Source organism: Microbulbifer sp. SH-1, from assembly GCF_011326135.1.
Taxonomy (GTDB): Bacteria; Pseudomonadota; Gammaproteobacteria; order Pseudomonadales; family Cellvibrionaceae; genus Microbulbifer; species Microbulbifer harenosus.
The window spans coordinates 2,742,501-2,800,171 of record NZ_CP046948.1; the positions used below are offsets into that span (position 1 = coordinate 2,742,501).

The 57,671-nt window shown below is 60.3% G+C and carries 52 protein-coding genes (2 of these 52 cut by a window edge); 27 read left to right on the forward strand and 25 right to left on the reverse strand.

The window, feature by feature from the left end:
* Positions 1–1,273: the 5' portion of a tyrosine--tRNA ligase gene (tyrS, locus tag GNX18_RS11280; RefSeq protein WP_166220586.1), read on the reverse strand. The gene continues 38 nt to the left of window position 1, outside the view; 1,273 of the gene's 1,311 nt are visible here — the first part of the coding sequence; its start codon is at positions 1,271–1,273; its stop codon lies beyond the left edge, outside the window.
* 317 nt (positions 1,274–1,590) lie between these two features.
* Between tyrS and GNX18_RS11285 the strand changes: the two genes are divergently transcribed.
* Both GNX18_RS11285 and GNX18_RS11290 read left to right on the forward strand, forming a co-directional pair.
* The gene (locus GNX18_RS11285; RefSeq protein WP_138234970.1) at positions 1,591–2,973 is read left to right on the forward strand and encodes a peptidoglycan DD-metalloendopeptidase family protein; all 1,383 of its coding nucleotides are present in this window, start codon (positions 1,591–1,593) and stop codon (positions 2,971–2,973) included.
* Positions 2,974–4,086 carry an anhydro-N-acetylmuramic acid kinase gene (locus tag GNX18_RS11290; protein ID WP_166218128.1) on the forward strand — a complete coding sequence of 371 codons (1,113 nt, stop codon included), beginning with the start codon at positions 2,974–2,976 and terminating at the stop codon, positions 4,084–4,086.
* 86 nt (positions 4,087–4,172) lie between these two features.
* Here GNX18_RS11290 and erpA read toward each other — a convergent pair whose 3' ends face one another.
* The 4 genes from erpA to argC all read right to left on the reverse strand — a co-directional run bounded on the left by erpA (position 4,173) and on the right by argC (position 7,038).
* Positions 4,173–4,526 (reverse strand): iron-sulfur cluster insertion protein ErpA, encoded by a 354-nt coding sequence (gene erpA / locus GNX18_RS11295; protein WP_138234972.1) that lies wholly within the window; start codon positions 4,524–4,526, stop codon positions 4,173–4,175.
* A gap of 140 nt (positions 4,527–4,666) precedes the next feature.
* Complete coding sequence (locus GNX18_RS11300) at positions 4,667–5,077, reverse strand: polymer-forming cytoskeletal protein (protein ID WP_240913981.1); 411 nt, start codon at positions 5,075–5,077, stop codon at positions 4,667–4,669.
* 102 nt (positions 5,078–5,179) lie between these two features.
* Positions 5,180–5,911, reverse strand: a complete 732-nt coding sequence (locus GNX18_RS11305) for a DUF6776 family protein (RefSeq protein ID WP_240913982.1) — start codon at positions 5,909–5,911, stop codon at positions 5,180–5,182.
* Positions 5,912–5,982: 71 nt separating this feature from the next.
* The gene (gene argC, locus GNX18_RS11310) at positions 5,983–7,038 is read right to left on the reverse strand and encodes an N-acetyl-gamma-glutamyl-phosphate reductase (protein WP_138234975.1); all 1,056 of its coding nucleotides are present in this window, start codon (positions 7,036–7,038) and stop codon (positions 5,983–5,985) included.
* 214 nt (positions 7,039–7,252) lie between these two features.
* Between argC and GNX18_RS11315 the strand changes: the two genes are divergently transcribed.
* From GNX18_RS11315 to hemB, 7 genes are all read left to right on the forward strand, one after another.
* On the forward strand, positions 7,253–8,983 hold the full coding sequence (locus GNX18_RS11315) for a chloride channel protein (RefSeq protein ID WP_240913983.1): 1,731 nt from the start codon (positions 7,253–7,255) through the stop codon (positions 8,981–8,983).
* Positions 8,984–9,057: 74 nt separating this feature from the next.
* Entirely contained in the window at positions 9,058–9,480 is a 423-nt protein-coding gene (gene hemJ, locus GNX18_RS11320) for a protoporphyrinogen oxidase HemJ (RefSeq protein WP_138234976.1), read from the forward strand.
* A 129-nt stretch (positions 9,481–9,609) separates the two neighbouring features.
* Positions 9,610–10,401, forward strand: coding sequence for a hydroxymethylpyrimidine/phosphomethylpyrimidine kinase (locus tag GNX18_RS11325; RefSeq protein WP_138234977.1), 792 nt, complete (start codon positions 9,610–9,612; stop codon positions 10,399–10,401).
* A gap of 140 nt (positions 10,402–10,541) precedes the next feature.
* Positions 10,542–11,825: a glutamate-1-semialdehyde 2,1-aminomutase gene (gene hemL / locus GNX18_RS11330; RefSeq protein ID WP_166218131.1), complete on the forward strand. Its 1,284-nt coding sequence runs from the start codon at positions 10,542–10,544 to the stop codon at positions 11,823–11,825.
* A 259-nt stretch (positions 11,826–12,084) separates the two neighbouring features.
* Positions 12,085–13,269, forward strand: a complete 1,185-nt coding sequence (locus tag GNX18_RS11335; protein ID WP_166218134.1) for a benzoate/H(+) symporter BenE family transporter — start codon at positions 12,085–12,087, stop codon at positions 13,267–13,269.
* Positions 13,269–13,913 carry a GntR family transcriptional regulator gene (locus GNX18_RS11340; RefSeq protein ID WP_166218137.1) on the forward strand — a complete coding sequence of 215 codons (645 nt, stop codon included), beginning with the start codon at positions 13,269–13,271 and terminating at the stop codon, positions 13,911–13,913. The genes GNX18_RS11335 and GNX18_RS11340 overlap by 1 nt, the downstream gene beginning before the upstream one ends.
* A gap of 155 nt (positions 13,914–14,068) precedes the next feature.
* A complete protein-coding gene (hemB, locus tag GNX18_RS11345) occupies positions 14,069–15,079 on the forward strand; it encodes a porphobilinogen synthase (RefSeq protein ID WP_166218140.1) in 1,011 nt (336 codons plus the stop codon).
* 21 nt (positions 15,080–15,100) lie between these two features.
* Here hemB and GNX18_RS11350 read toward each other — a convergent pair whose 3' ends face one another.
* The 3 genes from GNX18_RS11350 to mrcB form a co-directional block, all read right to left on the reverse strand.
* Positions 15,101–15,391, reverse strand: a complete 291-nt coding sequence (locus GNX18_RS11350; RefSeq protein ID WP_205827892.1) for a response regulator transcription factor — start codon at positions 15,389–15,391, stop codon at positions 15,101–15,103.
* A 314-nt stretch (positions 15,392–15,705) separates the two neighbouring features.
* On the reverse strand, positions 15,706–16,635 hold the full coding sequence (locus tag GNX18_RS11355) for a winged helix-turn-helix domain-containing protein (protein ID WP_166218145.1): 930 nt from the start codon (positions 16,633–16,635) through the stop codon (positions 15,706–15,708).
* A 266-nt stretch (positions 16,636–16,901) separates the two neighbouring features.
* A complete protein-coding gene (gene mrcB, locus GNX18_RS11360) occupies positions 16,902–19,535 on the reverse strand; it encodes a penicillin-binding protein 1B (RefSeq protein ID WP_240913984.1) in 2,634 nt (877 codons plus the stop codon).
* Between the two features lie 324 nt (positions 19,536–19,859).
* Between mrcB and GNX18_RS11365 the strand changes: the two genes are divergently transcribed.
* Entirely contained in the window at positions 19,860–20,864 is a 1,005-nt protein-coding gene (locus GNX18_RS11365; protein ID WP_166218150.1) for an adenosine kinase, read from the forward strand.
* Positions 20,865–21,053: 189 nt separating this feature from the next.
* Here GNX18_RS11365 and GNX18_RS11370 read toward each other — a convergent pair whose 3' ends face one another.
* The 4 genes from GNX18_RS11370 to GNX18_RS11385 all read right to left on the reverse strand — a co-directional run bounded on the left by GNX18_RS11370 (position 21,054) and on the right by GNX18_RS11385 (position 24,975).
* The gene (locus GNX18_RS11370) at positions 21,054–22,826 is read right to left on the reverse strand and encodes a bifunctional diguanylate cyclase/phosphodiesterase (RefSeq protein WP_166218153.1); all 1,773 of its coding nucleotides are present in this window, start codon (positions 22,824–22,826) and stop codon (positions 21,054–21,056) included.
* A gap of 217 nt (positions 22,827–23,043) precedes the next feature.
* Positions 23,044–23,622, reverse strand: coding sequence for a YajG family lipoprotein (locus GNX18_RS11375; RefSeq protein ID WP_138234987.1), 579 nt, complete (start codon positions 23,620–23,622; stop codon positions 23,044–23,046).
* A gap of 60 nt (positions 23,623–23,682) precedes the next feature.
* A complete protein-coding gene (locus tag GNX18_RS11380) occupies positions 23,683–24,225 on the reverse strand; it encodes a copper chaperone PCu(A)C (RefSeq protein WP_166218156.1) in 543 nt (180 codons plus the stop codon).
* Positions 24,226–24,261: 36 nt separating this feature from the next.
* Positions 24,262–24,975 (reverse strand): N-acetylglucosaminyltransferase, encoded by a 714-nt coding sequence (locus tag GNX18_RS11385; RefSeq protein WP_240913985.1) that lies wholly within the window; start codon positions 24,973–24,975, stop codon positions 24,262–24,264.
* Between the two features lie 246 nt (positions 24,976–25,221).
* On the opposite strand from GNX18_RS11385, the gene GNX18_RS11390 reads away from it, so the two are divergent.
* The 11 genes from GNX18_RS11390 to coq7 all read left to right on the forward strand — a co-directional run bounded on the left by GNX18_RS11390 (position 25,222) and on the right by coq7 (position 38,055).
* Positions 25,222–27,111, forward strand: coding sequence for a protein-disulfide reductase DsbD (locus tag GNX18_RS11390; protein ID WP_166218159.1), 1,890 nt, complete (start codon positions 25,222–25,224; stop codon positions 27,109–27,111).
* 373 nt (positions 27,112–27,484) lie between these two features.
* Positions 27,485–27,919: a type II 3-dehydroquinate dehydratase gene (gene aroQ / locus GNX18_RS11395; RefSeq protein WP_138234990.1), complete on the forward strand. Its 435-nt coding sequence runs from the start codon at positions 27,485–27,487 to the stop codon at positions 27,917–27,919.
* A 69-nt stretch (positions 27,920–27,988) separates the two neighbouring features.
* A complete protein-coding gene (gene accB, locus GNX18_RS11400) occupies positions 27,989–28,462 on the forward strand; it encodes an acetyl-CoA carboxylase biotin carboxyl carrier protein (RefSeq protein WP_166218162.1) in 474 nt (157 codons plus the stop codon).
* A gap of 15 nt (positions 28,463–28,477) precedes the next feature.
* Complete coding sequence (gene accC, locus GNX18_RS11405) at positions 28,478–29,821, forward strand: acetyl-CoA carboxylase biotin carboxylase subunit (protein WP_138234992.1); 1,344 nt, start codon at positions 28,478–28,480, stop codon at positions 29,819–29,821.
* A gap of 390 nt (positions 29,822–30,211) precedes the next feature.
* A complete protein-coding gene (prmA, locus tag GNX18_RS11410) occupies positions 30,212–31,102 on the forward strand; it encodes a 50S ribosomal protein L11 methyltransferase (RefSeq protein ID WP_166218165.1) in 891 nt (296 codons plus the stop codon).
* Between the two features lie 65 nt (positions 31,103–31,167).
* Positions 31,168–32,466 carry a DUF3426 domain-containing protein gene (locus tag GNX18_RS19445; protein ID WP_205827893.1) on the forward strand — a complete coding sequence of 433 codons (1,299 nt, stop codon included), beginning with the start codon at positions 31,168–31,170 and terminating at the stop codon, positions 32,464–32,466.
* 144 nt (positions 32,467–32,610) lie between these two features.
* Positions 32,611–33,648 carry a tRNA dihydrouridine synthase DusB gene (gene dusB / locus GNX18_RS11420; protein ID WP_166218168.1) on the forward strand — a complete coding sequence of 346 codons (1,038 nt, stop codon included), beginning with the start codon at positions 32,611–32,613 and terminating at the stop codon, positions 33,646–33,648.
* Positions 33,645–33,944 carry a DNA-binding transcriptional regulator Fis gene (gene fis / locus GNX18_RS11425; RefSeq protein ID WP_105102945.1) on the forward strand — a complete coding sequence of 100 codons (300 nt, stop codon included), beginning with the start codon at positions 33,645–33,647 and terminating at the stop codon, positions 33,942–33,944. Before dusB ends, fis begins: the two co-directional genes overlap by 4 nt.
* A gap of 294 nt (positions 33,945–34,238) precedes the next feature.
* Complete coding sequence (gene purH, locus GNX18_RS11430; RefSeq protein WP_138234996.1) at positions 34,239–35,813, forward strand: bifunctional phosphoribosylaminoimidazolecarboxamide formyltransferase/IMP cyclohydrolase; 1,575 nt, start codon at positions 34,239–34,241, stop codon at positions 35,811–35,813.
* Between the two features lie 276 nt (positions 35,814–36,089).
* A complete protein-coding gene (gene purD, locus GNX18_RS11435) occupies positions 36,090–37,385 on the forward strand; it encodes a phosphoribosylamine--glycine ligase (protein WP_138234997.1) in 1,296 nt (431 codons plus the stop codon).
* A gap of 22 nt (positions 37,386–37,407) precedes the next feature.
* Positions 37,408–38,055: a 2-polyprenyl-3-methyl-6-methoxy-1,4-benzoquinone monooxygenase gene (coq7, locus tag GNX18_RS11440; protein ID WP_166218171.1), complete on the forward strand. Its 648-nt coding sequence runs from the start codon at positions 37,408–37,410 to the stop codon at positions 38,053–38,055.
* 94 nt (positions 38,056–38,149) lie between these two features.
* Here the strand turns inward: coq7 and GNX18_RS11445 are convergent, their stop codons facing one another.
* On the reverse strand, positions 38,150–38,557 hold the full coding sequence (locus GNX18_RS11445) for an OsmC family protein (RefSeq protein ID WP_138235142.1): 408 nt from the start codon (positions 38,555–38,557) through the stop codon (positions 38,150–38,152).
* 322 nt (positions 38,558–38,879) lie between these two features.
* Here GNX18_RS11445 and crp point away from each other — a divergent pair, with 322 nt between their 5' ends.
* The 4 genes from crp to GNX18_RS11465 all read left to right on the forward strand — a co-directional run bounded on the left by crp (position 38,880) and on the right by GNX18_RS11465 (position 45,394).
* A complete protein-coding gene (gene crp / locus GNX18_RS11450; RefSeq protein ID WP_105102941.1) occupies positions 38,880–39,515 on the forward strand; it encodes a cAMP-activated global transcriptional regulator CRP in 636 nt (211 codons plus the stop codon).
* Positions 39,516–39,711: 196 nt separating this feature from the next.
* On the forward strand, positions 39,712–41,862 hold the full coding sequence (locus GNX18_RS11455; protein ID WP_166218174.1) for a transporter substrate-binding domain-containing protein: 2,151 nt from the start codon (positions 39,712–39,714) through the stop codon (positions 41,860–41,862).
* A 178-nt stretch (positions 41,863–42,040) separates the two neighbouring features.
* On the forward strand, positions 42,041–44,176 hold the full coding sequence (locus GNX18_RS11460; RefSeq protein WP_166218177.1) for a TonB-dependent siderophore receptor: 2,136 nt from the start codon (positions 42,041–42,043) through the stop codon (positions 44,174–44,176).
* 36 nt (positions 44,177–44,212) lie between these two features.
* Positions 44,213–45,394 (forward strand): DUF1624 domain-containing protein, encoded by a 1,182-nt coding sequence (locus tag GNX18_RS11465; RefSeq protein ID WP_166218180.1) that lies wholly within the window; start codon positions 44,213–44,215, stop codon positions 45,392–45,394.
* A gap of 430 nt (positions 45,395–45,824) precedes the next feature.
* Here the strand turns inward: GNX18_RS11465 and GNX18_RS11470 are convergent, their stop codons facing one another.
* From GNX18_RS11470 to GNX18_RS11490, 5 genes are all read right to left on the reverse strand, one after another.
* Entirely contained in the window at positions 45,825–48,005 is a 2,181-nt protein-coding gene (locus GNX18_RS11470; protein WP_166218183.1) for a M3 family metallopeptidase, read from the reverse strand.
* Between the two features lie 282 nt (positions 48,006–48,287).
* Complete coding sequence (locus GNX18_RS11475) at positions 48,288–49,289, reverse strand: GTP-binding protein (RefSeq protein ID WP_166218186.1); 1,002 nt, start codon at positions 49,287–49,289, stop codon at positions 48,288–48,290.
* The gene (locus tag GNX18_RS11480; protein ID WP_138235012.1) at positions 49,289–49,759 is read right to left on the reverse strand and encodes a Fur family transcriptional regulator; all 471 of its coding nucleotides are present in this window, start codon (positions 49,757–49,759) and stop codon (positions 49,289–49,291) included. Before GNX18_RS11480 ends, GNX18_RS11475 begins: the two co-directional genes overlap by 1 nt.
* 3 nt (positions 49,760–49,762) lie before the next feature.
* On the reverse strand, positions 49,763–49,996 hold the full coding sequence (locus tag GNX18_RS19665; protein WP_166220590.1) for a DUF2796 domain-containing protein: 234 nt from the start codon (positions 49,994–49,996) through the stop codon (positions 49,763–49,765).
* Positions 49,997–50,039: 43 nt separating this feature from the next.
* A complete protein-coding gene (locus GNX18_RS11490) occupies positions 50,040–50,396 on the reverse strand; it encodes a MerC domain-containing protein (RefSeq protein ID WP_166218189.1) in 357 nt (118 codons plus the stop codon).
* Positions 50,397–50,596: 200 nt separating this feature from the next.
* Here GNX18_RS11490 and zigA point away from each other — a divergent pair, with 200 nt between their 5' ends.
* Positions 50,597–51,790, forward strand: a complete 1,194-nt coding sequence (zigA, locus tag GNX18_RS11495; RefSeq protein WP_166218192.1) for a zinc metallochaperone GTPase ZigA — start codon at positions 50,597–50,599, stop codon at positions 51,788–51,790.
* 62 nt (positions 51,791–51,852) lie between these two features.
* Here zigA and GNX18_RS11500 read toward each other — a convergent pair whose 3' ends face one another.
* From GNX18_RS11500 to GNX18_RS11520, 5 genes are all read right to left on the reverse strand, one after another.
* Complete coding sequence (locus GNX18_RS11500) at positions 51,853–52,725, reverse strand: SDR family oxidoreductase (protein WP_166218194.1); 873 nt, start codon at positions 52,723–52,725, stop codon at positions 51,853–51,855.
* 56 nt (positions 52,726–52,781) lie between these two features.
* Positions 52,782–53,231 carry a VOC family protein gene (locus GNX18_RS11505; protein ID WP_166218197.1) on the reverse strand — a complete coding sequence of 150 codons (450 nt, stop codon included), beginning with the start codon at positions 53,229–53,231 and terminating at the stop codon, positions 52,782–52,784.
* Positions 53,232–53,246: 15 nt separating this feature from the next.
* Positions 53,247–53,687 (reverse strand): hypothetical protein, encoded by a 441-nt coding sequence (locus tag GNX18_RS11510; protein WP_166218200.1) that lies wholly within the window; start codon positions 53,685–53,687, stop codon positions 53,247–53,249.
* Positions 53,687–53,998 (reverse strand): hypothetical protein, encoded by a 312-nt coding sequence (locus tag GNX18_RS11515; RefSeq protein WP_166218203.1) that lies wholly within the window; start codon positions 53,996–53,998, stop codon positions 53,687–53,689. The genes GNX18_RS11510 and GNX18_RS11515 overlap by 1 nt, the downstream gene beginning before the upstream one ends.
* Positions 53,999–54,113: 115 nt before the next feature.
* A complete protein-coding gene (locus GNX18_RS11520; protein ID WP_166218206.1) occupies positions 54,114–54,986 on the reverse strand; it encodes a LysR substrate-binding domain-containing protein in 873 nt (290 codons plus the stop codon).
* A gap of 175 nt (positions 54,987–55,161) precedes the next feature.
* Between GNX18_RS11520 and GNX18_RS11525 the strand changes: the two genes are divergently transcribed.
* A complete protein-coding gene (locus GNX18_RS11525) occupies positions 55,162–56,289 on the forward strand; it encodes an S-(hydroxymethyl)glutathione dehydrogenase/class III alcohol dehydrogenase (RefSeq protein ID WP_138235021.1) in 1,128 nt (375 codons plus the stop codon).
* 170 nt (positions 56,290–56,459) lie between these two features.
* On the opposite strand, the gene trpC is transcribed toward GNX18_RS11525, so the two are convergent.
* On the reverse strand, positions 56,460–57,254 hold the full coding sequence (trpC, locus tag GNX18_RS11535) for an indole-3-glycerol phosphate synthase TrpC (protein ID WP_166218209.1): 795 nt from the start codon (positions 57,252–57,254) through the stop codon (positions 56,460–56,462).
* A gap of 4 nt (positions 57,255–57,258) precedes the next feature.
* Positions 57,259–57,671 carry the final stretch of an anthranilate phosphoribosyltransferase gene (gene trpD, locus GNX18_RS11540; RefSeq protein ID WP_166218212.1) on the reverse strand. It continues 622 nt past the right edge of the window, so only the last 413 of its 1,035 coding nucleotides appear in the window; its start codon lies beyond the right edge, outside the window; the stop codon is at positions 57,259–57,261.

Genomic DNA, 57,671 nt, shown 5'->3' on the forward strand with positions numbered 1-57,671 from the left:
CCAGGCGAACAACATAGAAACGTTCGTGCATGGCCCTGCCACCTGCAAATACCTCTGCGGGAACACCATTGCTGTCCATACCCACGTCAGCCCCATTCACCAAAACCGCATTGCGACCGAGGGCATCTTTCACCTGCTTTCCTGACGGTGCCATGCCGGCATCCACCAGCAACTGAATCAGACTTTGTTCAGCGGTGAACTCGCGTGGCAACTCTGAACTGGGCAGGCCGTCAAGGCGCAGCTGCTCCAGATCACTCTCGGAAAGCTCTTCAATACCGCCGGAGAAAAGCGCCTGAGATATACGCTCGGCAGCCTGAAGCCCCTCCTCACCGTGAACCAGACGAGTCACTTCTTTGGCGAGTACGCTCTGCGCTTCCGGGCGCCCCTGACGCTCCGCATCCGCCTTTTCAAGCGCGTCGATGGCGTCGACACTCAGGAAAGTAAAGTAGCGCAGGAACTTGTACACATCCGCGTCCGCCGTATTCAACCAGAACTGGTAGAAGGCGTAGGGTGATGTGCGCTTTGGGTCGAGCCAGATGGTACCGCTTTCGGTTTTACCGAATTTGGTGCCATCCGCCTTAGTGACCAGCGGCAGGGTAAGGCCGAAGACTTTTCCGCGGTGCTGGCGACGGGTGAGATCCACGCCACCGGTAATATTGCCCCACTGATCAGACCCACCGATTTGCAGGGTGCACTGATGACGCTTGTACAGCTCAGAGAAATCCATGGACTGCAGCAGGATGTAGGCAAATTCGGTGAAGGAAATACCCTCCCCTTCCCGCTGAAGCCGCTGCTTGACGGACTCCTTGTTTACCATATTGTTGACGGAGAAGTGCTTACCCACGTCTCGCAGGAAGTCGAGCACGCTCAGGTCTTTGGTCCAGTCCAGGTTGTTGACAACAATGCCGGGGTTTTCAACAGCGTCAAAATCGACAAACGCGCTGACCTGCTGCTTGATTTTCTCCACCCAGCCAGACACCACTTCCGGCGTATTGAGCGACCGCTCCTGCGCTTTGAAGGAAGGATCGCCAATCAGGCCGGTTGCGCCGCCAACCAGAGCGATCGGCTTGTGACCTGCCGCCTGAAACCTCTTGAGTGTCAGCAGGGGAACTAGACTCCCTATGTGAAGGGAATCCGCAGTGGGATCAAAGCCGCAATAGAGTGTGCGACTCGCTTCTGCCAGGTGCTGTTCCAGTTCGCCGTCACCGGTGGCCTGATTGACCAGCCCGCGGCGCGTAAGATCTTCCAGCAGTGTCGCATCCACTCCGGCCATTGTACCCCCTTGCAGTAAGTTCATTTGCACTCAAAAGCCCCGGCAACTGGTCCCGGCGGCGAAAAATTGGGCTGCAAATGTACCGAATCCTGCGGCAAATACAAGCGCGGCCGGGCGCTGGCGAACAATGGCCAGCCCCCGGATGCGGTGGCAAAAAACGCCGGCAAGACAGAGGAACCGAATCATGGACAGACAGGTCAATTACCCCGTGAACCACGGCGGGAATTTTGTTATAAAGCCCTCTTTGTGTTCGTTTTTTAGGCATGATCGCCGGGATCACATAACAATGACTATCAGCGCCACCACCGTATAAAGCCATGCAAAATCACCGCAAAAATCCACGCCTGCTGGGCGCCCTGGGCAAACATTTCCCGAGAACCCACGCACTGGCTGCCGGTGCCGCAAGCTTCGCGCTGGCACTCACCCTGTTCGTATCCCCTCCAGATGTAGAGGCCAAGCGCACGGCGCTGGAAGTTTCCCTCAGCCTGCCCGAAGAAGCGGCTGCAGCACCGGCACCCCTAGCACCTCAGGACACTGCCCCTCAAAGCGTGATGGAAGGGCTGCGCATAGTGCAGGAAACCGTGCGCAACGGAGACACCCTCTCCGACCTGTTCCAGCGCGCCGGCCTCAGCAATGCGGAGATGTACCAATTGCTGTCTAGCGGCAAGGAAGCCAAGCAACTGGCCAAGCTGGTACCGGGTGAAAACCTCACGTTCCAGATCGACGGGAGTGGCAGCCTGCAGAGTCTCGAGTTGCACCGCGACCGCCTCAGCAAGGTGGAGTTCAGCCGCGACAGCTCCGACGAATACAAGTACGCCCTGCATCAGCGCGAAGCGGAACGCTACACCGCGTTCCGACAGGGTGAAATCGAGAGCTCCCTGTTCGTAGACGGCAGTAAAGCTGGCCTCAGCAACAACCTGATCATGGAAATGGCCGACATCTTCGGCTCCGACATCGACTTTGCACTCGACATCCGCAAAGGCGACAGCTTCAGCGTGGTGTTTGACGAGGAGTTTCTCGACGGCGAGAAGATCGGCAACGGCGCCATTCAGGCGGTGACCTTCACCAACCAGGGCAAGACGTTCAGTGCGGTGCGCTACACCGACAGCAATGGTGACACCAACTACTACACGCCGGAAGGCAAGAGCATGCGCAAGGCGTTCATCCGCACTCCAGTGGATATCGGCCGCATCAGCTCACATTTCAACCCGCGCCGCCTGCACCCCATTTTCAAGACGCACCGCCCGCACAACGGCACCGATTACGCGGCTCCGACGGGAACACCGGTGTACTCCGCTGGTGACGGCAAAGTCATCAAGTCAGGATACAGCAAGGCCAACGGCAACTATGTGTTCGTACAGCATGGCGAGCGCTATGTAACCCGCTACCTGCACCTGCACAAGCGCAGTGTAAAGCAGGGGCAGCGCGTGAAGCAGCGCCAGGTCATTGGCACCGTGGGCTCCACCGGTTACGCCACCGGCCCGCACCTGCACTATGAATTCCTGGTGGACGGCCACCACCGCAATCCGGCCACCATCGTGCGCCAGCTGCCGAAGGCAAAGGCGATCGCCTCTTCAGAAATGGCGCGCTTCCAGGCACAGACCCAGCCGCTGATGGCGCAGCTCGAGCGCTATGAGCAGCCGGCACTGGCCAAGAATGAAGACGACAAAAACAAAGACAAGAAGGACTCCGTAAACTGAATGACGGATCTCTATATCGGTCTGATGTCCGGCACCAGTATCGACTCCATCGATGCGGTGCTGGTGGAGTTCTCTGAAACTGGCGACGCCCTGCAGTGCCAGACCCGGGCAGCACTCGGGTACCCTATTTCTTCGGAAATGCGCGAGGCGATCCTCGCCCTCTGCGCGCCGGGGCCCTCGGAATTGGACCGGGCCGGTCAGCTCGACCGTCAGCTCGGCCAGGAGTTTGCCGCCGCCGCGCTCGCCGTTTTAAAGCAAGCCGGAGTCGCGCCCTCTGCCATCACTGCCATAGGCAGCCACGGCCAGACCGTGCGCCACCGGCCACCGGGCAGTGTCTCCATCCCCTTCTCCCTGCAACTTGGCGACCCCAATACCATTGCCGCCCTGACCGGCATTACCACCGTAGCGGACTTCCGCCGCCGGGATATGGCATTGGGCGGTCAAGGAGCACCGCTAATGCCCGCCTTCCACAATGCGGTGTTCCGCGCCGACCGCGACCGCGCGGTAGTAAATATTGGCGGCATGGCGAACATTACCGAGCTGACAGCCAGCGGTGGCGTGCGCGGCTACGATACCGGCCCGGGCAACGCCCTGTTGGACTACTGGATCAAACTGCACCGGGGAACAGCTTATGATGCCGACGGCGCCTGGGCCGCCAGCGGCAGTGTGCATCCTGAGCTTCTCAACCGGTTGATGGCTGATCCTTTTTTCGCCGCGCCAGCACCCAAGAGCACTGGCCGCGAAGCGTTCAACCCTAACTGGCTGGAGCTGGCCTGCGCCGGCATGGAATTGGCCCCCGCCGATGTCCAGGCGACACTGGCGGAAGTAACCGCGGCATCCATTGCCAACGGGGTGCACGAATTTGCCCGCGGCGGTGAATTACTAGTGTGCGGCGGCGGTGCCCGCAACCAGGATCTGATGGAGCGCCTGCGCCGGCGTCTCCCCACCTGGTTGGTGGCAGCCACGGATCAGTACGGCATTGACGCAGACTGGGTGGAAGGCGCCGGCTTTGCATGGCTGGCGCGCCAGACCATACATGGGCTCAGCGGCAACTGCCCGGCAGTCACCGGCGCGGAAAAAGAAACTATCTTGGGAGGAATCTTTCCCGCCTGACGCGGCTGTGAATCGCGTAACCGATGGGAAAGGATGGCGCCCAATACAGGATTTTCCGGGCGCTCTCGATCTATCAGATTCAGGTCTCAGATAGAGAAGGATGAACCGCAACCACAGGTGGAGGAGGCATTCGGGTTCTGCACCACAAAGCGGGAACCGGACAACCCCTCTTCATAGTCCACACTGGCACCCACCAGGTATGGGTAGCTCATGGCATCGACCAGTACCTGGATGCCATCTTTCTCGATCACGGCGTCATCTTCCGCAACCAGCTCATCAAAGGTAAAGCCGTACTGGAAGCCGGAGCAGCCGCCGCCGGTCACAAATACCCGCAGCTTCAGATCGGGATTGCCTTCCTCTTCCAGCAATCCCCTGACCTTGGCAACGGCCTTTTCGGTCACCTGGACCGGATCGGGAGAAAAGGAAACAGCTTCAGACATAGATAACTCTCGAAACAGATTCTCAGCCCCTGCCTGGGGCTGCCCACCACGAAAGGTGGTGGCGCGGGCGCATTATGGGTAAAACCCAGCAAATGGGTCAAGTATTGCCAAATTTCCCGGGTTTCACCAATGGCCGCGAATTATTCCGCTTCGGCGCTGGCTTCGGTGGAATAGCCCAACATCCGCGGCTCGCCGGCGTTGTCGACATCCACATTGGAAACCAAAGAGCCGTTGACCTGGGCACCCTTGACCATCTCGATCAGTTTGTAGTGCACATTTCCCTCGACAATAGCTTTGGAGGCAAGCTCCAGGTGGCCGCTGGCGTGCACGTCGCCTTTCACATTGCCGTTCACCACCACGTTGGGCACCCGGATCTCACCCTCGATGATACCGCCATCGACGATCTGCAGGCGCGCTTCGCTGTCGCTGTGGGCAGAGACATTGCCATTCACCCGGCCCTCGATCACCAGGTTACCGCGAAAATGCAGATCACCGGTCACCTCGGTGTGGCGGGCGATCAGCGTCGTATTGTTACCGCCGGTGTTTGCCATAATTTTCTCTTTCTTTTTCAACATGATTCAACCAAAACCTCTTGAATGGAGCGGAGCCTGGTAACTCCAGTGACGCGCAGCTGCGCCCTCAGCTTCAGCAGCTCAACTCTGCTGCACCAGCCAGCCGTAGCGCTGGTCGATATTGAAACCATTGCGCTTGCTGGACTTGAGCGACAGTTCCACACCTTCCGGCACAAAGCCCTCAGGCAACTGCAGCTCTCCCTCGATATTCTGGAAATACTTGAACCGCAGGGGGATGGATTCGCTCTCTACCTGCGGCGACAAATCCGCCAAAGCGTAGCGGCGTGACTGACCGTCCAGCTGCCCGACAATGGTGAACTGCACCGCGCCGGTCACCACCTGATGACTTGCCGCGGACTGCTGCACCAGTAACTTGTATTGATAGCGGCGCTCACCGGCATCGGAAATGCTGAAACGACCGATGGAGACACCATCGCCGCCCTCAGACGGTGCCATAATCCCGCGGTAAAAGGAGATTTCCTGGCGCAGCTCGGCGATCTGGTTTTCCTTCGCCACCAGCTCCCCGCGCAAGGACTCCCCGGCCTGCTCGCCGATAGCCACGGACTGCTCGGCCGTGGCGGCACGCACCCTCAGGGCCTCGATCTCCGCGCGCAGGTGCTCCACCTCATCCAGCGTTTTGGCATGAGCACGGGATTTTTCGTCCAGATTCCTGCTCAGCTGGTACTGGCCCGCAAAAAAGGCTCCGGCACTCGTAGAGAGCACCAGCAGGGTCACCCCCAGTACAGAGAAAACACCGTGAATGATGGGCCTGTGGGGCACCACCTTCATACGGTACTGTTTGCTGCCTTTCACTTTGCGTGTCATTGGTCTGGAATGTACTGCCTGGGTGTCGTGTATTTTGTTGTTGCCTGACTGCGCCGATTCTAAGGCAGCAGTGCCGGGCTCTCTAGCCCCTGGTTCTCATTTAAACCAAACATGATGTTCATGTTCTGGATCGCTTGTGCGGATGCGCCCTTGGCCAGGTTATCGATGACCGACAGCACCACCACAGTATCTCTCCCCTGCGGCCGCAGCACCGCCAGCCGGCACATGTTGGTGCCGCGCACGCTGCGGGTCTGTGGATGGCTGCCCGCGGGCATCACATCGACAAAGGGTTCGGACTGATAGCGCTGTTCGAACAGCTGTTGCAGCGATTCCTGGGCGGATTCCGCCGCTGCGGGATTCTCCAGTGTCGCGTACAGGGTGGCGTGAATACCGCGCACCATCGGTAGCAGGTGCGGCACAAACGTCAGCGCCACCGGGCCTCCGGCGGCGCGACTCAAACCCTGCTCGATTTCCGGCAGGTGGCGGTGGCCGGAGGCACCGTAGGCGCGGAAACTATCGTTATTCTCGGCAAACAGCAGATCTGTCTTGCCCTGGCGCCCGGCGCCGCTGGCGCCGCTGGCCGCATTCGCGATCAAACCGGTGGGTTCAATCAGCCCGGCCTCCAGCAGCGGCAGAAAGCCCAACTGAATGGACGTCGGATAGCAACCGGGGCACGCAATGAGTTGCGCGCTGGCGATCTGCGCACGGTTCACTTCCGGCAGTCCGTATACCGCCTGCGCAGCGAGTTCCGGACAGGCGTGCTGCTGGCCGTACCATTTCTCCCACGCGGGGATATCCTGCAGGCGGAAATCCGCCGACAGATCGATGATCCGCACACCGCGCGCCACCAATTCCGGCACCTGCGCCTGGGCGACACCGTGGGGAGTGGCAAAAAACACCACATCGCACTGGGCCAGCTCGTCCACTTCCGGTGCGGTGAATTTCAGATCGTAATGACCGCGGAGGCTGGGAAAGAGTTCCGCCACCGGCGTACCGGCTTCCGCGCGGGAAGTGATCGCGGTGACCTTCACCCCCGAATGCCCGGACAACAGGCGCAACAGCTCCACACCTGTATAACCTGTTCCCCCTACGATTGCCGCTTTGATGACGCTCACGCTCGCTCCTCGCTGATCATTTTCCCCAGGCTCGACGCCAGCCCCTGCTGGCGGGCGGTTGCCCCTGTATACTGAGCCGTGCACTCTACCATAAGCCAACCCGTTGACAGCCAAACACAAGTAAGGACACGCCGTGCGGCGCAGCAAGCAGCCTGATTCTTCCCCGTTTTCTCACACACGGCGCCGGCACGCCAGGCTGCTGGAGCAGCTGCAATTGCAACTGTCCTCGCAGCAGGCGCTCTCAGTGCTCATTCTGCTGGCGCTGATCATCGGCATCTGTGCAGGGCTGGTCGTCATTGGGTTCCGCCAACTGAGCGAGGCTCCCGCGATCCTGTACCTGCCGAGGGTCGACGATTTTGAATCCCTACCGGACACTTGGCGCTTCGGACTACCCGTGCTCGGCGCCCTAGTACTTGGCATCATATTTCACTGGATGGCCCCCTCCGGTCGCCCCACCGGTGTGGTCCACGTGCTCGACCGCCTGCACAATCACCAGGGCAAGATGCCGATGAAAAACGCTTTGCTGCAGTTTTTCGCCGGCGCGCTGGCGTTGCTGAGCGGTCAGTCCGTCGGCCGCGAAGGCCCCTCGGTACACCTCGGGGCCGCCACCGGCAGCTGGGTGGCGCACCGCCTGCGCCTGCCAAACAACTCGGTGCGCACTCTGCTGGCCTGCGGCGTGGCCGCAGCCATCGCGGCCTCCTTCAATACCCCGCTCGCGGGTGTGATTTTCGCAATGGAAGTGGTGATGCTGGAGTACACCGTGGCCGGCTTCCTGCCGGTGATGATCGCCGCCGTCAGCGGCACCGCGGCCAGCCGCCTGGCGTTCGGCCACCAGGCCGCATTCAGCGTACCCGCGTCGCAACTGGAATCCCTGGCGGAGCTGCCAATTCTATTCGTCTGTGCACTGGTGATCGGCGCGCTGGCCGCGTTATTCATCATCAGCCAGCGCTATCTGGTGCCACTACAGCAGCAACACTCTCCGCTGCTGCGCTTCACCCTGGTGGGCATCGCCACCGGCATTCTCGCGCTGTGGATTCCGGAAATCCTCGGCACCGGCTACGACACTTTGGAGCTGACAATGCTCGGCCAGTTGGGCGTCGCCGCGCTCGCCGTCATCGTGCTGGCGAAGCTGGCCGCCACTGCGCTCGCCACCGGCCTCGGAATTCCCGGCGGTGTCATCGGTCCCAGCCTCATTCTCGGCGCATGTATTGGCGGCGGTGCCGGGCATCTGGCCAATCACTGGCTGGGCGCAGCCACCGCAAGCCCGGGGCTCTACGCCATGGTCGGCATGGCGGCGATGATGGCGGCCCTGCTGAACGCCCCATTGGCGGCCCTGCTTGCAATCCTGGAACTCACGTATAACCCCAACGTACTGTTCCCGGCAATGATGACCATCGTGGTGGCATGCCTGGTGAGCCGACAGATCTTCGCCACCGAGGGCATTTACCAGGAATCCCTGCGGGCGCTGGGTAAGAGCGGTACCCCAAGCTGGCGTGCGCAGCTGCTGAGCCGGGTAGGCGTCACCAGTGTCATGGAACGCGCGGTGGCCATCACTCCGCCACTACTCGAGCGCACCCAGGCCGAGCGGCTGATCGAGCGGCAGCCCGCGTGGCTGCTGGTGGGAGGCGAGGACACGCCGCAGGCGCTGCGCACCGCGGATCTGGCGAATTTCCTGCAGCGGCCGAAAAAGGACAGCGAGGACGCAGAACCGGACGGCAACAGCGAGGAAAAAATCGACTTGTTGCGTCTGCCGGGCGAACGCCTGCAAATGGCCCCGATCAGTTGGCGCGCCACCCTGCTGGAAGCCCAGCAACGGCTGGAAAAGCGTGGCGCCGGCGCTCTGTATGTCGGGCGCGACTATGACCAGGGCAGCCCAGGTGTACTGGACAGCGACGTGGCGGGTATCATCCTGCCGCAACACATCGAGCATTATTACCGCCAGTGACATGCAACCAGGCACCACTGGCCACAAAAATCACAAGCCTTTAAGCCGGTTCAAATACCGGAACAGGAGCCTCCATGCTTTGGGTAAAAGCCTTCCACATTGTGTCCATGGTCTGCTGGTTTGCTGCGCTGTTCTATCTGCCACGCCTGTTCGTTTACCACGTGGATGCCACCGATGCCCTGAGCAGAGACCGTTTTTCGATCATGGAGCGGCGCCTTTACCGGGGCATCGCCACCCCATCGATGATCGCAACCATTGTCTTCGGCGGCTGGCTGATCAGCTACAACGCCGATTACTACCTGTCCGCCGGCTGGCTGCACGCCAAACTCACCGTGGTGGTGCTGCTGATCGGTTACCACCATATTTGCGGCCGCTATGTGAAGAAGTTTGCCGCCGGTACCGTACAAAAGAGCGGGCGTTTCTTCCGGGTGTTCAACGAGCTGCCGGTACTGGCGTTGCTGGCCATCGTGATACTCGCCGTGGTCAGGCCATTCTGATTCACCCGCTGGCGGGCGCGGCAGCTCTCGCAATTCTGTAACAGGGGCGCGCGAGGCCACCCGCCAATGTCCCCCTGCAGAAGTACGGGGGCTAGAATTAGGAAACCCGCGCAACACTCCCGAAAGTTCATGGATACACGCCAACCGATCGTCCTTACCGTTACCCATCACGACCCCAGCGGTAGTGCCGGTATCACGGCGGATACCGAAACAGCAGCCAGTCTCGGCTGCCACTGTGCCTCGGTGGTCACAGCGATTACCGTGGGCGACACCCGCGAGCTGATCGGCGTGGCACCGGTGGACGAGAATCTGCTGGTGGAACAGGCGCGTGCGGTGCTCGAAGACATGCCGGTGGCCGCGATCAAGATCGGCTACCTCGGGTCCGTGGAGAATGCACATGCGTTGCACAGCGTGCTGCGGGATTATCCCGACATCCCCATCGTCATCGACCCGGATGCCACCCTCGCCAACAAAGAGAGCCTGCTGGCGCCCCCCCTCTGGAAAGCCATGTGCGACCTGCTGCTGCCGCTGGCGACTCTGGTGGCGCCAAACAGACGCGAAGCGCGCGCCATGGCGGGTGAAGCGGACGTGCACGACGCACAGGCCCAGGAGCTGCTTGAAAGCGGCTGCCACTACCTGCTCTTAACCGGTGTGCCCGCCTGCGACCAACAGCTGGAAAACCGTCTGTACGACGTGCGCGGGCTGGTGCGCGAGTTCCGCTGGCAGCAGCTGCCGCCGGCCGCCTATGGTGTTTGCGGCACCCTCACCACCGCCATCGCCTGCCACATCGCCCACGGCCTGACCATACTGGAGGCAGTGAACCGCAGCCAGCAGTTCACCTGGAGCGCCATCGCCGACAGCCGCCGCCTGGGCATGGGGCGCCCGGTGCCCAACCGGTTATTCTGGACCTGCAAAGACTAGCGCGCAGCGCTCAAACCCTCTCTGCACCATTTTGCCGGCCGCACCGTTTGCGACTGCGGGCGCCGGCGCGGATAATGCGCGCACATTCCATCGCGGAATTTCCCGTCACTTTCCAATTCCCAAGCGGTTTCCGAATCTTTATGAGCAAATCCGAATCCCTCTTTGCCGAAGCCCAGAAAGTCATCCCCGGCGGCGTCAACTCCCCGGTGCGCGCCTTCCGCGCGGTGGGCGGAACCCCGGTATTCATTGAGCGCGCCGAGGGCGCCTATCTTTTCGATGCCGACGAAAAACGCTACATCGACTATGTCCAGTCCTGGGGCCCGATGGTGCTGGGCCACGCGCACCCGGATGTGATCGAAGCGGTCATTGAGCAGGCCCAGTCCGGCCTCAGCTTCGGCGCGCCGACGGAACTGGAAACCGAACTGGCGGAAGAACTCTGCCGCCTGTGGCCGAACATGGAGCTGGTGCGCTTCGTCAACTCCGGCACCGAAGCCACCATGAGCGCCATCCGCCTGGCCCGCGGCCACACCGGCCGCGACAAGATCGTCAAGTTCGAGGGCTGCTACCACGGCCACTCCGACTCCCTGCTGGTAAAGGCGGGCTCCGGCGCCCTGACCATGGGTGTGCCCTCCTCACCGGGGGTGCCGGCGGCGTTGGCGGATCACACCATCACCCTCACCTACAACGACATCGAGGGCGTGAAGCAGTGCTTCGCCGAGATCGGCGAGCAGATTGCCTGCATCATCGTCGAGCCGGTGGCGGGCAATATGAACTGTATTCCACCGGTAGCGGGCTTCCTGGAAACGCTGCGCGAGGTGTGCGACCAGTCCGGCGCGGTACTGATCCTGGATGAAGTAATGACCGGTTTCCGCGTCAGCCTCACCGGCGCCCAGGGTTACTACGGCATCGAGGCGGACATCACCACCCTGGGCAAGGTGATCGGTGGCGGCATGCCGGTGGGCGCCTTCGGCGGCAAGCGCGAGATCATGGAAAAGATCGCACCGCTCGGCCCGGTGTACCAGGCGGGCACTTTGTCCGGCAATCCGATGGCAATGGTCGCGGGGCTCGAAACCCTGCAGCTGATTCAGCAGCCGGGCCTGTACGATGAACTCACAGCCAAAACCGACCGCCTGGTGAACGGCGTGCTTGCAGCCGCCAAAGAGGCCGGCATCCCTCTCACCGCCAACAAGGTGGGCAGCATGTTCGGTTTCTTCTTTACCGATGCCGAGCAGGTCACCAACTACCAGCAGGTAATGGCCTGCGACACGGAGCGTTTCAACCGCTTCTTCCACGGCATGCTGGACGAGGGGGTGTACCTGGCCCCGGCCTCCTACGAAGCCGGCTTCATGTCCGCCGCCCACAGCGATGAGGACATCGACAATACCATCGCCGCCGCGCGTCGGGTGTTTGCCTCCCTCTCCTGACATCCAGCAACGTTTCTTAAGGAGCCCCGGTGGCGGTGACGCTACCGGGTGGGGCCTTGCGAGGCACGCCGTGAACCCATCCATGAGGGCTCTTCCGCGAGGTCCCTCTCGCGGAAGGTCTCGCAAGGCCCCACCCGGCATCGACACCTTCACACAGCCTTCTCTGCCACCGCTACCTATAAGTTTCCCAAGCCCCCTGTTGCGCAGGGAAATTGTTCTCGCTATAAAATGTATACATTTTTAACAGGGTATACATTTTATGGAGCAGGTCGCCCAGCGCTCCCTCAGAGCCGATACCACACTTTCCGCCGTCAGCGCCGGCTTTGCCGCGGTGCTGGTGGGCTTTGCCAGTTCCGTGGCGATTGTGCTGCAGGCGGCGGCAGCGGCCGGCGCCAGCGAGGCGCAGATGGTCTCGTGGATCGGCGCACTCGGCCTGGGGATGGGGCTCACCTGTATCGGCTTTTCCTGGTACTACCGCGCACCCGTAGTCACCGCGTGGTCTACACCCGGTGCAGCCCTGCTGATAACCAGCCTGAGCGGGGTCTCCCTGCCAGAAGCGGTGGGGGCCTTTCTGTTCAGCGCACTGCTGACACTGGCGCTCGGACTCTCTGGCGCTTTCGAACGCATTGCGGCGCGGGTGCCACAGCCCATCGCCAGCGCGATGCTGGCGGGCATTCTGTTGCAGTTCGGACTTTCGATCTTTACCTCGCTGCAGGCGAACCCGCAGCTGGTTGGGGCAATGCTGGTGGCCTATCTCATTGGGCGGCGCTGGCTGCCGCGCTACGGCATCCTGTTGGTGCTGGCCGTCGGATTTGCGACCAGCTGGCTACTGGGTGAAGTGCACGCGGAACAACTGGATTGGTCCATCGGGCAACTGCAGTGGGTAACACCGGCATTTAACCTTCAGGTATTGCTGGGCGTGGGCCTGCCGCTGTTCATTGTCACCATGACCTCGCAGAACCTTCCCGGTATCGCGATTCTGCGCGCCAGCGGTTACGCGCGGGTCCCGGTGTCACCGGTGATCGGCGGCACCGGGCTGATAAGTCTGCTGTTGGCACCGTTCGGCGGATTCGCGTTCAATCTCGCCGCCATTTCGGCGGCCATCTGCACCGGCCCCGAAGCGCACCACGACCCAGCGCGGCGCTATACCGCGGGAATTTCCGCGGGAATTTTCTACTTACTCGCGGGCCTGTTCGGCGCCAGTGTGGTGGCGCTGTTTGCCGCGCTGCCCCAGGCGATGATCGCCGGCGTGGCCGGACTCGCACTGATCGGCGTCATCGGCTCAAGCCTCGCCGGCGCTACCGCCAAAGCCGACTGCCGCGAGGCTGCACTGGTCACCTTGCTGATTACCGCGTCCGGAGTCAGTTTCTTCGGCATCGGCGCCGCCTTCTGGGGGCTGCTCGGCGGCCTCGCCTGCCACTGGCTACTGGCGGAGAGGCGCTGATGGACCTGTATCGGCAATTGAAGTCAGACCTGCAGCGCGGGCGCTTTGCCCCGGGCACACCGCTAAAGCAGAGCGAGATCGCGGAACGCTACGGTGTCAGCCGCATTCCGGTGCGAGACGCGCTGGCGCGCCTGAAAAGTGAGGGCTGGCTTACCGGGTACGGCAAGCGCGGGGTAGCGGTGCCACGGTTTGATCCACAGGAAGCGGAAGACCTGTATCTGATGCGCATGCACCTGGAGCCTTTACTGCTGTCACTTGCCGCCCCGAGCCTCAATGGCGAGCTACTCGGGCGCGCGCAGGATATTCTCGATGCCATGGAAACAACACCTCCGCTCGACGCGGCGACACTTGGCCAGCTCAACTGGCAGTTCCACACCGGCCTTTACCGCGCCGCCGGGCGCCCCACCCTGTTCAAGACGGTGGAACAGCTGCAGCGTCAGTGCGAGCGCTATATCGGCTATCAAAACCGAAGCCTCGACTACCAGAGCACCAGCCAGCGCGAGCATTACCAGTTACTGGCACTGCTGCGGCAGGGAGAGACCCGGGAAGCCTGCTCGTTGCTGGAACAACATATCGTCGCCGCCGGCCGTGTTCTCGTCGAACATCTCAAGGAACAGCAAGGCGCGGACGTTGACATGGAATAGGCGACCGATCAGACGGCCTTCAGTGCCGCCATGATCAGCAGGCACCAGAATGCAACAGCCATCAGAGCAACTCCCGTTTTGGTATGATTGCCGCCAGCTTAGTCGCCGCCACGTGTGCGCGCCATTTCATTCTGCCCATTCGCCGGAGCATCCCCATGAGTTTCAGCCCCAATCGCGGCCCCTACCCCCACTCCCGTCCGCGCCGTCTGCGCGCCAGTGAATTCTCCCGCCGCCTGGTACGGGAAAACCGCCTGACCAGCGACGACCTGATACTGCCGCTGTTTGTGATCGAGGGCCGCGGCGAGACCCAGCAGGTGGCCTCTATGCCGGGGGTCGAACGCATGACCGTGGATCTGCTCACCGCCAAGGCGAAAGAACTGGTGAAGCTCGGCATCCCCGCCGTCGCCCTGTTCCCGGTGGTGGACGCCGCGCACAAGTCCGACGATGCCCGCGCCGCCTATGCCGTGGACGGCCTCGCCCAACGCGCGGTGCGCGCACTGAAAGACGCCGCGCCGGAACTCGGCGTCATCACCGATGTGGCGCTCGACCCCTTCACCAGCCACGGCCAGGACGGACTGATGAACGACGCGGGTTACATCGTCAACGACGAAACGGTGGAGGTGCTGGTGCAGCAGGCGCTGTCCCACGCCCAGGCCGGCGCCGATGTAGTGGCGCCGTCGGACATGATGGACGGTCGCATCGGCGCCATCCGCGTGGCGCTGGAGCGCGAGGGCCACGCCAATACCCAGATCATGTCCTACGCCGCCAAATACGCGTCGAGCTACTACGGGCCCTTCCGCGACGCGGTGGGTTCCGCCGGCAATCTCAAAGGCGCCAACAAATTCAGCTACCAGATGGACCCGGCCAACAGTGACGAGGCATTGCACGAGTGCGCGCTGGATCTGGCGGAAGGCGCGGATATGATCATGGTGAAGCCGGGTATGCCCTATCTGGACGTGGTGCGGCGGGTGAAGGACGAGCTGAAGGTGCCCACCTTCGCCTACCAGGTGAGCGGTGAGTACGCCATGCACTGCGCGGCGTTTGCCAATGGCTGGCTGAACCGGGAGGCGGCGATTCTGGAATCCCTGCTGGCATTCAAGCGCGCGGGAGCGGACGGTGTGCTGACCTATTTCGCCGAAGACGCGGCGCGCCTGCTGCAGAGCTGAATCGCAGCCGCCCCGGGTTGATCAGACCAGGCCGAGCACGGTACAGCGGGTGATCAGCTGCCCGGCATTGCGGCAGCCGGACTTGCGCAGGATGTTCTTGCGGTGGTTCTTCACCGTGTGCACGGAGATGTGCAACTGCCCGGCGATCTCCACACTGGTGGCGCCGGCTGCAATCCGCGCCAGAATCTCCAGTTCCCGCACACTAAAATGAAGGGGCTCCGGCCCCGTGTGCGGTGCAGCCATTACACCCTCCGCGCAGCGCTCACGCTGCGCCGGCACATTGGCGGCCGGCGCAGCCATCAGTGTCTGCACGCGGTACTCCAGCGAGTTTGCCGCAGGTTTCCGTCCAGTCCCCTCGGCATCGGGGTAAAGCACCAACCCGGCCAACCCTGTCCCCAACATCTCTAACCTCTGCCTTTTCGATTTTCCCGTTCGCGGTGGCTTGCGTAAAAGCACCAGCGCTGCCGTGCCCCGCGTCGTCCCGGGCACTGGTCGGCCACCGCAGTTGGCAACAGGAAAAAGGTACCGGCTCGGCGCCAGCGAAGTCTTTGAAAGCTTGTGAATGTTTTTGATGTCCCGAAATCCGGGGGCTGGCAGGCAGTCAGGAAAAATCTGGCGCGGGCCGATCAGCGCCCAGCGGGCGCCGCGGAATCTTCCGCAAACAGCGGCAAGACCAGGCTGAAAAGCTCATCAGAGGTTACCGCCACGCCGTTGCCACCGCGCTGCTGGACCAGCTGCCGCTGGGTGTCAGAGGGCATGATGGTGTAGAGGAAATACGGGGTCTCGTCGCGGCGTGCGCGCATGCGCTCCATCAGTTTGAAACCGGCGAGTGGTTCGTCGCCGCGCCCCATATCCGAGATCACCGCCTGGTAGCGATACATGGACAGCAGCGTCAGTGCATCTTCCGTATTGGTGACTATGTAAACCGCAATACCGCGGGCTTCGAAGTCGTGACGCTCGGCCAGATTGTTGCCGGGATTGTCGTCCACCCACAGAATCCGGCCGCGCACATCCGCCGCCTCGCCGATAACCAGTGGCACACCCTCGTCGGGAATCCGCCGCGCGGTGATGAAATACACCGTGGCGGCCGTGACGAGCAACAGCAGGCCCATTACACCGCACAGACGCCAGAACGAAGCGTGCGTGGTTACCGGTCGGGTTTCGGCGGCGACAGGGTGCGCTGGTGCGGTATCCGCCGCCGGAGAATTGATCGCGGGGCGCGCGGATGCCGCCGGCACTTCGCGCAGCTGGGCTACCAGTTCCGGCGCCAGGCGGTAGCCGCGCCCATGCAAGGTCTGAATCAGAGGCCCTTCATAACCCAGGTTGCGGAACAGCTTGCGGGTATCCGATACCAACCGCCCGGCAGACCAGTGCGATACCACCGTGTCTGGCCACAACCTCTCCAGCAACAGCTGCTGGCTGCAGGGTTCGGGATAGAAGTCGATCAACAGGCGCAACAGCTGCAGTTGGCGGGCATCTGCATCCACGGGGACACCGCTGGCAGTGAGATACAACTGCGCCGTATCCAGTGTGAAATTGTAGAAGCGGTATTGCATGGAACTGCCCGACTCACCCGTTTCCCGACCGGGGGCCTGTTATGCCCCGGCAATGCGCAATGGATTATGCCCCAATTGCGCACGGGACCGGAAAACCGGTAACACGCCCGGCCTGCACCGCGGCGGTTGCCTTCCCGCCGTCGAGACCGGGCGGTGTTATTGCGGATCGCTTTTGTCGCGAGATTTAGCCCGCCGCCATGACATGGCATTACAGTGCGGGACACAGCGGATGGGTTCGCCAACGGCGTGCAGATAACAAATGGCTGCTAAGGCCACTGGTCGTCGGCTTGCGGTGACCAGGGCTGGGCCTCTTCTACCGGCGCGCCGCGGCGCTGTTCTTCCTCCCTGCGCAGACGCTCTTCGAGTACGCGCCGCTCCTCCTCCGCACGGCGCTCCTCTTCAAGGTAGCGCTCCTCCTGCAGACGGCCGGATTCCTCCAGCCGGCGCTGCCGCTCTTCCTCCATCTGGGGTACTTGCTGCGGCTCTTCCCGGTACTCTTCCCGATATTCTGGCGGCGGCTCCTGGGGAACGCCCTGCTCGTCCTGCCACTGCTCCTGCTCCAGCTGTTCGCGCAATTGGCGCTCACGCTGGCGCTGCTGTTCCTCCCTGCGCTGCTGTTCCGGGTCTATGCCCCAGCCGGGAGTCATATCCTCCCGCGGCGCCACCTCCCTGTCGTCGCGGTCGAACCAGTTGCGGAACCAGCCGCGGCTCTGGCAGCGGGGGTCGGTCTGCAGGCGGCTTTCGTCGGAGATCGGCAGCTCGCGGCCGCCCTGACAGTGCTTCGGGTCCATGTATTCGCCCTTGTCGTTCAGCGGCTTCCACTCCACCCCGCGCGGGGGCTGGATGCGGCCGTGGCGATGGGGCAGCTTGCGCATAATGTCGGTCCACACCGTGAGCGCGCCGGTGGCGCCGGTGAGGCTGGTGCGCTGGTTGTCGTCGCGCCCCAGCCATACCACCGCTGTCACTCCGGGGCTGAAACCGGCAAACCAGCTGTCGCGATAGTCGTTGGTAGTGCCGGTCTTGCCGGCAAACGGCACGCTGTTGGGCAGGCGTCGGTAGGCGCTCTTGGCGGTGCCCTCGCGCATCACCTGCTCGAGGCCGTAGCGCAACAGGTACACCGGCACCTCATCTACACCGCGGTTGGATTTGGAGCGGAAACGCTGCACCTGGGATCCGTCGGCATCGGACACCGCCAGCAGCGTGCGCGGTTCCACATGCTCACCGCCGTTGGCGAGGGTCTGATACATGCTGGCCACCTCAAACGGGGTCAACTCCGCGGTGCCGAGAAACAGCGACGGCACCCGCGGCAGGTCGGACTGTACCCCAAGCCTGCGCATGGTCTGGCGCACATTCTCGATACCGAGATCGAGACCCAGTCGCGCGGTGGCGAGGTTGTAGGAGCGCGACAGCGCCACATACAGCGGCACCAGACCGTGGCTGCGGTTGCCAAAGTTGGACGGCATCCACACCTGGCCATCTGCGGCCACTTCGCGAATCGGCGCATCGTCGATCAAGGTACCCAGGTTGTACTGGTGCGCCCGCTCCAGTGCGGTGAGATACACCGCGGGTTTGACCAGCGAACCGATCTGGCGACGCGCCTCCAGCGCGCGGTTGAAGCCCGGGTAGTGCGGGCGGCGGTCACCCACCATCGCCAGTACGTTGCCGGTGTGGTTTTCCAGGATCACCGTGGCGGCCTGCAGGGAATCCTTCTGGATGCCGCGGTCTTTCTCCAGTTGGCTCACGCCCTGGCTTACGGCCTTCTCCGCCAGATCCTGGATCGACGGTGCCAGCGTGGTATACACACGCAGGCCCGCGGTGCGCAGCTCCTCAACCGAATAGTAGGGGCGGAGTTCCTCCAGCAGGCGCTCAGTGAACGCCGGGTAGGGATTCTGCGCAGTGTCGCCAGCGGAGACCACTTCCAGCGGTTTCTTGATCAGGCGGGCGTGCTGCTCGGGAGTAATCAGCTCCTGCTCCAGCATCACATCCAATACGGTGTTGCGACGCTCCAGTGCGCGCTTGGGATTGCGCCAGGGATTGTAATAGGACGCGCCCTTGGCGAGGCCCACCAGCAATGCGATCTGGTGCGGCTCGAGCTGGTTCAGGGGCTTCTGGAAATAGAACTCGGAGGCGAGGCCAAACCCGTAAATCGCGCGGCTGCCCTGCTGCCCCAGCCACACCTCATTGATGTACTCCTGCAGGATATAGGCCTTGTCGTAATGGACCTCCATCAGGATCGCCATCAGCGCTTCATTGAATTTGCGCCACAGGCTGGGTTTGTGGTCGAAGAAAATGTTCTTCACCAGCTGCTGGGTGATGGTAGAACCGCCCTGTACCACGCCGCCGGCCTTGACGTTGGCCACCATGGCGCGCGCGATACCGCGGGGCGACACCCCGAAGTGGTGCACGAAATCCTGGTCCTCCACCGCGATCAGGGTGGCGCCGAGCAGCGGCGGAATCTCCTCGATCCGCACCGGATTGCGATCGTCGCCGCCGCCCAGCAGGGTGCCGATGGGCGCCGCGTCAAGGCGAAACTCCTTGATACGGGCGCCGCTCTCGTCGCGCAGATTGCTCAGTTCGTCATTGCGCAGGCGGAACTGCACCTTGGCCGCGGCCTCGCGCTTGTCCGCATGGATAAAGTCCCGGCGCCATACCAGGTATTCCATGCCGTCGCGCTGCCACTGTCCGGGCTCCTCGACCTGCGCGACTTTTTTGTAATTGAGCGCGGCAAACTCGGATTCCAGTTCGTCCGGGCGCATCACCATACCTTCCCGCAGGATAAGCGGGCGCGCGAACACACGCGCCGGTAATTGGTATTGGCGGCTGTCGAGACGCTCGCGCAGCTGCACATCCAGCCATACCATGTACGCGGCCAGGGCCAGCACCCCGAGCAGGGCCAACACCGCCAGGCGTCCGATCCAGCGCCGCAGCCGGCCAGAAGAATGATTTTGACGTTTCCCGTTAGAACGTCGCTTGTTTGATGCCATATCGCTACAGATTAACTCTTTGCTATGAATTCAATATAGATGTGCGGCAGGTGCGAAGTGACCGCAACCGGGGCAGTTATAGCCGGCATTTATAAGGTCGGTCCCGTACAAGTCAAATCCGACCGGTCACAGACCGTGAGCGGCACGCACTTGCACTGGCCCCATCCCTCGCCATAATGCGGCGAACGCCCGCAACCCGGGCCAGATATCGCAACAGTTCAGAATCGCAACGGAATTACTATGCACCAGTACGACCTCTACGGCATCGGCGCCGCCCTTCTCGATACGGAAATTGAAGTCACCGACAGCGACCTCGCGTCCCTCGGCGTCGACAAGGGAGTCATGACACTGGTGGACGACGCGCGCCAGCAGCAACTGGTGAACGACCTCAGCGACCACATGGTCACCGCCAGCCACGCCTGCGGCGGCTCCGGCGCCAACACCGTCATCGCCGCCAGCTACTTCGGCCTCAGCACCTTCTATTCCTGCAAAGTGGCCGACGACGACAACGGCGACTTCTACCGCGACAACCTCGCCGCCGCCGGGGTCGACTACCCCAAAGCCCTGCACAACGCCGACACCGGCACCACCGGCAAATGCCTGGTACTCATCACCCCCGACGCCGAGCGCAGCATGAACACCTACCTCGGCATCAGCGCCGAGCTCTCGGTAGCAGAAATCGACTCAGACGCCCTCACCCAGTCCCGCTGGATCTACCTCGAAGGCTACCTCGTCTCCTCCCCCACCGGCCGCGCCGCCGCCATCGCATTGCGCAAGCAAGCCGAAACCGCCGGCGTAAAAACTGCCCTGAGCCTATCCGACCCCATGATGGTGCAACTGTTCCACGACGGCCTCAAAGAAATGATCGGCGAGCGCGTCGACCTACTGTTCTGCAACCGCGACGAAGCCCTCAAATTCAGCCAGACCGATTCCCTAGACCAGGCCGCCCAGACCCTGCGCAACCACAGCCGCGCCTTCGCCATCACCCTCGGCGCCGACGGCGCCCTGCTGTGGGACGGCGAACAGGAATACCGGGTCACCGCCCCCAAGGTCAAAGCCATCGACACCAACGGCGCCGGCGACATGTTCGCGGGTGCGTTCCTGTACGGAATCAGTCGGGAAATGGGTTTTGTGGAAGCCGGCGAACTCGCCTGTCGCGCCGCCGCACAGGTAGTGAGTCAGTATGGGCCGAGACTGCGCCCGGAACAGCACCGGGAATTGCTGGCGCAGGCGGTAAATATTTAAGAAAGATGCTAACGAAGTAAAAACTCAAAAGCGAAGGCAGAGTGCCGGGTAAGGGTTTTCAGGATCGTCGGCAACAGGGATGTTGCCGACGAAGCGTACAGGGATGTATTCACAGCGGTCCTGAAAACCCTTACCCGGTGCTCTGCCGCCACCGGGCCAGCTTCAAATCCACCAAAAAACACCCAAAAGTCAGTTCACGGAAGAGGAAGGCCGGGGCCCACTGATCTCAGGCAGACAGGCGGCAGCAGCAATACCAAATCCCTGCGCATAATCCACCCCCATCAAGCGCAGCTTCTCCAGCAATTCCGGCGTCTCCGCAAACTCCGCAATGGTGCTGATCCCCATGCGCTTCGCCAAGTGATCCACCGTACTCACCATCGCACTGTCGATCTCATCCTCCAGCATATTGCGCACAAACGACCCATCGATCTTCAGATAATCCACCGGCAACTGCCGCAGATACGCCAGCGACGACGCCCCGCGGCCAAAATCATCCAGCGCAAAACTGCACCCCGCCGCACGCAACTTGTGAATAAACACCAGCGCCCGATCCAGATTATTGATCGCACTCGTCTCAGTAATCTCAAACTGCACCCGCGACGGCGCCACCCCAGCCTCCGTCAGCTCCCGCAACACAAAATCCGCAAACAACTCATCGCCGAGACTAATGCCAGAAATATTAATCGCATAATGGAAACCCGCCGCCCCACTGCTCTGCTCCAGCGCCATATAGCGGAAAATCTTGCGGATCACCCAGCGGTCCACCTCATCGATAATCCCATAGCGCTCCGCCGCCGGCAGGAACAGCCCCGGCGAAATCACATCGCCATCGCGCCCCTGCATACGCACCAGCACTTCATAGTGGTGCACCCGATTCTTATCCTGCAGCGCCACCACCGGCTGGCGGTACAGCAACAACCGGTCCTCGCGGATCGCAGCGTGTATCTCCGCAAGCCACGTACTTTCACGCCGCTTCGCCAGCGCCTTGCGCGAATCTCCGAAAAACTTCACCCGGTTGCGGCCCTGATCCCGCGCCGCGCTGCAGGCATCATTAGCCGAAGCCAACAGCTGACTGGCGGGCGGCGCGCGGTGATCCACGCTCACCGCACCAATCGACAGCGCCGGCCGGGTTTCGCTGTCTTCCCACTGGAACACAAACCCGTTCACCGCCTCGCGTAGACGGGTGACGATGCGCTTGGCCTCCTCCAGAGTGCAGTCCCTCAATAGCAGAGCGAATTCATCACTACCGACGCGGCCGAGCAGGTCGCCCTCGCCCAGACAGCGAGTGAGAATTTTCGTCAGCGCGATCAACAGCGCATCGCCGGCGCTGTAGCCCAAGGTATCGTTGACCACCTTGAACTGATAGACATCGAGATACAGCAGGATATGGTGCTGGCGGGGACTGGCACCGGAACCGAGCAGCTGTTGCAACGCGTGCTCGAACGTCTGTCGATTCGGGAGATGGGTTAACGCATCGTGGCTGCTCTGCCAGCTGAGCCGGGAGGAAATGCGGCGCACTTCCGAGGTGTGGCGCAACACCAGCACATAACCTTTTAGATTTACCCCCTCCCGCAGACAGTGGATCACCACACTCACTTCAAGCAACGTGCCGCCTTCCCGGCGAATATTGCCGCGCAGCTCGCGCCGGCTGGGAATGCTGCCCGCCGCCACGCCGGAATCCAGCCCCAGATCCAAGCGCTCACCGCCATCGCCATAGAGCAGCAGACTGCTGGCGAGCAGCTGCCCCGGCAGCAACCCCACCAGACTGCCACACAGTTCACTGGCCAGAGGATTGCTGTAGCGGATGCGGCCGTACGGGTCGGTGACCACCACGCCATCGGCCACTTCACCCAACGCCAGCTCTGCGGCCGCAGGGCAAAGAGAGCCACCGTCAGGCTCACCTTCATCAGTGTCTGCCAGCAGGCTGTGAAATGCGGCGTTTTTCGGTGTGAACTCAGTCAATGGAATTCCATCAGAACCGGCATTGGCGTCCGGTCTTTGCCGTGGCGGCCCCAGAGGGGACCGCAGATTTTTTTGTCACCAGGAACATTGTTTTTCGTTGCAGAAAAATAATAACGGCATATTCGCTGGCGCGGAAACCTCTCTGATTACCCTACGGCCTTTTGTGATTCGAGTCACAGCCGCAGGGTTCCAGGGGCCTCATCCGCGCCACTTGCGATTACAGGTGCTGGCGCAGGAAGGACTTCAGTTTTTCATCTTCAAAAGCACGCTGCAGGGTAGCACTCAACAACTGGTTGAGGTTTGCTTCCACTTCCTCGCGGCTCGGCTTGATCAGGTTGCGGTCCTTGCCACTGGTACTGTAGTTGCCGTAGAAGGTCGCCCCTTTCACCGACACCTGCAGCTGAATGGACGCACCGGAGTCCACCTTGGTGGTATACAGCTTGTTGGGACTGTCGTAGCTCAGATCCGTCAGATTCGCCACTACCTGCACATCGCCGCCGCTCTGCACGCCGCGGAAAGACCAGGCCTCCAGCCCCTGATACAAAGCCGTGGCCATGGCCTGCTCGATATCGTTGCCCAGGGTGACATTGGAAGAATCTGCGTAAATGCCGCCGAGGGAGCCGAGCCCACCACCGGCCAGCTGGTTGGCACCGCGGGCATACACCGTGTAGCCGGCACCGATATTGTCCGGAGCCACCTGCACTTCCGGTTTCACCACAACCTGCACCGGGCTGTGGGCACAGGCGCCGAGCATGACAGCAAAACCCGTCACCAGTACTGCGGCCAGTTTTTTCATGATCAACTCTCCCCTACTCCTTAAATGGTTCACAAATTCGACGCTTAATCCCCGTCACGGTCATCCGTGGTGGTGTCCGCGATGGCGTTCTTCCTCTTTTCCATTGGCCGCTGGGGACTTATCTGCCTGTGCAAGTCCTTGCACCGGCAGCGTCACCTCGCGGGCGGAACCGTCGGCAAACACCAGGCGCAGGGTCAGGGATTGCCCCGCCCTCAGCACCACACCGCGGATCATCAGATGGGTTGCGCCGGGGCGCATTTCAATGGCGCCATGTCCCGGCAGAGGAATTTCCTTCAGTGCGCGCATGCGACTCACCCCCGCCACCTCCTCGGTGGTGTGCAGCTCGACACTGGCCTGCGAATGTGCCGGCAGCTCCACCCGCCGGAGCACCCGCGCCCGCCCGGAGAGTTCGCGCAGGGACAGATAAGCGGCCCCCATGGGCGCACCCGGGGGCATTTCGCGGGCATAGCCACTTGCCTCAATCTCCCCAGCCTGCCCGGTTTCCGCAGCCGCGACGCCCACCCCAGCGAGCAGGCTGCACAGCAGTAACGTGCACATTTTCTTCAACACCGCTGTTTTCTGATCCACGGAAATTCTGCTCACTGCCGCCCCCTTTTCAGTTTGCCGTACGGCTGGAAGTCACTGGCTCTTTTGTAACAGTAATCGCGGCGCATTGCCGAGCTTTATATCACCGCGCACCCGGTATCCGGGCACCGCCTCGCGCAGCTGGCTGTACACCCAGCGTCCTTCGGCATCATTGCGGGCGACGATGATGACCCGCAAATCGTGCGCGCGAATGCGCTCCGCCACGCTTTTCAGCATCTGCACCATCTCATCGGAGCGCGCGGTTAACGGCGCCACCGGCAGCGTCACGGTCTGTGCGCCCGGCCCTTCAAGGGCGATATCCTGCTCCGCGCGGCGCTGTTCCCGCTGCAGCTGGCTGCGCACCTCTTTCGATAATGGATTGCCGGGGGCAATCTGGTCCGCGGTGTTGAGTAGGCTGCCCGCGCGCCCGAACGCGCGCTGGCGCAGCGCGTCGCGGGCCTGCTCCACCAACTGCATCACCAGAGTCTGGATGCCGGCGGCGGCCTGGGTATTGCCCGGATCCAGCTGCTGCACCTGCAGATAGAAGTCATAGGCGCTGGCACCCGCGGGCATGGTGATAAAGCCTTCTCGCTGCGCCTCCTCTGCGCGCTGCAGGAAATGGCGCACGGTGCGTTCACGGATTTCCTCCGGTGTCGGCCCCGCCGGCCGCGAGGGTTCGGGCGGCGGTAGTACCGGTGCCGGGGTGGGCGGCGGCGTGGTGCAGCCGGCCGCCAGGGTCAGCAACAACGCCCCAGATACTGAGACCACGCACCGCCACCGCTGTGGGCTTACGCGGGCTACACCGAGTCTTTCGACGGAGAATCGGTTATTTACGGAATATGCGATCGGATTCACTTTTCTGACGTCTACCTTCACGCTGCAGACCGGCTGCCGCCAACTGTTGTTTTTTTGTACCGCAGGCACCGCTATACTGCGCCTACGCTGGAGCCACCAGGGAACGGCAGCCCGCAAAACCAGTCCAAACTCGCCTGACTATAAAGAATTTTGTTGCCAATGACTGCGAAGACTTCCGGCTTGCGAAAAAAATATCTCCCCGCACGGCCAGCCAATCCGCTGCCGGTACTGCTCTGTGCGCTGCTGTTCGTGGGCGCTTGGCTGAGCACCCAGCCGGTCAGTGCGAGCAACGGGCTCTCACCATCATCTTCATCTTCGTCGCCCTTTGGCGCCGCAAGTTCCGGCCAGGATGATTTCCTGCCGGTGGACCAGGCCTATCAACTGGATTTCCTGTTCAGCGACGCCGGCGCCAGTGCATTGTTCCAGATTGCACCTGAATACTACCTGTACCGCGACAAATTAAAGCTGCTGCTGATCCGGGACGGCGAGAAGTCCACCCTGCCCCTCAACCTGGAGCCGGGCGAGGTGATCTGGGACGACTACTTCGAAAAGGAAACCGAGGTCTACCGCTGGCAATTGGAAATCCCACTGGACACACCATCGCTGCCCGCGCGGACGGCACAGATCCAGGTGCACTACCAGGGCTGCGCCGACGCCGGCCTCTGTTACCCGCCGCAGGTGCGCAACTTTGCGTTGGATTTCACCGACAGGACCGCCACCCCGATTGACGGCACCGGTGGCAGCTCCGGCCCCCTGGGCAATGCCACCTCCAGCGGAGCAAAGCCCGGCACGGTATCCGCAACCGCGTCCGGCAGCCTGCTGCTCGCGCTGGCGCTGGCGTTCGGCGGCGGCCTGTTGCTGAACCTGATGCCCTGTGTATTCCCGGTGCTCTCGATCAAAGCACTCGCCATCACTCACGCCGGCGAACGCCAGCGGCTGCACGGCTGGGCCTATACCGCGGGAGTGATCGCCACTTTCGTGCTGATCGCCGCGGTCATGCTCGGCCTGCGCAGTGCCGGCGAGGCAGTGGGCTGGGGCTTCCAGCTGCAATCGCCGGTGGTGGTGGCAGCACTGGTATATCTGTTTTTCGCCATGGGGCTTAGCCTGTCCGGGGTCACCGAGTTCGGCGGCCGTTTGATGGGACTGGGCGCCGGCAATGCGCGAAATAGCGGACTCGGCGGCTCTTTCTCGACCGGTGCCCTGGCGACGGTGGTGGCAAGTCCCTGCACCGCGCCACTGATGGGCTCGGCGCTGGGTTTTGCGGTAACCCAACCGCCCTTCGTCGCGCTGTCGGTGTTCGCCGCGCTCGGCGCCGGCATGGCCGCCCCCTTCCTGCTGCTTACCTATATTCCAGCGCTGGCGAACAAACTGCCTCGCCCAGGTGCCTGGATGGAAACCCTGAAGCAGCTGCTGGCCTTCCCCATGTACCTCACCGCGGTGTGGTTGTTGTGGGTGCTGGGGCGCCAGACCGGCAGCGACGGCGTGGCACTGGTGCTGGCGGGCGCGGTGGCCGTGGCCTTCGCCCTGTGGCTGTGGCCACACCCAACGGATAGCGTGGGGAAAACGCGCTGGCTGCGCAGCGCCTGCGCGATCTTTGCTCTGGTTGGCGCCGCCTGGGCGCTGCCGCAACTGGACGGCAAACCGCGGCAGCTGGCCACCACTGGCGCCAGCGACTACTGGCAGCCCTACTCACCACAGGCACTGGACGCGGCCCGCAGCCAGGGGCAGCCGGTACTCATCAACATGACGGCGGCCTGGTGCATCACCTGCCTCGCGAATGAGAAGGTGGTGCTATCCAGCGACGCCGTGCGCGCTGCGGTGGGCGATCTCGGGATCGTCGCCCTCAAGGGCGACTGGACCAACCAGGACCCTCAGATTACCGAGTTGCTGAGCCGCTACGGCCGCTCCAGTGTGCCGCTGTACCTGCTGTTCCCAGCCGATGGCGGCGAACCCCAGATTCTGCCGCAGATTCTCTCCCGCGACGGCCTGCTCACCGCCATGCGCGGTGCCGCCGGCCGCGAGGCCCTGGTCGACTCCACCGGGAAATAACGGGATTGCGGCGAACGTGGTGGCGGGTCGCACAAAGAGGGCACCCCGCCATCGCCAGCGGCCCACTCACTTCCCGTCCTCTGTATATCTTATGCAATCCGCCTAGTTGGCCATTCACACAGGTGAAAAGGCCATCTCGCACACAACTTTGCGGCAAATTGGGCGTTAAGTTCGGCGAACTGCGCGCAACGTCTCTATTTCTCAATTTGGGGCATGGACAGAGGGTCACTTTTGCGGCAAACTCGCGCCCAATTTCGGCAAATCCGCTGCTTGGCGCCGTTTACCGGCACGTTATCTGACTTTTTACGGATTTTAGTCACAAATTCGCGCGCCTACTCCAACACCTAAGGCGAGACAAAGAGCGAGGCACAGAATGGCTAAACTACTGCTGTTACACGGCCCCAATCTGAACCTGCTTGGCACACGCGAGCCCCAGATTTACGGCTCCACCACCCTCGACGAGATCAATGCGTCGGCCCGCGCCCAATGCGCCGACGCCGGCTGCGAGTTCGACTGCCTGCAGAGCAACAGCGAAGCCGAACTGGTGGAGCGCATCCACCGCGCCTACGCCGACAAGGTCGATTTCATCGTCATTAACCCCGCCGCCTTTACCCACACCAGCGTCGCCCTGCGCGATGCCCTGGCCGGCGTTGCCATACCGTTTATCGAGGTGCACCTCTCCAACCCTCACGCCCGCGAGGCTTTCCGCCACCACTCTTACCTGTCGGATCTGGCGGTGGGGGTTATCTGCGGGTTCGGTGCAGATAGCTACACTTTGGCGCTGCAAGCGGCGCTGAAACGGCTTTAACAACTGAATTTTTCATTCGCGGGCTGCGCGTCCGCGAGCGTGGTTACACAAGATCGAGAGTGACAAATTATGGATATCCGCAAAATCAAGAAACTGATCGAACTGCTCGAAGAGTCCGATATCGGCGAGCTGGAGATTAAAGAAGGTGAAGAGTCCGTGCGCATCAGCCGCGGCGTGAGCGGCGCCTCCTTTCAGATGCCGCAGATGATGCAGATGCCGATGGCACCTGCGGCTGCAGCTCCGGCCGCCGCACCGGCACCTGCGGCCGCGCCGGCGGAAGCCAAGGCGGAATCCGTGCCCGCATTGACCGGCCACCCGGTGAAATCCCCCATGGTGGGCACCTACTACGCCGCCTCCAGCCCCGGCGCCGAGCCCTTCGTGAAGGTCGGCCAGCAGGTAAAAGCGGGCGACGTGATCTGCATCGTCGAAGCCATGAAAATGATGAACCAGATCGAAGCCGACAAGGCCGGCACCATCGAAGCCATCCTGGTGGAAGACGGCCAGCCGGTAGAGTACGACCAGCCGCTCGTGATCATTTCCTGAGCAGGGTGAGTACGCATGTTTGAAAAAATCCTGATTGCCAACCGCGGCGAGATTGCACTGCGCGTGTTGCGAGCCTGTAAAGAAATGGGCATTGCCACCGTGGCGGTGCACTCGCAGATCGACCGCGACCTCAAGCACGTTCGTTTGGCCGACGAGGCCGTATGTATCGGCCCCAACCCGTCTCCCCAAAGCTACCTCAACATCCCCGCCATCATCGCGGCGATGGAGATCACCGATGCGATGGCGGTACACCCCGGCTACGGCTTCCTCGCGGAAAACGCCGACTTTGCCGAACAGGTGCAGAAGAGCGGTTTCACCTTTATCGGCCCTGATGCTGACACCATCCGCCTGATGGGCGACAAGGTGTCCGCGATTGCGGCGATGAAAAAGGCCGGCGTTCCCACCGTGCCCGGCTCCGATGGCCCCCTGCCCGCGGACGGCGACAAGTGCCTGGAAATCGCGCGCAAGATCGGTTTCCCCGTGATCATCAAGGCCGCGGCCGGCGGCGGTGGCCGCGGTATGCGCGTGGTGCACAGCGAAGGCTCGCTGCTGAACTCCATCTCCGTGACCAAGTCCGAGGCCGCCGCGGCCTTCGGCGACAGCACGGTGTACATGGAAAAATTCCTGCAGAACCCGCGCCATGTGGAAATCCAGGTGATGTCCGACGGTCAGGGCAACGCAGTGCACTTCGGCGACCGCGACTGCTCCCTGCAGCGCCGCCACCAGAAGGTGCTTGAAGAAGCCCCGGCGCCGGGTATTCCCGACAAGGTACGCAAGGATGTGCAGGATGCCTGTGTACAGGCATGTATCGACATCGGCTACCGCGGTGCGGGTACTTTCGAGTTCCTGTACGAGGATGAGCGCTTCTACTTCATCGAGATGAATACCCGCATCCAGGTGGAGCACCCGGTTTCCGAGATGGTGACCGGTGTGGATCTGATTAAGGAGCAAATCCGCGTGTGCGCGGGCGAGAAGCTGTCGTTCAAGCAGGAAGACATCGTGATCCGCGGCCACGCCTTCGAGTGCCGGATCAACGCCGAGGACCCGAAGACCTTCTTCCCGAGTCCGGGCAAAGTGGACACCTTCCACGCCCCCGGCGGCCTGGGTGTGCGGGTGGACTCCCACCTCTACTCCGGCTACACGGTACCGCCGAACTACGATTCCATGATCGCCAAGATCATCACCTACGCCGAGGACCGCGAGACCGCGCTGGCGCGTATGCGTGTGGCCCTGAGCGAGATGATCATCACCGGCATCAAGACCAACATCCCGCTGCAGGAACAGTTGGTACGGGATGAGGCGTTTGCCAAGGGCGGGGTGAACATCCACTATCTCGAGAAGAAGCTCGGGATGGAGTGACTTTCTCCCTCCCCTCTTACAGAACCGACTAAGCCGGCTCTGTGGCGGCAAAGCACCGGGGATCCGTTTTTGAAACCGCTGTGAATACGTCCCTGTACGCTGCGTCGCAAACATCCCTGTTTGCGACGCTTTCAAAAACGGATCCCCGGCACTTTGCCTTCCGCACGACCTTTCCTACCCTGTTAGCGTTTCCGAAAGTTCTTTATACACTCAGGACTTTGATTTGCAGGTGCCGCTGCCGGTAAGGCTTTGCGAGACCTTCTAAAACAGGGATGTTTTAGAAGAGCCCCCAGGGATGGGTTCACGGCGTGTCTCGCAAAGCCTTACCGGCAGTGGTACCGCCACGGACTCGCCAAGAACCACCCTTCAAAAAAACCGGAATAACCACAAGTGCCCTGGCTCCAATTACGCGTAAACACCACCCGCGATCAGGCGGAAAAAATCGAGAATGCCCTGCTGTTCGCCGGCGCCGTCTCGGTAACCCTGGAAGACAATGCCGACCAGCCGATCCTCGAACCGGGCCTAGGCGAGACCCCGCTGTGGGACCAGACCCTGGTCACCGGCCTGTTCGACGCCGAAGTCGACACCGGCGTCACCGAAGCCAAAATCTCCTCCTACCTGTGCGAACTCTTTACCGGCGCCCGCTGGGAACAGCTCGAAGACAAGGACTGGGAGCGGGAATGGATGAGCCACTACAAACCCATCCAATGTGGCGACAACCTGTGGATCTGCCCCAGCTGGTGCGAGCCGCCGGCGCCGGGCGCCGTCAACCTCATGCTCGACCCCGGCCTCGCCTTCGGCACCGGCACCCACCCCACCACCTTCCTGTGCCTGCAGTGGCTCGCTCGCGAACCAGTACTGGGCAAGACCGCCATCGACTACGGCTGCGGGTCGGGCATTCTCGGCATTGCCGCACTGCTGCTCGGTGCCGATCGCGCACTCGGCACCGACATCGACCCCCAGGCCCTGCTCGCCAGTCGCGACAATGCCGTGCGCAACGGTATTGATCCCGAGTGCTTCCCCGTCTACCTGCCCGAAAAAACCCCGCCGGCGAGTGAAGCGAGCGCGGACATCATGCTCGCCAACATCCTCGCCGGCCCGCTGGTGGAACTGGCCCCGCAGCTGATTGAGCGCACGAAAGTAGGCGGCCGGATCTGCCTGTCCGGCATTCTTGCCAGCCAGGCGGAGCGGGTGAAATCCGCTTATAGCCAGTGGATCGACTTCGACGCGGATGCGGAGAAGGAAGAGTGGGTGCGCCTCAGCGGCACCAGGGTCAGATAAGCGCACTACGCCCGACGGCGAGTGACTGATAAACTCCCCCGCCAAAGCAATAATCGTCGAATACCATGTCGCAACTGGTCACCCGCTGTCCTCACTGCAGCACCTCGTTCCACGTCACCGAGCAGCAACTGCGTGCCGCCCGCGGCGCCGTGCGTTGCGGCTCCTGCCTGCAGGTGTTCCGCGCAGACGAGAATATCGTCTTCAATGAGGATAACCCGCAGCCGGCGGGCAAAAAGGCCATCGAAGAACTGCTTGAAGACGACGATTTCCTGATCCACGACGACATTGAGCTGGAAGGCGAAGAGGCGCGCGACGACGAACTCCCCAGGTCCCGCCCGAGCCGAAGTCAGGAGGACACAGCAAAACGCGATCAAACCCGCCAAAGCCCGCTGATTGACGACGCCTTCGGCGAGCAGCAGTGGCAGGATCTCGGCAGCGAGGATGCACAGCAAGACCTGGATCTGCGACGCGAGCTGGAATCCGAACTGGATGAATTGAGCGGCGTGGACGACCCCTGGGCTGCGGAAATTGCACAAGAGGAATCCACCGGCAACCGGAAATCCGCTGGATACCGCGACCTGGAATCCCCGGACGAGCGCGAGGAAGACCTGTTCGCCGCGGACCTGCTGAGAGAAGAGGAGACAAGCGAGGGCGACACCACGCTGGTGGCGGGCAACGCTTCCGCGGACATTGCCGGCGACCAGTTCACAGCGGAAGACATGCAGCGTATTGCCGGCAGCGGCGCCCACAGGGGCGCCAGGCCGAAGGCGACCGACAGCCTGGATCCGCACCAGTTGGACGAGGCACCGCTGCTGCCCCGCGACCAGCTGATATCCGCCATCGGCCCCGCCCCCATCGAAGTCACCTGGCAACCCAAACGCCACCGCCGAGTGCCGACCTGGCTGTGGGCGCTGGGTGCACTGCTGCTGGCGCTCGGCCTGGTGGCCCAAACAGCCTACTTTCGCTTCGACACCCTGAGCAAGCGCGAGCCCTGGCGCCAGCTGTACGCGGCGGTCTGCCCGCTCGCCGGCTGCAAACTGCCGGCACAGGTCGACCTCACTGCCATCCACACCTCAAACCTTGTGGTGCGCAGCCACCCACAGACCGCCAATGCGCTGGCAGTGGAAGCCGTGCTGCTGAACCGCGCCCCCTTTGACCAGCCTTTCCCGACGCTGCAGCTGCGCTTTACCGACCTCAAGAATGCACCCGTGGCCAGCCGTCGCTTCGGCCCAGCGGACTACCTCAAGGGTGAGCTGTCCGGGCGCAGACTCATGCCCGCCGGCAACCCGGTGCACATTGCATTGGAAATCGTCGACCCGGGCAGTGAAGCGGTGAACTATGAGCTGCGCATCGTGCCGCAGTGAGCCAGTGGCCATTTGCCGCTGGCGTCCATCACCACACAATGTTGCACAAAGTTCACCCTAAACGGCCAGCCATCGAACAATTTGCGCGCTTTTTCGCTTTTCCAGTGGCCGACCAGCCGCTATCATAGCCGCTCTTTGACACCCATGAGACCAGACCCGCGGGAGGGCGAGTTGCCCACGGAATTGCCAAGCAGCTTCGCCATCGGCCCCTATAACATCGGCGCGCCCGTCATTCTGGCACCCATGGCCGGCGTTACCGATCGCCCCTTCCGCAGCCTGTGCCGCGAGCTCGGCGCCGGTCTGGTGGTCTCCGAAATGGTCACCTCAGATACCAGTCTGTGGGACAGCCGCAAATCGAGAACGCGCCTGGATCACGCTGGTGAGAGCGGTCCGATTTCGGTACAGATTGCCGGCGGCGACCCGGAGATGATGGCCAATGCGGCGCGGGAAAACGTCCGGCGCGGCGCCCAGATCATCGATATCAATATGGGTTGTCCGGCAAAAAAAGTGTGTAAAAAAGCAGCGGGTTCCGCCCTGCTGCGCGACGAAAAACTGGTCGCCGACATTCTGGAAGCAGTGGTTTCATCCGTCTCAGTACCAGTGACGCTGAAAATTCGCACTGGCTGGTGTCCGGATTCCCGCAACGGGGTGACGGTGGCCAAGATGGCCGAGGATCTCGGTGTCTCCGCCCTGGCAGTTCACGGCCGCACCCGCGCCTGTGGCTACCATGGCCAGGCCGAATTCGATACCATTGCCGAGATCGTGTCGGCGGTGAAGATACCTGTCTTTGCCAACGGCGACATCACCGGCGCGGAAAAGGCCCGCAAGGTGTTGGACTACACCGGTGCTGCCGCGGTCATGATTGGCCGGGCGGCTCAGGGACGTCCATGGATTTTCCGGGAAATCGCTCACTACCTCGCAACGGGGGAGCAATTGCCGGAGCCCTCACTGGATGAAGTCAGGGACATATTAATCACTCACTTGAGTGAGCTACACCGTTTCTACGGTGCGGTTATGGGGGTACGTATCGCCCGCAAACATGTGGGTTGGTACGTGAAAACACTCGCGGACAGCGACGACTTTCGCAAGACCTTTAACCAACTCGATTGCGCAGAAGCACAACATGCCAGCGTTCGTGAGTGGTTTGAACGCCGAATAACTAGAGGGGCAAAAGCGGCATGAATAACGAAGCACTGATTCCGGACACCAGCGATGTGGTGTCCGCTGGGGGACAGGTTCAATTGCAACAACCGCAGGCACTGCGCGATGCGGTTGAACAGGCGATGGAAAACTACTTCCGTCACCTGGATGGTCAGATGGTGACCGAAGTCTACGATATGGTGCTGTCTGAGATCGAAGCGCCGATGCTGGAAGTGGTGATGAAACACACCCGCCACAACCAGACCCGCGCCGCGCAGCTGCTGGGCCTCAACCGGGGAACCCTGCGCAAGAAGCTCAAGCGCTACGGTCTGCTGTAAGGCGACATGCCGCCCCGGGCAACACAGTACAGTGACGACCGGGCGGTAAAAATTCAGCGAGGGGGGATGGGTTGAACCCATCCCCCCTCGCTACTTTCTACCTATGATGAAATGGCTCGGTCCGGCCGCTTCAACGCGGCGCCTTCGGCCCATGATCCATTTCATCGTCGCCCCCGAAATGCTAGCGCAGATGTGTGAATCTTCTGGCATTCCGGTGGCTCGCGCGGCTTAGGCCGCGGCGGCACATCCATGTGCCTCACCAGCTCTTTTTAAACTTCAGATGGACGATGCGATATGACTGACAAGGTGGCCGTTCGCCGCGCGCTGATCAGCGTTTCTGACAAAACCGGGATTGTGGAATTTGCCCGCGAGCTCTCCAACATGGGCGTGGAAATCCTGTCCACCGGCGGCACCTACCGCCAACTCGGTGAAGCCGGTATCCCAGTGGTGGAAGTCTCCGACTACACAGGCTTCCCGGAAATGATGGACGGACGCGTAAAGACCCTGCACCCGAAAGTGCACGGCGGCATTCTTGGCCGTCGCGGTAAAGACGACGCGGTAATGACCGAACACGGCATCAAGCCCATCGACATGGTCGTGGTCAACCTCTACCCCTTCAAGGCCACCGTCGCCAACCCCAACTGCGACCTGCCCACCGCCATCGAAAACATCGACATCGGGGGCCCCACCATGGTCCGCTCCGCCGCCAAGAATCACAAAGACGTCGCCATCGTGGTCAACGCCCACAGCTACGACACCGTGATCGAGGAAATGAAAGCCAACGACGGCCAGCTCGGCTACGAAACCCGCTACGACCTCATGGTGCAAGCCTTCGAACACACCGCCCAGTACGACGGCATGATCGCCAACCACTTCGGCGCGCGTAACACGTCCAACGAAGCCCGCGAGTTCCCCAACACCTTCAACGTCCAGTTCGAAAAAGCCCAGGACATGCGCTACGGCGAGAACCCGCATCAAAAAGCGGCCTTCTACGTGGAAGCAGACGCCGAGGAAGCCTCCGTCTCCACTGCCACCCAGCTGCAGGGCAAGGAACTCTCCTTCAACAACGTCGCCGACACCGACGCCGCACTCGAGACCGTCAAACTGTTCGACGAGCCCGCCTGCGTCATCGTCAAGCACGCCAACCCCTGCGGCGTCGCCGTAGCCGCGGACATTAAAACCGCCTACGAACTGGCCTTCGCCACCGACCCGGAGTCCGCCTTCGGCGGCATCATCGCCTTCAACCGCGAACTGGACGCCGAAACCGCCCAGCTTATCGTCGACAAGCAGTTCTCCGAAGTCATCATCGCGCCCAAAGTATCCGAAGGCGCCGCCAAAGCCGTATCCGCCAAGCAAAACGTACGCCTGCTGGAATGCGGCGAGTGGGGTAGCGAACGCCCGGCGGCCTTCGACTACAAGCGCGTCACCGGCGGCCTGCTGATCCAGGAAAAAGACAACGGCATGGTTGCCAAGGAAGACCTGAAAGTCGTCACCAAGGTCCAGCCCTCTGACGAGCAACTGGACGAACTGCTGTTCGCCTGGAAAGTTGCCAAGATGGTCAAATCCAACGCCATCATCTACGCCAAAGACGGCCGTACCATCGGCGTCGGCGCCGGCCAGATGAGCCGCGTCAACTCCGCCCGCATCGCCGCCATCAAGGCCGAACACGCCGGCCTCGAAGTAAAAGGCGCAGTCATGGCCTCTGACGCCTTCTTCCCCTTCCGCGACGGCATCGACAATGCCGCCAAGGTAGGCATCAGCGCGGTCATCCAGCCCGGCGGCTCCATGCGCGACGACGAAGTCATCGCTGCAGCGGACGAGCACGGCATGGCGATGGTGTTTACCGGCATGCGTCACTTCCGTCACTGATCTGTCACTGACCTAGCGATTTAATATTCGCGCGTTATATGGGAAGGCCCTGTGGCTGGGGCCCCTTCCCGAGACCGTCTGCGGCCCGGATGGCCGCAGCCGAGCCCCCATGGATGGGTTTACGGCGTGTCTCGGGAAGGGGCACCAGCCACAGGGCCGCCACAGGACCGGCTTACGAAGCACTCAAATTTGCCCGCCTCCCCGGTTACTGCCCAGCAATACTGCGCGCGATGCTAAACTAGCCCACCTAAATAACAGGCACGGGGAAACTCAAGAATGAATATCCTGGTAATCGGCTCTGGTGGCCGCGAACACGCACTGGCCTGGAAGGCCGCGCAAAACCCCGCCGTAGACACCGTCTTCGTCGCACCGGGCAACGCCGGCACCGCCCGCGAACCCAAACTCCAGAACGTCAACATCGGCACCGACAACTTCTCCGCCCTGTCTGACTTCGTCGAAGAAAAAGGCATCACCCTCACCATCGTCGGCCCCGAAGCCCCACTGGTGGACGGCATCGTCGACTTCTTCAACAGCCGCGGCCACAACATCTTCGGCCCCGAAAAAGCCGCCGCCCAACTCGAAGGCTCCAAAGCCTTCACCAAAGAGTTTTTGGAACGCCACGGCATCCCCACCGCCGCCTACCAGAACTTCACCGAAGTCGAACCGGCGATCGAATACATCCGCGCCCAGGGCGCCCCCATCGTCGTCAAGGCCGACGGCCTCGCCGCCGGTAAAGGCGTCATCGTCGCCGAAACCATCGAGCAGGCGGAGCTGGCCGTGCGCGACATGCTCAGCGGCAACGCCTTCGGCGACGCCGGCTGCCGCGTCGTAGTCGAGGAATTCCTCACCGGCGAAGAAGCCAGCTTCATCGTCATGGTCGACGGCGAACACATCCTGCCCATGGCCACCAGCCAGGACCACAAGCGCGTCGGCGACGGCGACACCGGCCCCAACACCGGCGGCATGGGCGCCTACTCCCCGGCACCGGTAGTGACTCAGGACGTGTACGAGCGCGTGATGAAAGAAGTCATCGAGCCCACCGTCAAAGGCCTCGCCTCCGAAGGCATGCCCTACACCGGCTTCCTGTACGCCGGCCTGATGATCAACGCAGAGGGGGCGCCCAAGGTCATCGAGTACAACTGCCGCTTCGGCGACCCCGAAACCCAGCCGATCATGATGCGCCTCAAATCCGACCTGGTGGAGCTGTGCATGGCCGCAGTGGAAAAGCGCCTCGACAAAGTCACCGCCGAGTGGGACCCTCGCCCGGCGCTGGGTGTAGTCCTTGCCGCCCACGGCTATCCCGGCAGCTACCGCAAAGGCGACGCCATTTCCGGCCTGGACAAGGCCGATGGTGAAAATGCCAAGGTATTCCACGCCGGCACCGCGCTTGACGGCGAGCGCGTGGTCACCAGCGGCGGCCGCGTACTCTGCGCCACCGCCGTGGGCGAAACTGTGGCCGAAGCCCAGGAAAACGCCTACGAGTGCGCGCGCAAGATCTACTGGGAAGGCGCCTTCTACCGCAAGGACATCGGCTATCGCGCGGTAGAGCGGGAACAGTCCGAAAACGCGTAGTCAGTCTTTGAGGAATACGCCGATGAGCAGCCAACGCCAATTGACCGGACTCGACCGCCTGCTGCTGCAGGCGGATCGCGCCTTGCGCACCCTGAGCCCCGGCTCACCCTGTCACGAGCGGCTGTCGCCGGCCAGATCCGTCGATGAAGCGGAACTGTCGGACAGCGAACGCCGCCATGCGGCAGGCCTGATGCGGGTTAATCACAGCGGCGAGGTGTGTGCCCAGGCGCTATACCAGGGGCAGGCGCTGACCGCCAAACTGCCGCAGGTGCGCGAGGAAATGGAACACGCGGCCGACGAGGAGATCGATCACCTGGCCTGGTGCGAGCAGCGCCTGCGGGAACTCGACAGCCGCCCGAGCCTGCTCAACCCTCTCTGGTACAGCCTGTCCTTTGGGATAGGCGCCGCAGCGGGCAAGATCAGCGATCGGGTCAGCCTCGGCTTTGTTGCGGCCACCGAGGAGCAGGTGTGCAAGCACCTGGAGAGCCATTTGCAGAGGCTACCGGCGCAGGACGAGAAAAGCCGCGCAGTGGTGGAACAGATGCTGGTGGACGAGGCCAGGCACCAGCACGCTGCGCTGGACGCCGGCGGCGCACGCTTTCCCGGCCCGGTAAAAGGCCTGATGACCCTGGTCTCCAGGGCGATGACGTCGGCCAGTTACCGGGTTTAGCTACCGGGTCTAAGCCTCCCGCCGCCAATAAAAAACCCCGAGTCTCAGCGAGGCTCGGGGTTTTCTGTATCTGGTCGAGAGGAGACCTGAAACGTCAGATCTCTTCAATCCGGTAGGAGTGCACAATCTCCACTCCCGCCTTGCCCAGCATGATGGAGGCGGAACAGTACTTCTCCGCGGACAGCTCTACCGCCCGCGCCACCTGCGCCTCCTTGATATTGCGACCGCGCACCACAAACTCCATCTCGATCTTTTCGAACGGCGCCGGGACCGTGTCCGGGCGGTGTCCCTTGAGTTCCACATGGCAACCGATCACGTCCTGGCGGGCCTTTTCCAGGATACTCACCACGTCGTAGGAGGCGCAGCCGCCCACGCCCAGCAGGATCATTTCCATCGGGCGCACACCGTTGTTCTTCTGGCCGCCTTCCATTACCACGGCATTGCCACTGCCAGATTCGCCCAAGAATGTCAGACCATTCACCCAGGTCACCCGACCCTGCATAACACCGCCCGCCATGGAACTCTCTCCTTCAGATTTGATGAGGGCCGGGAGCTTATCACACCCGTCGCCGGATTCCGCGACACAGCGCGTTCCTGGACTATCGTACTACCTTCTGCACCATAGTAAGCCTTTACTTACGGTGGTTGTAAGCGCCGTCTACAACCGCTATAAACAACACCCGACCCAGCCCTTCGCAAATAGTGGCCCAGATCACATTGCGGAGCTTTGCCGCGCCCAGCCCCTGTTGGCACCGGTGTTTTAGCGGGATAATCATTTTTTACCCGGGATCAGGCACAAAAAATTCTAGAAAAGGAGTAGATCCGTGACGGTCGCTACCGAAGATACCCTGTCTACTGGCAACATTGAGGACTTCCTCGCCCATTGCCACCGCCGCCGCTACCCGGCCAAGAGCACTATCATCTACGCCGGTGATCGCTGCGAATCCCTGTATTTCATCATGCGCGGCTCGGTGACCGTGCTGATCGAAGACGACGAAGGCCGCGAAATGATCGTCGCCTACCTGAACGACGGCGACTTCTTCGGTGAAATGGGTCTGTTCGACCAGGACACCCGCAGCGCCTGGGTGCGCACCAAGACCGAGTGTGAAGTGGCGGAAATTTCCTACAACAAGTTCCAGGAACTGAGCCGTCAACATCCGGAATTCCTGTTTGCTCTGGCCACCCAGATGGCCGGCCGCCTGCGCAACACCACCCGCAAGGTGGGTGACCTGGCGTTCCTCGATGTCACTGGCCGCGTGGCCCGCACCCTGCTCGACCTGTGCAACGAGCCGGACGCGATGACCCATCCGGAAGGCATGCAGATCAAGATCACCCGCCAGGAAATCGGCCGTATCGTCGGCTGCTCCCGCGAGATGGTGGGCCGTGTGCTGAAGACCCTGGAAGAGCAGGGACTGGTGTCGGTAAAGGGCAAGACCATGGTGGTCTACGGCACCCGCTGACCATAGCGCGCTTCCGGGTACAAAGGCGATCCACTGGGATCGCCTTTTTTGTATCCATCGCCGGTGGGGGCTCCAAGACCGTGGCGGTGACTCACGAGCCGCGACACTAGAATTCCGTCAAGGAAGTCCGAGGGACTCATCTATGCGGAATCGTTACGGGTCTGTTCAACGGTATTGCGCTGTATCGCTTTTTGCGATGCTCATTCTGCTACTTGTCTCCGCCTGCGGCAGGCAGGCGGAGACAGACAGACCCGCCTACCCTGACGGTGTCCCCTTTATCAATTACATCGAGACCGGTGATCTCAGTGAGATCAAGAAGCGTGGGGTTATTCGCTTCGTCAATATATCCGGTCCCGAGGAAGACATGCTGCCGCGCGACAGTATAGTCACCCTCAGGAGTCTTGAGCTCGCCAACAAGCTGGCGGAAAAGTTGAAGCTCGAACCTCAGTGGGTCAAAGCCGATTCCCCCCAGCAAGCGCTCGAACTGGTGCAGTCCGGCAAGGCCGACGTAGCGGCCTATACCCTGACCGACACACCGGCGCGCCGGGAGCTGGTGGATTTTACCGTGCCGCTGATGCAAGCCCGCCACAAACTGATTACCGGCAGTGATGGGCCAGACATCAGCGATCCCCGGCGGCTCCACGACGTCGAACTGATCGTACATCCGGGCTCTTCCTACGTGGATACCGCCAACCGCCTGCTTGCGGAGCTACCTCAGGCAAATCTGTCCATTGTGAAAGTGGCGACCTATGAGAATCGCGATGTCTTGGCGGATCTACTGAACGAAAAAGACAACCGCGTAGCCATCCTTGATGACTTTATCGCCGATGATATGCGGAATTATCGAGACGATGTACGCATCGGGGCCAACGTCTCGGAGAGTGAAAACATCGCCTGGGCAGTGCGCAAGGATTCAAAGCAGCTGCTCGCTACCGTCAACAACTTCCTCACCAGGAACCTGGTCAAAGCGCCGAATGATCGCATTGCCAATTGGAAAGAGATCAAACAGTCCGGCGTGATCCGTTTTCTGACCTATAACCGCCCCTCGGTGTACTACCTCTGGAAAGGTGTGCTGATGGGCTTTGATTACGACCTCGCCAAGGCCTTCGCCGATAAACACGGGTTGCAGCTGCAGGTGATCGTCGTCCCCTATGACGAAACACTTATCGACTGGCTGAAAGCCGGTCGCGGGGACTTTGCCGGCGCCGTCAAAAATATCACCCAGGAGCGTATTGATCAGGGTATCGCCTTCACCACCTCCTATCGGGAAACCCCGGAGCAAGTGGTGAGCAACCGCAAGAAACCCAAGATCGAACAGGTCCAGGATCTGGCCGGGCGCACGCTGACCCTGCGCGCCTATTCACCATTCATCGCCACCGGTCGCGCGCTGGAACGTAGCGGCATCGACGTGAACGTCGAAGTTGCGCCACCGGAAATGTCCATTGCGGAAATCGTCGCCAAGATTGCCGCGGGGGAGCTCGATGCTACCATCATCGACTCCGACGACATCCTGATGGCCGCGTCACTGCAAGCCGACCTGCTGCCGGGCACCCTGGTCAGCGACCCGAGACCCCAGGGCTGGATGGTGATGCCGCAGAACCGGGAGCTGCTGAAAAAGCTCGACATATTCCTGGCCAAATACCGCAAGACAGAGCAGTACCAGCAGAAAATTGCCGCCTATTTCGAACCGAATAAGCGATTTACCCAACGGGTTTCCGCGCGGGTTATTCCGGGCAAAGATCTGTCGCCCTACGACGAGCTGGTAAAAAATTCCTCCGTGGAGCACGGATTCGACTGGCGCCTTCTCGTCGCGCAGATGTGGCAGGAAAGCAACTTCAATCCCAAGGCCGTCTCGCCGGTGGGTGCACAGGGCCTGATGCAGGTAATGCCGGCAACGGGAGAGGAAATGGGTTACCCACCGCCGCTGTTCGAACCAGACCGCAATATCCAGGCAGGTGTTAAATACCTGCACTGGGTGCGCGATCGCTTTGAACCGACACTGCCGACCATCGAGAAACTCTGGTTTACCCTCGCCTCCTACAATGCGGGCTATGGCCATCTACTCGACGCCCGTCGGCTGGCGGCGGAGTTGGGGCTGGATCCGAATGTATGGTTCGGCAATGTCGAGGTGGCGATGCTGAAACTGTCTGAGCCCCAGTACTTTACCAAGGCCCGCTACGGCTACGTGCGCGGTGCGGAACCGGCCCAGTATGTGCGCAATATCAGCGGTCTTTACAACGCCTATGCCGACATCGCCAGTGGCGACATCAGCGTACATGAACCTCAGCCTTTCTTTGGCGCGCCGACAGTGACGCCCCCATGGCGCTCCCAACGGCAACAGCCTTAATGGATGGACGCTGCGGTACCTGAACAGCAGCGGGCCGGGCGTGGGTGCCTCTCAGCGTTCGCCGCCTCATCTCCAGCCGCAGGTCGCAGAAACGATAACAACAATTGCCATTTGCAGTGGCGTTGCCGCCCTACAAGTTGATATGATGTATCATATTTTTAAATCAACGGCGCCACCAATGTCCCAACACGTGCAATTTTTCCACTTACCAACGATGACCACCGCCGCTCTTCTCCTTGGCCTCTGGCAAAGCGCCTGCGCCCAGGAAACAGACAACGACGACAGGGTTGAGGAAGAAGTTGTCGTCATTGCGCAAAAGCAGCCCTACCGCGGTGACGTTAACCCTGAGTCCCTGCCGCAGTCTGTGCAGATCCTTTTCGGCGACCTGTTCGCCGCGCAGGGCATTACGGACCTGCAGTCCGCCCTGGATCTCGCGGGGAGCGTGGCGCGGCAGAATGATCTCGGCGGCATCCAGACCACCTATGCGATCCGCGGATTTGCCGGGGATGAAAGCATGCCCAGTGGTTATCTGGTCAACGGTTTTAGCGCGGGGCGCGGCTTTAGCGGACTCAGAGACGTCTCGAACGTCGAGCGGATGGAAATAATGAAAGGGCCGGGATCCGCGCTCTATGGACGCAGTGAACCCGGTGGCACCATCAATCTCGTCACCAAGAAACCGCAGTTTACAACTGAAGGCTACCTGCAGGCTTCAGCGGGCAGCTACGACAGCTACCGACTCGAAGGCGACTATACCGGGCCGCTGAACGAGAACATCGCCTACCGTATCAACGGTGCCGTTGCCGATTCCACCGGTTTCCGCCATACCCAACCGCGCAAATACGCACTGGCCCCCTCCGTGCTGTTCCATCTCTCCGAGCACACGACACTCTCCTACGAACTGGAACTGGTGCGGCAACAGGCACTGTTCGACCGCGGTATTGTCGCAGTCGGTGGCGACCCGGATGTATTGCCGGTCACCCGATATCTTGGCGATCCGGAAAACGGCCCCTCGGAAATCCGTGCGGCGGGCCACCAGATGGTGCTTCAGCACGAACTGCAAAACGGGTGGACGCTGCTCGGCGGCCTGGGCTACCGGGATTCAACGCTGACCAGTTACTCGGCGGATGCAGAACTTTCCGACGGCCGGCAGCTCCTGTTGACCGATGGCCGCACCCTGACCCGCCAGCGCCGCTCGCGAGATTACGCCGCGGACGATCTTTCCGGCAGACTGGAACTGACCGGCAGCCTCGCCACCGGGCCGTTGACCCACCACCTGCTGCTGGGCGCCGATGCCTATGAATTCGAACTCGACTTTTCCCTCGGCCGCTGGCGCGTGGATTACGGATCCATGGATCCCACCTATGCCATCGATATCTTTAACCCGGACTACACAGGTGTGCGTCCACAGCCGGCACCCCAGATCAATCAACTGCAGGTGCAGCGCACCCGTGGGATCTACCTCCAGGACCAGATAGACCTGACGGACCAGTGGAAAATGCTGCTGGGCGTACGCTTTGATGATTTCGACCAGAGCATCGACGACCGCCTGAGTGGCCTGCGCAGTACCATGGCACAGACCGCTACCAGCCCCCGCGCCGGACTGGTGTTTGAAGCCACACCCGAGCTGTCGATTTACGCCAGTTTCTCCGAGGGATTCCGCCCCAACACAGGCTCCGATTACTACGGCACCGCGTTCGATCCAGAGGAGAGCAGTTCCTATGAAACCGGAATCAAGGCCGCCACCGAAGACGGCCGTACCACCGCTACCCTGGCCCTGTTCCGCGCCAAGAAATCCAATGTACTGACCGCAGATCCCGCCAACCCGGGTTTTTCCGCCGCGCTGGGTGAGGCCCAGAGTGAAGGGGTGGAAGTGGATCTGAGTGCAGAGCTCGCGCGCAACCTGAACCTGATATTCTCTTACGCCTATGTCAACGCAGAAACCAGTAACGATGTGGTCAATCTGGACTGGGGTGTGGAAATTCCAGCGGGCAGCCGCCTGATCAACATTCCACAGCACGCCGGTCATCTGTCACTATCGCAGGACTTTACCATTGCCGGCGCGCCGGCTTCCGTGCGCCTGGGCGTGCAATATGTAGACGAGCGCCTGGGGGAAACTGTGGATCCGGATTATGTGCTGCCGGCCTACACACTGCTCAACCTGTCTGGTTCGTACACACCCGCCGCCAAGGTGGCGCTGTTTGCCCATATCGACAACCTGCTGGATGAGCGCCATTACGTCAGTTCCTATCACAAATTGTGGACCATGCCGGGAGCACCGCGCACATTCAGCGTCGGCATCCGCTACGATCTGTAAACCCGATTTCGAAACAACGGTACCAAGAAGCTCAAAATGACCGCTGTATCCACGTTTTCTGCAAGCACCGGTGCTGGCGCAGTTGTGAATAAATCGCGTATTGCCTCTATCGATATCATGCGCGGTCTGGTGATCGTGCTGATGCTGATCGACCATGTGCGCGAACGGTTCTACCTGCACATGCAGGTATCCGATCCCATGGACGTGCCCAATACCGATCCCGCGTTGTTCTTTACCCGGCTGTCTGCACATATCTGTGCGCCGACCTTCGTGTTTCTGACCGGACTCTCGGCGTGGCTGTACGCCCATCCGAGCAGGGGTGGGGTGCGCTCACCCAGCGGGTTTCTGTTCAAACGCGGATTGTTCCTGGTTTTGCTGGAAGTGACCCTGGTGAACTTTTCCTGGGCCGGAAGCTTCGGCACGTTCTGGCTGCAGGTAATCTGGGCAATCGGCCTCAGCATGATGGCCCTGTCCCTGATCGTGAAATGTCCGCGCTGGGCAATCGGGGCAATCGGCTTCGCCATCGTGTTTGGCCACAATCTGCTTACACCGGTTGGCTTCCAGCCCGGTGAGTTTGGCTACAGCCTGTGGACCATACTGCACGACCGCGGTTTCCTGCTGAACACCGAGGCACTGCGGATCAAGATCAGTTATCCGCTATTGCCGTGGATCGGGGTGATTGCGCTGGGGTACTTTGCCGGCCCCCTGTATGCGCGTACCACAGATGCGTTTGCCCGCCGCAAAACGTTGGTAGCCATGGGATTGGGTTGCCTGGCACTGTTGCTGGTGTTGCGCGGTTTCAATATTTACGGTGAAACCCTGCCGTGGGTGGCCGGCGAAACCGCTCTGCAGACCGCAATGTCGTTCGTCAACTTCACCAAGTATCCACCTTCCCTGGACTTCCTGTTGCTGACACTGGGCATTACCTTCCTGTTGCTGGCCTGGTTTGAAAACCGACAGGGCAAATTGATGGACGTGCTGGAAGTGCTCGGCTCAGCCCCGATGTTTTTCTACATCCTGCATCTCTATGTACTGCTTATTCTCTATCAGATAGTGATCGCGGTAGCCGGACCCAATCACGGTGACCTGTTTGGCGTCGACCATATCTGGTGGGTCTGGATCATCTCCGCGGCGCTTACTCTGGTGCTCTATTTCCCCACTAAAGCCTTTGCGCGTTTCAAACACTCAACCAGTGTGGGATGGGTGAAGTACTTCTGAGTGACGACGGTAGCTATTTTCGTGCTTCATGCACCGCGCCTAATACTGTAAACCGCGACCCAGTGACTGCCGGTAGGCGCCTGCCGCTGGTATCAGGGCAATCACCAGCGCAGACACGACGCCTATCGTGCCCATAATCAAATCGACACGGATAGGATGCGGTTGAACCGGTCTCTCGCCTGGGTGCGAATCTGCTCACAGCGAGATAAAAACCAGCGCCTCCTGTGCCGAAAACACGCTAATGCATTCTATGGAGAATACAGCGGCTATCCGATAACCAATGCTTACATTGGTGCTCCACACGCTATTGAAGCAACTCTTTCAATGAATTTCTAAGCCAGTGATTCGCAACGCTCTCCCCGCGCTACAACGTATTCACCCCTGTAAGAAAAGGTAAATACGTTGCGCTTCCCTGCGCACAGCTCCGTTATTACTTGCTTTCTGGTTTCAGCCCGCGGCGGATGAGCAGTGCATCGGTGGTTGGTTCCTTGCCCCGGAACTTGACGTAGGACGTCATCGGCGGGCGGGAATTACCCACTTCAAGGATGTGCTTGCGATACAGGTCACCATTCTTCCGCGTCAACCCACCGCGATCACGCAGATAGGCGAAGGCGTCGGCGGCCAGAATTTCACTCCACATATAAGCGTAGTAACCGGCGGAGTATCCGCCGCCAATGGAGTGGGCAAAATACGTAGACTTGTAACGCGGCGGCACCGCCGGCAGGTCGACGCCGTGCTTCGCCAGCGCCTCGGCTTCAAACTGCTCTACATCCTGTGGCGGCGCGTCGGCTGGCAGTGAATGCCATTCCATATCCAGCAGCGCAGCCGACATATACTCCAGGGTGTCGAAGCCCATATTGAAGTTCTTGGCCCTCAGCACCTTGTCCAGCAGCACTTTGGGAATGGGCTCTCCCGTCTTGTAGTGGTAGGCATAATTGGCCAGCACTTCTGGATCGCTCGCCCAGTCTTCTTCAAAGGTGGAGGGGAACTCAACGAAATCCCGGGATACGTTGGTGCCAGCAAGGCTCGGATAATGCACCTTGGAGAACATGCCGTGGAGTCCGTGCCCGAGCTCGTGAAACATGGTGGTGACATGATCAAAGCTGACCAGCGTCGGTTCACCCTCGGGGCCTTTGGGAATGTTCATCACGTTGACGACTACCGGCTTCTGTTCCAGCAGCTCCGACTGCCCCACAAAGGAACTCATCCATGCGCCACCGCGTTTGCCCTCGCGCGCAAAATAATCCGCATAAAATATTGCCAGACTCTTGCCGTCGTGATCGAACAGTTCATACGCTTTTACATCCGCGTGGTAAACCGGTAGATCCGGGCGCGGCTCAAAGCGCACACCGTACAAGCGGTTCATGGTGTAAAACAGTCCGTCGTTCAGAACCCGGTTGAACTCGAAGTAGTTGCGTACCTCACTTTCATCCAGATCATACTTTTCCTGACGGACTTTCTCTGCGTAGTAGGCCCAGTCCCACGGTTGTACGTCAAAATCACCGCCTTCACGCGCGATCAAGGCCTGAATATCGGCCTGCTCGGCTTTGGTATTTTTAACCACGGCTGGCACCATGGAGTTCAACATGCTGAAGACGTTTTCCGGCTTCTCCGCCATAGTGCTATCCAACTGGTACTCGGCCCAGTTGTCGTATCCCAGCAGGTCCGCTTTTTGCGCCCGGATCTGCACCAGGCGCTGGACCAGCGGGCGGTTGTCCAGCTCACCGGATGTGCCGCGCTGGGCAGAGGCTTCCCAGATACGCTGACGCAAGCCGCGATTGTTCAATGAGGCGAGTACCGGCTGACGTGTCGTGTTGGTAATGCTGATCAGGTACTTGCCTTCGTAACCAGCATCGGCAGCCGCCTCTGACGCGGCTTTGATTTCGCTTTCCGAAAGACCATCCAACTCGTTTTTGTCCTCCACAACCACAGCGATCTCTTTGCTGAGTTTCAGCAAATTCTGGCTGAATTCCGTGGTGAGCTTGGAGTGTTCTTCATTCAATGCACGCAGCGTAGCTTTCTGCTCAGCGGAAAGCTTCGCGCCCGCCTTGACGAAATTATCGTAGTACTCTTCCAGCAAACGTTGCGACTCCGCATCCAGCTCTTTAGCGACGCGCTGGTTGTAGAGGGTTTCAACTCGCTTAAACAGGTCGGCATTCAGATAAATGCTGTCGGAATGTGCCGCGAGCATCGGGGCCAATTCACTCTGCAGAGTCCGGCGGGCTTCGTTACTATCGGTACCGACCAGGTTGAAGAAGACGCGGGATACCCGTGTCAGCAGCGAGCCGGCTTGCTCCATCGCCACAATCGTGTTGTTGAAACTGGCAGGTTCAGGATTTCCGACAATGGCCTGGATTTCCCGCAGGTGTTCGGCCATGCCCTGCTCAAAAGCAGGTTTAAAGTGCGCATCTTCAATCTGGTTGAAATTCGGCGCCTGGTATTGGAGGGAGCTTGGACGCAGTAGCGGATTATTTTCTATTACCGGCGAAGTTTGATCTCCAGTTATCTGGGCCTTCTCGGATGCCGGTGCCACTTTTTTGGAGCCCGTTTCAGACGGATCTGAACACCCAGCCATCGTTACTATGGCTACCGCGAGCAGGGATTTGCGCATTTCATTCTCCAGAATTGAATTTCGACCGTTGCGTCAAAAACCAAAACGGAGTCCTTGCCAGTTCGAAGATCAGTCCACTCGACGGGAAACAGGTTTTTGTGATACACAACTTCACATGACTGCATGTCATCGCAACAATATATCATCCCGGCGCTCAGCGGAAATTCCGCCTTCCACCATTTATCGCGCTAATAGGGCGATTCATCTCGGCAGTGTACTTGCGAGCTTTCAGTCACCTACGCTACCGAGCGGCCAAAATGCAGGTGTAGACGAACCGACCAGTCAATCAGCGCTCAACGCATTGAGCAAGGCTGATTCCAGCGCGCACCAGTTCCGAGGCTCCTGAACAATTACTTCCACTCGGCTGTCAATTGCGTCATCCAAATCCATGACACTCAGGACGTCACCGGATTTATTAAAGCCGAAAACACCCTGCCCGGTAATGAAGACACCTTTTACCCGCTCTGCATCCGCACCACTAATCAGTGCAAACAGCTGATCGTAATCAAATACCATCATCGGATCAAAACGCCAACCACAACTGTAGTAACCGCCTCCCCGGTTTTCCTTGCGCAAGTAGCCGCACTCGGGAAGCGCCTCATCTTCAGCAGAAGGTAGCGATTGATGTATGTGGGGGTAATTTTCTTCAACTTGAAAATTACTGGGCCCGTGTAACCACTCCAGTTGGATACGACCCTGTTCAACGGCTAACAGCGACTCCTCAGTATCCTTTCCCAGAAATCCGAGAAAGCGGCGGAGATTTTCCAGCTCCCGCTCACCATAGAGATCCACTTTGTTGGCAACCACCAGATCGGCGACCTCCAGTTGCTGCCGGAAGGTGTCGCTCTTCAGGTAGCGGTCGTCCTCGATGCAACGCGCATCCACCAGAGCGAGCGTAGCGCGCAGATCCAGAACGCCGCTCGCTACCTGGCCGGCGAGCGTACCCAGCACTTCCTGCGGGTGACCGAGACCAGTGGGTTCAATCAGTAAACGGTGCGGCCTGGCTCTGGTCAGCAGCTGATTCAGCGCAACCTGCATTGGCAGGCCGGCGCTACAGCACATGCAGCCGCCGGGCACTTCCCGGATAAACAGTTCTCCATCCCGGGAGGAACCAAACAGCCCGCCATCGACACCCACCTCGCCGAATTCATTGACGAGTACCGCCCAGCGCTCACCGGAAGGTTTTTTGTTCAGCAGATGACGGATGGCAGTCGTCTTGCCGACACCGAGAAACCCGGTAATGACATTGACCGGTACGCCACGAATCGCCTCCCGTTTCTGCACTAGGCAGCACTCCGCTCTGCACAGTCGTCGCAGAGGCAATCCAGCTCCAGTTGCGATGTCTGCAGACGGTAGCCAGCCCCCTCGACGGTCTCCCGCAGGGCGGCGATTACTTCGGGCTTGATACCGATTTCCCGCACTTTGTTGCAGCGACTGCAGATCAGGAACTGCGGCGTCTGGTGGCTGTGGTCACAGGCAATATGAGCACAGGCGAGGTACTTGTTTTCAGAATTGAGCTTGTGGGCCAGATTCTCTTCGGCCAGAAAGTCCAACATTCTGTATACCGACATAGCGGGGATAGATTCACCGTAATCGCGACCATACTGCTCCGCGATTTCGTAGGCGGAGAGTGGTGTCTTGGAGCGCAGCAATATGGCGAGCACATTCTTGCGCTTCTCGGTCAGACGGGCGCCGGAGGTACGGCAGCTCTGCTCGGCAGCCCCCAGGGTGCGTTTGAGTTGGGATGCTTTCATGGGCTATTTCAGTTGCAGCTGGTTGTGTTGTGCGGTGAGCGTGGTGGCTCCCTGTCTCTCAGGGGTCAACCACTGCACCTTGATCTCGTGAATGTCGGGAAAGCTCAAAAACAGCGCCATATTGACACCACTGAGCTGCGCCAGATTATCACACTGGAAGCGGTAACTGACACGGAAACTGGCGTGTCCGCCCAGCCCCCTGCCAGCGAGAGGTACATCTACCCGGGCACTCCACAGGCGACCGCCGGCCCGTTGGCTCTAAGCAGGCTGCCCCTCGTGTTTAATCGCTACACAGCAGGCGGCGGTTTGCCCAGTGAGCAGCCACCAACAGACTGGCGCCGATTGTGCTGACCACCAATTCCCAGTGCCCTTCAAGTCCCAAGGCCACCGCAAGCATCAGTATCGACACCCCGGAAAAGCCAGCAATCATCACTGCGGGACGCCGATGTTGGCGACAAGCCGCAGGAAAGCTCGCCAAAGCAATGAGTACTGCCAGCGCCAGCAGCACCAAGTGCAGCATCTCGTCTTGTACAACGGCACTCAGCACTCCCGCGCCTCCCAGCACAACAAGTAGTGGCGCTGTCAGGCAGTGCAGCAAGCACAGACCTGTAACAAAAATGCCCGCGGTATCTTTCATCTTCATTTCTCCGCTTAGCAATGGGATAACAGGGCTTGGTGTAGATCGGGCGTTACACGATGATTCCCACACAAGCATGATACAGTGTATCATATCAATCAGAAGATGAAAGCGGTCTCGGCGTCCCCCCTCTGGACATCACCGAGACTGTCAATAAACACGTGGCGACGCCACCTTCAGCCCAATATGGAGATCCCCGCATGCGAGAGCGCCTGCCCGTCACCGTTCTTTCCGGCTTTTTAGGCGCCGGCAAAACCACCCTGTTGAATCAAATCCTCAACAATCGCGACGCCCTGCGCGTAGCGGTAATCGTCAATGACATGAGCGACGTCAATATCGATGCCGGGCTCGTCAACAATGAAATACGCCTCAACCGCACAGAGGAAAAGCTCGTCGAAATGAGCAATGGCTGCATCTGCTGCACACTGCGGGAAGACCTGCTGGTAGAGGTCGCGAGACTGGCGGAAGAAGGTCGCTTTGACTGCCTGGTAATTGAATCCACCGGCATTTCCGAACCTCTGCCAGTCGCGGAAACTTTTACTTTCGCGGATGAAGAGGGGAATAGCCTCTCCGAAATTGCACGGCTGGACACGATGGTCACAGTAGTCGACGGGGCGAATTTCCTCCGGGATTACCGCGCGGCGCAATCATTGAAGGAAGCTGGTGAATACCTGAGCGATGAGGATGAGCGCAATGTAGCCGATCTGCTTGTAGACCAGATTGAGTTCTGCGATGTCCTGCTCATCAGTAAAGTCGATTTGATTGATGCACAACACCTGGAGGAGTTAAAGGCGGTGCTGCGCGGCCTCAATACCCGCGCGGAAATCCTGCCGATGGAGAAAGGCAATATACCCATCGACAAAGTCGTGAACACCGGAAAATTTAATTTTGAACAGGCGCAACAGGCACCGGGATGGCTGAAAGAAATGCGCGGAGAACATATTCCGGAGAGTGAAGAATACGGAATTACCAGCTTTACCTACCGCGCGCGCCGTCCGTTCCATCCGCAACGCGTGCACGACTTTTTTACTAATCCGCAACTCAGTGGTCGACTGCTGCGCTCCAAAGGTTTTTTCTGGCTGGCCAGCCGCCCGGATTACGCGGGTTCGTGGAGCCAGGCCGGCGGCATCGCCCAGCACGGGGCAGCGGGGTATTTCTGGAGCGCGGTGCCGCGAAATGAATGGCCAGAGAATACGGAGCAGCAGCAGTACATTCTCGACCACTGGCAAGAACCCTTTGGCGATAGACGCCAGGAGCTGGTATTTATCGGTCAGAACCTGACACCGGACTGGCTGCAGCGAAAGCTCGATGAATGCCTGTTGGACGATGTGGAAATGGATGCAGGAGAAGTTGTCTGGCGAACCTTTGCGGATCCATTTCCCAGCTGGGATTAGCCGTCGACCACCGGCCGATGCGGCATATGTCCGTACACCTTATGTTTCAACGCAACCTCAACTCAGGTTTCGATAAAATCCCCTCCATTCGGGTGAACTACCTGGCCGGTGAGATAGGAAGCGTCTCTGCTGGCCAGAAAGACAAAACAGGTGGCAACCTCACAGGGCTGGCCAGCCCGCCCCATTGGGGTGCCGCTACCAAAGTCCGCCACGTCTTCAGCAGAAAAGGTCGCAGCTATCAGCGGTGTCCATATCGGTCCCGGTGCCACACCATTCACCCGTATGCCACGATTTACCAAGGACTTCGCCAAAGAGCGGGTAAACGTGGTGATCGCACCCTTAGTGCTGGAATAGTCAATTAAATGCTGACTGCCGCGGTAGGCCGTTACCGATGTGGTATTCAGGATCACACCGTCGCTGGGCAAATGCTTAAGCGCTGCCTGGGAAAAATAGAAAAAATGAAAAAGGTTGGTTGCGTAGGTGTCCGTTAGCTGCTGAGCAGAGATATCTTCAATATCTTCGGTCGGGTGCTGCTGAGCGGCGTTGTTCAGAAGAATATCCAGGCGACCAAAGTTCTCGACGGCACGTTTGACACAGTCCTGGCAAAACGCTTCGTCACGCACATCGCCTGACAACAACAGGCACCGACGTCCCTCACTCTCGACCAGTGCTCTGGTTTCGGCCGCGTCTTCGTCTTCATTCAGGTAGACGATGGCCACATCCGCCCCCTCACGGGCGAAGTGCACAGCCGTAGCGCGGCCGATACCGCTGTCGCCTCCGGTGATCAGCGCGACCCTCCCTACCAGCTTGTCACTTCCTCGATAATCATCGCGAATAAATACCGGCGGCGGTTCCATGGCGTGTTCGCGCCCCGGCTGTTTTTTCTGACTCTGTGCTGGCCGCTTTTTCTGCTGCCTGCTAAAATCGTCCGACATTTTTCTTCCCTGACATTCTCACTTGAATCTTACCTTAAGCTGATCGCGCAGCGGCTTCATGGATCAATGCCTTTTCTCACTAGGTCGCCCATAGCCTGCTTGCCTTTTCCAATCGCGCTGCATCCGAGATAGCGCAAAACACTCGGATTCTTGAGAAATTCAATTTCCGAGTAGTCTACGATTTGCCACTGATTGCCGGATGGATCGTAAAAATTCAGAAATTTTCCTTCAGCCACATCGATCTCTTGTTCATTCAGCAACTTTTCGACCCTATCCTTGTCATCCACGACAAGACCGAAATGTCGATGGTTATCTTTGGCATCATCGGAGGATTTCATCAGGGCAATGAATTGATCACCCAGTTCAATAAATGCCATTTCATCACTTTTCGACCTAAGAGAGAAATCAAAAAAACGTTCCAAAAATTCTAACTCTTCCTCGATATCCCGAACTTCCAATGCTACGTGATTGATACCGATCAATTTCGGCTTGCTGTCATTTGCCATTACCAGGTCCTGTGTTTATCGCACGTCCTGAAGTGCACTACGGTATTTTTCAGGAAGGTCGCCCTCACGAAACTGAATGTTTTCTGCATTTTCTGGCAGTTCAACAATCTGACTAAACTGGGAGCTACTCTCTTCGACTCTGGTAGGTTTTACTTCGTACTCGGTGCCGGTATCACTGCGCTCGGCGGCGTACCCGGAACGATGATAACCTTCTCTGGTTCGCTCATACTCGACTTTCACACCGAACACTTTTGAACCAGATTGCTTTTCGAAGTGGCCGACGTCCCAGCCTGTAACATCCCCTGCGATGTAGACACGCTTTACCTTTGGATATGTCGCAGAACCTTCCCCGCGGGTCGCCTGCTCCAGATCGTAGGTGACATACATCTCTTTCGCGCCGCCTTTGTATTTTGACTCTGTGGACTGATATCCGTTGGATTCACCTTCACTGCTCATTAGGCGTTCCCCCAGGATTCGTCGTAATCCGCTTCAGTGTCAATCTCTTCCGCACGCCGATTAATCTTGCGCGCCGTAATTCCAAATTCCTCTTCTGCGGTTTGGCGAATTTCACCAATGTCATCACCGAATTTTTCTTTCCAGGAGTGCGCGTGAGAGAGGGTGACCAGATAACCAGCACGCCGATACAGCTCGGTAAGTGCGGCCCGGTCACTTGCTTCATCTACGTCATCGCGGATTTTAAGTGCCACTTCCCGCAAGTCGGTTTTGTTGTCAATGCCTTCATATATGTGCCTGTCGTCTGCCATCACCTTGCCCTCAGTTTTTGCTTCCCAGCCTGTTCCGGTTCTTCCAATAGTAGAGGAACCAATTGGGCGATTAGCGCCAATGGACTATCTGAAGTCGATGATCCCGCCCCCTTCCCGTTCAGCGCCCTATCAGTTCATCGAGAAAATCCAGCAACAAGCGCACCTTGGGCGACAGATGGCGGTTATGTGGGTAGATTCCCCAGATGCCGTCATCTTCCTCGCGGTAATGCTCCAGCAGGGGCACCAGTCGCCCTGCCTTAAGATCCTCGTCCACGTAATAATCCGGCAACTGCACAATACCGATCCCCTTCAGCGCGGCATCCACCAGTGCGCGTCCGCTGTTACAGCGGATACTGCCGCTGACGCGGATATTCCGGGAGCGGCCCTGCTCGCGGAAACGCCAGTAATCCAGAGTGCCGGGCAGGCAATTGTGCTGCCCCAGCTCCGACAGACTCTGGGGCTCGCCGTGAGTAGAGAGGTAGTGCGGGGAGGCGCAGACGTAGAGGGTGCGCGAGCCCAATCTTCGCGCCATCATGCTGGAATCCGTGAGCTTGCCGAGGCGGATGGCGAGGTCGTACCCCTCTGCCACCAGGTCGAGTTTCTGGTTAGTCAGCTCCATCTCCACCTGCAAATCGGGGTAGCGCAGGGCAAAGTCATTCACCAACGGTGCCAGAGTGGCCTCGCCATAGGTAACTGGCGCTGTCAGCCGCAATCGTCCCCGCGGCACCTGCTGCAGATCAGTCACCGCGCGCTCCGCCTCCGCGAGCGCATCCAATACCTGGCGGCAGTGCTGGTAGTACACCTGCCCCACTTCCGTCACCGATACCCTGCGTGTGGTGCGGTACAGCAGCTTGGCGGAAAGCCTGGTCTCCAGCGCACTTACTTGGCGACTAACCTGGGCGGTGGATATCCCCAGCTTGCGCGCCGCACTGGTAAAACTGCCAGCCTCTGCCACGGCCACGAATTCACTCACGCCTTCCCAGTTGCCCACGTTCACTCTCCGCTCCGTTCTCCAGTCACACCTTATGGCCCGCTGTGGTGCCATCTTATCTTTACCTATATGTAAAGATGAATTTCGATTTCGCATGATTATAAGCGGTATGGAAATAGATAGACTGCGCTCCATCCGGCGGCAGAACGCCGCCTCCAATGAACAGGAGCCCGCTATGAACGAGACCATTAAATCCAGAGCCGCCGTCGCCTGGGGCCCGGGCAAACCGCTGTCCATCGAAGAAATCGACGTCATGCCGCCCCAGGCCGGCGAAGTGCGTATCCGCGTGATCGCCTCCGGTGTTTGTCATACCGATGCGTTCACGCTCTCCGGGGACGATCCGGAGGGCATTTTCCCGGCGATTCTCGGCCACGAGGGGGGCGGTATCGTCGAGTCCGTGGGTGAAGGTGTGACCAGCGTTGCGGTGGGAGACCATGTCATTCCGCTGTACACCCCCGAGTGCGGCGAGTGCAAATTCTGCAAATCCGGCAAGACCAACCTGTGCGGCAAGATCCGCGATACCCAGGGCAAGGGGCTGATGCCAGACGGCACCACCCGTTTTTCCAAAGGCGGCAAACCCATCTACCACTACATGGGCTGCTCCACCTTCTCCGAGTACACCGTGCTGCCGGAAATCTCCCTGGCCAAGGTCAACAAGACCGCGCCGCTGGAGGAAGTCTGTCTGCTGGGCTGCGGTGTCACCACCGGTATGGGCGCGGTAATGAACACCGCCAAGGTAGAGGAAGGTGCGACCGTAGCCATCTTCGGCCTCGGCGGCATTGGGCTGTCTGCGGTGATTGGCGCGGCGATGGCCAGAGCCGGACGCATCATTGCGATCGACATCAATGAGAGCAAGTTCGATCTGGCGCGCCAGCTGGGCGCTACCGACTGCATTAACCCGAAGAACTACGACAAACCGATCCAGGAAGTCATTGTCGAACTGACCGACGGCGGTGTGGACTACTCGTTCGAATGTATCGGCAATGTCAACGTGATGCGATCCGCGCTTGAGTGCTGCCACAAGGGTTGGGGTGAATCGATCATCATCGGCGTCGCGGGTGCCGGCCAGGAAATCTCCACCCGTCCATTCCAACTGGTCACCGGTCGGGTCTGGAAAGGTACCGCCTTTGGCGGAGTGAAGGGGCGCTCCGAATTACCGGACTATGTGGAGCGCTATCTCGCGGGAGAGTTCAATCTGAGTGATTTCATCACCCACACCATGGGACTGGACGGTATCAACGACGCTTTCGAGCTGATGCACAGTGGCGAGAGCATCCGTTCGGTGATTCATTTCGACCAGTGATTACCCGCTGCAATTGCGACGCCGTGAAGGTTACGACCAAAGCGACAGCTTCATCGAAGAGCACCCGCAGTTTCATGCACGTACCTGAGTATTTAATTCACGCGCGAAAAAATAAAACGCAAAGTAAAAAGCCGGGCATTAGCCCGGCTTTGCATTGCTCCAGCTGGATCTCAGTTAAATAATTCCATCAGACGACGCCCTGGCTCCGGCTCGCGCATAAACGCCTCCCCCACCAGAAACGCATCCACATTGTGTCCGCGCATCGCGGCCACATCGTCGGTGGTATGGATTCCACTTTCCGTTACCACAATGCGGTCGTCGGGAATCAGTTCCAGTAATTTAAACGTGGTTTCCAGCTGCACCTCGAAAGTGTGCAGATTGCGGTTATTGATACCGATCAGGCGGTTGGGCAGCCTCAATGCGCGTTCAAGTTCAGCGTGATCGTGCACTTCCACCAGCACATCCAACCCCAACTCCAGCGCCAAGTCATTGAGCGCGATGAGCTGGGCGTCATCGAGACACGCGGCAATCAGCAGAATACAGTCTGCGCCGATGGCGCGGGCTTCATACACCTGATAGGGATCGACGATGAAGTCCTTGCGAATCACCGGCAGGCGCACCGCGTTGCGCGCCTGCTGCAGGTATTCGTCACTGCCCTGGAAATAATCCACATCGGTGAGCACCGACAGGCATGCGGCACCACCTTTTTCATAGCTGGTGGCAATTTCTGCAGGAATGAAATCCTCGCGAATGACACCCTTGCTGGGTGACGCTTTTTTGATTTCGGCGATCACCGCCGCCTCGCCCGCGGCAATCTTGCTTTCGATCGCACGCACGAATCCCCGGCAGGGTGGCTGCTGCAGAGCGCGCTGCTGCATTTCGTCCTGGGATACCGTCTGCTTGCGTTCGGCAATTTCTTCCCACTTGCGCTCGACGATGGTTTTCAGAATCGTTGGCGTATCCATGACTTCACTCTTTGAATGCGCTGGTAAAGGCTGCCAGCTCATTGATTTTCTCTCCGGCCAGGCCGCTGTAGATCGCGTCCTGGGCCATACTCACGCCCTCAGCGCGACTCGCGGCGACACCGCTCACATAGATGGCCATACCGGCGTTCATGGCTATGATATCAGCTGCCTTGTCACCAGCGGCGGTTTCGCGCTTGCCGAGAGCATCGCGGATCAGGGCCAGCGAGGCTTCTGAGCCGTCCACACACAGGCCGTCGAGATTCTGGCGTTCGATGCCGAAGTCTTCCGGGGAGATGGTGACTTTTTTCAGCTGGCCATTCTTCAGCTCCCAGCCGCGGGTCTCGGCGGCGATGCTGATCTCGTCCAGACCGTCATCACTGTGCAGCACCATAGCATGCTCCGCCCCCAGGCTCTGCA

Coding starts and splice junctions, on each gene's coding strand:
- GNX18_RS11285 (WP_138234970.1), top strand. CDS start 1,591: ATGCAAAATCACCGCAAAAATCCACGCCTGCTGGGCGCCCTGGGCAAA.
- GNX18_RS11290 (WP_166218128.1), top strand. CDS start 2,974: ATGACGGATCTCTATATCGGTCTGATGTCCGGCACCAGTATCGACTCC.
- erpA (WP_138234972.1), bottom strand. CDS start 4,526: ATGTCTGAAGCTGTTTCCTTTTCTCCCGATCCGGTCCAGGTGACCGAA.
- GNX18_RS11300 (WP_240913981.1), bottom strand. CDS start 5,077: ATGGCAAACACCGGCGGTAACAATACGACGCTGATCGCCCGCCACACC.
- hemJ (WP_138234976.1), top strand. CDS start 9,058: ATGCTTTGGGTAAAAGCCTTCCACATTGTGTCCATGGTCTGCTGGTTT.
- GNX18_RS11325 (WP_138234977.1), top strand. CDS start 9,610: ATGGATACACGCCAACCGATCGTCCTTACCGTTACCCATCACGACCCC.
- hemL (WP_166218131.1), top strand. CDS start 10,542: ATGAGCAAATCCGAATCCCTCTTTGCCGAAGCCCAGAAAGTCATCCCC.
- GNX18_RS11335 (WP_166218134.1), top strand. CDS start 12,085: ATGGAGCAGGTCGCCCAGCGCTCCCTCAGAGCCGATACCACACTTTCC.
- GNX18_RS11340 (WP_166218137.1), top strand. CDS start 13,269: ATGGACCTGTATCGGCAATTGAAGTCAGACCTGCAGCGCGGGCGCTTT.
- hemB (WP_166218140.1), top strand. CDS start 14,069: ATGAGTTTCAGCCCCAATCGCGGCCCCTACCCCCACTCCCGTCCGCGC.
- GNX18_RS11355 (WP_166218145.1), bottom strand. CDS start 16,635: ATGCAATACCGCTTCTACAATTTCACACTGGATACGGCGCAGTTGTAT.
- GNX18_RS11365 (WP_166218150.1), top strand. CDS start 19,860: ATGCACCAGTACGACCTCTACGGCATCGGCGCCGCCCTTCTCGATACG.
- GNX18_RS11375 (WP_138234987.1), bottom strand. CDS start 23,622: ATGAAAAAACTGGCCGCAGTACTGGTGACGGGTTTTGCTGTCATGCTC.
- GNX18_RS11390 (WP_166218159.1), top strand. CDS start 25,222: ATGACTGCGAAGACTTCCGGCTTGCGAAAAAAATATCTCCCCGCACGG.
- aroQ (WP_138234990.1), top strand. CDS start 27,485: ATGGCTAAACTACTGCTGTTACACGGCCCCAATCTGAACCTGCTTGGC.
- accB (WP_166218162.1), top strand. CDS start 27,989: ATGGATATCCGCAAAATCAAGAAACTGATCGAACTGCTCGAAGAGTCC.
- accC (WP_138234992.1), top strand. CDS start 28,478: ATGTTTGAAAAAATCCTGATTGCCAACCGCGGCGAGATTGCACTGCGC.
- GNX18_RS19445 (WP_205827893.1), top strand. CDS start 31,168: ATGTCGCAACTGGTCACCCGCTGTCCTCACTGCAGCACCTCGTTCCAC.
- dusB (WP_166218168.1), top strand. CDS start 32,611: ATGAGACCAGACCCGCGGGAGGGCGAGTTGCCCACGGAATTGCCAAGC.
- fis (WP_105102945.1), top strand. CDS start 33,645: ATGAATAACGAAGCACTGATTCCGGACACCAGCGATGTGGTGTCCGCT.
- purH (WP_138234996.1), top strand. CDS start 34,239: ATGACTGACAAGGTGGCCGTTCGCCGCGCGCTGATCAGCGTTTCTGAC.
- purD (WP_138234997.1), top strand. CDS start 36,090: ATGAATATCCTGGTAATCGGCTCTGGTGGCCGCGAACACGCACTGGCC.
- coq7 (WP_166218171.1), top strand. CDS start 37,408: ATGAGCAGCCAACGCCAATTGACCGGACTCGACCGCCTGCTGCTGCAG.
- GNX18_RS11445 (WP_138235142.1), bottom strand. CDS start 38,557: ATGCAGGGTCGGGTGACCTGGGTGAATGGTCTGACATTCTTGGGCGAA.
- GNX18_RS11455 (WP_166218174.1), top strand. CDS start 39,712: ATGCTCATTCTGCTACTTGTCTCCGCCTGCGGCAGGCAGGCGGAGACA.
- GNX18_RS11460 (WP_166218177.1), top strand. CDS start 42,041: ATGTCCCAACACGTGCAATTTTTCCACTTACCAACGATGACCACCGCC.
- GNX18_RS11465 (WP_166218180.1), top strand. CDS start 44,213: ATGACCGCTGTATCCACGTTTTCTGCAAGCACCGGTGCTGGCGCAGTT.
- GNX18_RS11470 (WP_166218183.1), bottom strand. CDS start 48,005: ATGCGCAAATCCCTGCTCGCGGTAGCCATAGTAACGATGGCTGGGTGT.
- GNX18_RS11480 (WP_138235012.1), bottom strand. CDS start 49,759: ATGAAAGCATCCCAACTCAAACGCACCCTGGGGGCTGCCGAGCAGAGC.
- GNX18_RS11490 (WP_166218189.1), bottom strand. CDS start 50,396: ATGAAAGATACCGCGGGCATTTTTGTTACAGGTCTGTGCTTGCTGCAC.
- zigA (WP_166218192.1), top strand. CDS start 50,597: ATGCGAGAGCGCCTGCCCGTCACCGTTCTTTCCGGCTTTTTAGGCGCC.
- GNX18_RS11500 (WP_166218194.1), bottom strand. CDS start 52,725: ATGTCGGACGATTTTAGCAGGCAGCAGAAAAAGCGGCCAGCACAGAGT.
- GNX18_RS11505 (WP_166218197.1), bottom strand. CDS start 53,231: ATGGCAAATGACAGCAAGCCGAAATTGATCGGTATCAATCACGTAGCA.
- GNX18_RS11510 (WP_166218200.1), bottom strand. CDS start 53,687: ATGAGCAGTGAAGGTGAATCCAACGGATATCAGTCCACAGAGTCAAAA.
- GNX18_RS11525 (WP_138235021.1), top strand. CDS start 55,162: ATGAACGAGACCATTAAATCCAGAGCCGCCGTCGCCTGGGGCCCGGGC.
- trpC (WP_166218209.1), bottom strand. CDS start 57,254: ATGGATACGCCAACGATTCTGAAAACCATCGTCGAGCGCAAGTGGGAA.